General features: G+C 60.1%; 42 protein-coding genes, 3 rRNA genes and 1 other annotated feature (2 of these 46 only partly in view). Of the genes, 10 read left to right on the forward strand and 35 right to left on the reverse strand.

Going from position 1 to position 57,671, the window contains the following annotated elements; translation table 11 throughout:
* From ET524_RS09835 to ET524_RS09965, 27 genes are all read right to left on the reverse strand, one after another.
* On the reverse strand, positions 1 to 1,332 hold the 5' portion of the coding sequence (locus ET524_RS09835) for an O-antigen polymerase (protein WP_129425429.1). Its footprint begins 213 nt before the window's first position; only the first 1,332 of its 1,545 coding nucleotides appear in the window; its start codon is at positions 1,330 to 1,332; its stop codon lies beyond the left edge, outside the window.
* Between the two features lie 2 nt (positions 1,333 to 1,334).
* Positions 1,335 to 2,537, reverse strand: coding sequence for a glycosyltransferase (locus ET524_RS09840; protein ID WP_129425431.1), 1,203 nt, complete (start codon positions 2,535 to 2,537; stop codon positions 1,335 to 1,337).
* Between the two features lie 6 nt (positions 2,538 to 2,543).
* Positions 2,544 to 3,659, reverse strand: coding sequence for a non-hydrolyzing UDP-N-acetylglucosamine 2-epimerase (gene wecB, locus ET524_RS09845; RefSeq protein ID WP_129425433.1), 1,116 nt, complete (start codon positions 3,657 to 3,659; stop codon positions 2,544 to 2,546).
* 2 nt (positions 3,660 to 3,661) lie between these two features.
* Positions 3,662 to 4,522, reverse strand: coding sequence for an SDR family oxidoreductase (locus ET524_RS09850; RefSeq protein ID WP_129425435.1), 861 nt, complete (start codon positions 4,520 to 4,522; stop codon positions 3,662 to 3,664).
* A gap of 1 nt (position 4,523) precedes the next feature.
* Positions 4,524 to 5,579: a polysaccharide biosynthesis protein gene (locus tag ET524_RS09855; protein ID WP_129425437.1), complete on the reverse strand. Its 1,056-nt coding sequence runs from the start codon at positions 5,577 to 5,579 to the stop codon at positions 4,524 to 4,526.
* Positions 5,580 to 6,788, reverse strand: a complete 1,209-nt coding sequence (locus ET524_RS09860) for a glycosyltransferase family 4 protein (RefSeq protein ID WP_129425439.1) — start codon at positions 6,786 to 6,788, stop codon at positions 5,580 to 5,582.
* Positions 6,789 to 6,896: 108 nt separating this feature from the next.
* Positions 6,897 to 7,820: a sugar transferase gene (locus ET524_RS09865; protein ID WP_129425441.1), complete on the reverse strand. Its 924-nt coding sequence runs from the start codon at positions 7,818 to 7,820 to the stop codon at positions 6,897 to 6,899.
* An 862-nt stretch (positions 7,821 to 8,682) separates the two neighbouring features.
* Positions 8,683 to 10,098 carry an RNA-binding domain-containing protein gene (locus ET524_RS09870; RefSeq protein ID WP_129425443.1) on the reverse strand — a complete coding sequence of 472 codons (1,416 nt, stop codon included), beginning with the start codon at positions 10,096 to 10,098 and terminating at the stop codon, positions 8,683 to 8,685.
* Positions 10,099 to 10,141: 43 nt separating this feature from the next.
* Positions 10,142 to 10,435, reverse strand: coding sequence for a transposase (locus ET524_RS09875; protein WP_129425445.1), 294 nt, complete (start codon positions 10,433 to 10,435; stop codon positions 10,142 to 10,144).
* A 496-nt stretch (positions 10,436 to 10,931) separates the two neighbouring features.
* On the reverse strand, positions 10,932 to 11,540 hold the full coding sequence (locus ET524_RS09880) for an ABC transporter ATP-binding protein (protein WP_129425447.1): 609 nt from the start codon (positions 11,538 to 11,540) through the stop codon (positions 10,932 to 10,934).
* A gap of 144 nt (positions 11,541 to 11,684) precedes the next feature.
* Positions 11,685 to 12,800: an ATP-binding cassette domain-containing protein gene (locus ET524_RS09885; RefSeq protein WP_236648303.1), complete on the reverse strand. Its 1,116-nt coding sequence runs from the start codon at positions 12,798 to 12,800 to the stop codon at positions 11,685 to 11,687.
* Positions 12,801 to 12,860: 60 nt separating this feature from the next.
* The gene (locus ET524_RS09890) at positions 12,861 to 13,712 is read right to left on the reverse strand and encodes an ABC transporter permease (protein ID WP_129425449.1); all 852 of its coding nucleotides are present in this window, start codon (positions 13,710 to 13,712) and stop codon (positions 12,861 to 12,863) included.
* Positions 13,712 to 14,695 carry an ABC transporter permease gene (locus ET524_RS09895; RefSeq protein ID WP_129425451.1) on the reverse strand — a complete coding sequence of 328 codons (984 nt, stop codon included), beginning with the start codon at positions 14,693 to 14,695 and terminating at the stop codon, positions 13,712 to 13,714. The genes ET524_RS09890 and ET524_RS09895 overlap by 1 nt, the downstream gene beginning before the upstream one ends.
* Positions 14,696 to 15,038: 343 nt before the next feature.
* Positions 15,039 to 16,679 (reverse strand): ABC transporter substrate-binding protein, encoded by a 1,641-nt coding sequence (locus ET524_RS09900; RefSeq protein ID WP_129425453.1) that lies wholly within the window; start codon positions 16,677 to 16,679, stop codon positions 15,039 to 15,041.
* Positions 16,680 to 16,870: 191 nt separating this feature from the next.
* On the reverse strand, positions 16,871 to 19,024 hold the full coding sequence (gene ligA, locus ET524_RS09905; protein WP_129425455.1) for an NAD-dependent DNA ligase LigA: 2,154 nt from the start codon (positions 19,022 to 19,024) through the stop codon (positions 16,871 to 16,873).
* 404 nt (positions 19,025 to 19,428) lie between these two features.
* Positions 19,429 to 19,953: an HdeD family acid-resistance protein gene (locus ET524_RS09910; RefSeq protein ID WP_129425457.1), complete on the reverse strand. Its 525-nt coding sequence runs from the start codon at positions 19,951 to 19,953 to the stop codon at positions 19,429 to 19,431.
* A 228-nt stretch (positions 19,954 to 20,181) separates the two neighbouring features.
* Entirely contained in the window at positions 20,182 to 21,111 is a 930-nt protein-coding gene (gene cysK, locus ET524_RS09915) for a cysteine synthase A (protein WP_129425459.1), read from the reverse strand.
* A gap of 255 nt (positions 21,112 to 21,366) precedes the next feature.
* Positions 21,367 to 21,804: an RrF2 family transcriptional regulator gene (locus ET524_RS09920; protein WP_129425461.1), complete on the reverse strand. Its 438-nt coding sequence runs from the start codon at positions 21,802 to 21,804 to the stop codon at positions 21,367 to 21,369.
* A gap of 125 nt (positions 21,805 to 21,929) precedes the next feature.
* Entirely contained in the window at positions 21,930 to 24,212 is a 2,283-nt protein-coding gene (locus tag ET524_RS09925; protein ID WP_236648304.1) for a YgiQ family radical SAM protein, read from the reverse strand.
* 8 nt (positions 24,213 to 24,220) lie between these two features.
* Positions 24,221 to 25,078 (reverse strand): DUF4013 domain-containing protein, encoded by an 858-nt coding sequence (locus ET524_RS09930; RefSeq protein ID WP_129425463.1) that lies wholly within the window; start codon positions 25,076 to 25,078, stop codon positions 24,221 to 24,223.
* A 232-nt stretch (positions 25,079 to 25,310) separates the two neighbouring features.
* Positions 25,311 to 25,685, reverse strand: coding sequence for a 50S ribosomal protein L7/L12 (gene rplL / locus ET524_RS09935; RefSeq protein ID WP_129425464.1), 375 nt, complete (start codon positions 25,683 to 25,685; stop codon positions 25,311 to 25,313).
* 98 nt (positions 25,686 to 25,783) lie between these two features.
* The gene (gene rplJ, locus ET524_RS09940; protein ID WP_129425466.1) at positions 25,784 to 26,305 is read right to left on the reverse strand and encodes a 50S ribosomal protein L10; all 522 of its coding nucleotides are present in this window, start codon (positions 26,303 to 26,305) and stop codon (positions 25,784 to 25,786) included.
* 56 nt (positions 26,306 to 26,361) lie between these two features.
* Positions 26,362 to 26,500: a sequence feature (ribosomal protein L10 leader region), on the reverse strand.
* Complete coding sequence (locus ET524_RS09945) at positions 26,501 to 28,489, reverse strand: Tat pathway signal sequence (RefSeq protein ID WP_201738777.1); 1,989 nt, start codon at positions 28,487 to 28,489, stop codon at positions 26,501 to 26,503.
* 268 nt (positions 28,490 to 28,757) lie between these two features.
* On the reverse strand, positions 28,758 to 31,433 hold the full coding sequence (gene acnA / locus ET524_RS09950; protein WP_129425468.1) for an aconitate hydratase AcnA: 2,676 nt from the start codon (positions 31,431 to 31,433) through the stop codon (positions 28,758 to 28,760).
* A gap of 268 nt (positions 31,434 to 31,701) precedes the next feature.
* Positions 31,702 to 32,799 carry an isocitrate/isopropylmalate dehydrogenase family protein gene (locus ET524_RS09955; protein WP_129425470.1) on the reverse strand — a complete coding sequence of 366 codons (1,098 nt, stop codon included), beginning with the start codon at positions 32,797 to 32,799 and terminating at the stop codon, positions 31,702 to 31,704.
* A 140-nt stretch (positions 32,800 to 32,939) separates the two neighbouring features.
* Entirely contained in the window at positions 32,940 to 33,548 is a 609-nt protein-coding gene (locus tag ET524_RS09960) for a hypothetical protein (protein WP_129425472.1), read from the reverse strand.
* A gap of 18 nt (positions 33,549 to 33,566) precedes the next feature.
* Positions 33,567 to 33,878 carry a hypothetical protein gene (locus ET524_RS09965; protein WP_129425474.1) on the reverse strand — a complete coding sequence of 104 codons (312 nt, stop codon included), beginning with the start codon at positions 33,876 to 33,878 and terminating at the stop codon, positions 33,567 to 33,569.
* A 186-nt stretch (positions 33,879 to 34,064) separates the two neighbouring features.
* Here ET524_RS09965 and ET524_RS09970 point away from each other — a divergent pair, with 186 nt between their 5' ends.
* Genes ET524_RS09970 through ET524_RS09980 form a run of 4 tightly spaced genes read left to right on the forward strand, consistent with a single transcriptional unit; the run spans position 34,065 to position 36,225 of the window.
* Positions 34,065 to 34,709, forward strand: coding sequence for a molybdopterin-binding domain-containing protein (locus ET524_RS09970; protein WP_129425476.1), 645 nt, complete (start codon positions 34,065 to 34,067; stop codon positions 34,707 to 34,709).
* Positions 34,688 to 34,909, forward strand: a complete 222-nt coding sequence (locus ET524_RS11830; protein ID WP_201738778.1) for a 4Fe-4S dicluster domain-containing protein — start codon at positions 34,688 to 34,690, stop codon at positions 34,907 to 34,909. Before ET524_RS09970 ends, ET524_RS11830 begins: the two co-directional genes overlap by 22 nt.
* Positions 34,906 to 35,319 carry a 4Fe-4S dicluster domain-containing protein gene (locus ET524_RS09975; protein ID WP_201738779.1) on the forward strand — a complete coding sequence of 138 codons (414 nt, stop codon included), beginning with the start codon at positions 34,906 to 34,908 and terminating at the stop codon, positions 35,317 to 35,319. The genes ET524_RS11830 and ET524_RS09975 overlap by 4 nt, the downstream gene beginning before the upstream one ends.
* 39 nt (positions 35,320 to 35,358) lie before the next feature.
* Entirely contained in the window at positions 35,359 to 36,225 is an 867-nt protein-coding gene (locus ET524_RS09980; protein WP_129425478.1) for a dimethyl sulfoxide reductase anchor subunit family protein, read from the forward strand.
* 434 nt (positions 36,226 to 36,659) lie between these two features.
* Here the strand turns inward: ET524_RS09980 and glf are convergent, their stop codons facing one another.
* The 4 genes from glf to ET524_RS10000 all read right to left on the reverse strand — a co-directional run bounded on the left by glf (position 36,660) and on the right by ET524_RS10000 (position 43,446).
* Positions 36,660 to 37,796: a UDP-galactopyranose mutase gene (glf, locus tag ET524_RS09985; protein WP_129425480.1), complete on the reverse strand. Its 1,137-nt coding sequence runs from the start codon at positions 37,794 to 37,796 to the stop codon at positions 36,660 to 36,662.
* Positions 37,797 to 38,428: 632 nt separating this feature from the next.
* Positions 38,429 to 38,543: ribosomal RNA gene (rrf, locus tag ET524_RS09990) — 5S ribosomal RNA — on the reverse strand.
* Between the two features lie 124 nt (positions 38,544 to 38,667).
* Positions 38,668 to 41,646 (reverse strand): 23S ribosomal RNA (locus ET524_RS09995).
* A 287-nt stretch (positions 41,647 to 41,933) separates the two neighbouring features.
* Positions 41,934 to 43,446: ribosomal RNA gene (locus ET524_RS10000) — 16S ribosomal RNA — on the reverse strand.
* The 16S, 23S and 5S rRNA genes sit together here, the layout of an rRNA operon.
* 2,280 nt (positions 43,447 to 45,726) lie before the next feature.
* Between ET524_RS10000 and ET524_RS10005 the strand changes: the two genes are divergently transcribed.
* A complete protein-coding gene (locus ET524_RS10005; protein WP_129425483.1) occupies positions 45,727 to 46,728 on the forward strand; it encodes a ParA family protein in 1,002 nt (333 codons plus the stop codon).
* Entirely contained in the window at positions 46,721 to 47,782 is a 1,062-nt protein-coding gene (locus ET524_RS10010) for a ParB/RepB/Spo0J family partition protein (RefSeq protein ID WP_129425485.1), read from the forward strand. Before ET524_RS10005 ends, ET524_RS10010 begins: the two co-directional genes overlap by 8 nt.
* On the opposite strand, the gene ET524_RS10015 is transcribed toward ET524_RS10010, so the two are convergent.
* Complete coding sequence (locus ET524_RS10015; protein WP_129425487.1) at positions 47,771 to 49,357, reverse strand: helix-turn-helix domain-containing protein; 1,587 nt, start codon at positions 49,355 to 49,357, stop codon at positions 47,771 to 47,773. The genes ET524_RS10010 and ET524_RS10015 overlap by 12 nt on opposite strands.
* A gap of 617 nt (positions 49,358 to 49,974) precedes the next feature.
* Between ET524_RS10015 and upp the strand changes: the two genes are divergently transcribed.
* From upp to ET524_RS11615, 3 genes are all read left to right on the forward strand, one after another.
* A complete protein-coding gene (gene upp / locus ET524_RS10020) occupies positions 49,975 to 50,625 on the forward strand; it encodes a uracil phosphoribosyltransferase (protein ID WP_129425489.1) in 651 nt (216 codons plus the stop codon).
* An 89-nt stretch (positions 50,626 to 50,714) separates the two neighbouring features.
* The gene (locus tag ET524_RS10025) at positions 50,715 to 51,650 is read left to right on the forward strand and encodes a gamma-glutamyl-gamma-aminobutyrate hydrolase family protein (protein ID WP_129425491.1); all 936 of its coding nucleotides are present in this window, start codon (positions 50,715 to 50,717) and stop codon (positions 51,648 to 51,650) included.
* 63 nt (positions 51,651 to 51,713) lie between these two features.
* Complete coding sequence (locus ET524_RS11615; protein WP_161566692.1) at positions 51,714 to 52,973, forward strand: MnmA/TRMU family protein; 1,260 nt, start codon at positions 51,714 to 51,716, stop codon at positions 52,971 to 52,973.
* Positions 52,974 to 53,219: 246 nt separating this feature from the next.
* Here the strand turns inward: ET524_RS11615 and ET524_RS10035 are convergent, their stop codons facing one another.
* The gene (locus tag ET524_RS10035) at positions 53,220 to 54,386 is read right to left on the reverse strand and encodes a 3-phosphoglycerate dehydrogenase family protein (protein WP_129425493.1); all 1,167 of its coding nucleotides are present in this window, start codon (positions 54,384 to 54,386) and stop codon (positions 53,220 to 53,222) included.
* Positions 54,387 to 54,872: 486 nt separating this feature from the next.
* Here ET524_RS10035 and ET524_RS10040 point away from each other — a divergent pair, with 486 nt between their 5' ends.
* Positions 54,873 to 55,673: a putative ABC transporter permease gene (locus ET524_RS10040; protein WP_161566693.1), complete on the forward strand. Its 801-nt coding sequence runs from the start codon at positions 54,873 to 54,875 to the stop codon at positions 55,671 to 55,673.
* Positions 55,674 to 55,854: 181 nt separating this feature from the next.
* On the opposite strand, the gene ET524_RS10045 is transcribed toward ET524_RS10040, so the two are convergent.
* Both ET524_RS10045 and ET524_RS10050 read right to left on the reverse strand, forming a co-directional pair.
* Positions 55,855 to 56,496, reverse strand: coding sequence for a TetR/AcrR family transcriptional regulator (locus ET524_RS10045; RefSeq protein ID WP_129425497.1), 642 nt, complete (start codon positions 56,494 to 56,496; stop codon positions 55,855 to 55,857).
* A gap of 2 nt (positions 56,497 to 56,498) precedes the next feature.
* Positions 56,499 to 57,671, reverse strand: partial view of an acyl-CoA dehydratase activase gene (locus ET524_RS10050; protein WP_129425499.1) — the 3' end only. It continues 3,366 nt past the right edge of the window; only the last 1,173 of its 4,539 coding nucleotides appear in the window; its start codon lies beyond the right edge, outside the window; it ends in the stop codon at positions 56,499 to 56,501.

A 57,671-nucleotide genomic window follows, 5' to 3' on the forward strand; every position in this document is an offset into this window, starting at 1 on the left:
ACCCTCAGTGAACAGGTAGCAGTTTTTGAGATGGCGCCCGATGATGCCAAAAAGCCACATGCAGACGACAACACCAACAACGCCGAACTCGATGTAATACTCGCCCAACGAGGGATATGCAACTCCGTTTACGACCGCCTGGCCGCCAAATCCAAGTCCAACGATTTCATGAACGGCAGGACTCGGCTTAGCAGGAAACAAAGCCCTGGGTATAAGCAAAACCAGAGAATAAAAAATCATCTGCGAACCGAAAAGGTAATCGTGCTTCGAGGGGACAATGTCCAAAAGCATATAGAACGCCTTGAAGTCATCAATCTCAGCATAGAACGGATTTAGAAATTCATCGATTGTCATTCCCGACACATCAATGCCGGCACCCGTACGCAAGCCAACCCTTGCAACCTGCATAAATGCAAATAGAGCTACCAAAGCAATCGAAGCAGCGGCTACAGAACCGCCTTTCGGACTTATCCTGTTCCGAGCGAAATACAGAACAATCGGCGCGAGCATACCGATAAGCAGCGTCGCTCGTCCTCCACCGAGGAACATGCAGAGCAACGTCATCGCATATAGAACTACCTTGACACCCCTGTTCCTGCCGAAAGCATAGATAATCATCCAAGCCCCTAATAGCAAGAATTTCGAATAAGCAAGAAATGCAAGCCCGTCATCGGATGCAAAGTCGTTCAGCTCAGCACCGGATAAACCACCGGTTAGGATGTAGACTACGTCAAATCCCTTGCGAAGGTAATAGTAGAAATTCAGCACATAGGCAATGACCCAGATCCAACCACACCAGTGAACGAATCTACTTGCAAGAACATCCGACACTTCTTGGAAACCAATAGTTGAACACTTTTCTTTCTTGCTTCTTTCCTTCCCCAGCGGAAACTCATACCCGAGAAAGAACGCGAAGCAGCCAATCATCACCAAGCACGATGCGGGAACGCAATAGCGAACGACATCGACGCCGTAGCGCGAGGTCGATCCCGCCGCGAACTGGAAAACCGGCGCCACAAAGTAAACAAGAGCCATTATGAGTACGACAATGGTAAATGGCTCGAACATATAAATGCCCGATCGCCCGTATTTCGCCAATACTAGAATGGCAAATACCGCGCCTTCGGCCGCCAGCGCGATATAAGCAGCAGAAATATCTGAGGTATGGGCAGAGCCCGCAAGAAATAAAGCATATAGACTCAAGCCAAGAAGAAGCAGTATTGCGACAAGAGTCATTAAAAGACTGCCGCGAGACTGACCGAGTTCCTCTTTCACAGACGCAAATGACATGGCGCGAAGACCCACATTATCAGTTGTTGACGCGAAAGCCAAAGCTAGCTCCTCAATTTATTAAAAGATGCTGCTACGTTCCGGTAAAACGCTTTCCTGCACTCGTTTAATTTGGAGGAAGAGTAATTTTTAGCCATCGCGAGATTCTCGGCGCTTCGACGCGTCATAAGTCCAGGATCATCGAGCATTGCGACTATTCCTTGAGCAAAGCCCCGCGCATCGTCTGGGGCAAACAGACAGTCTGCGGGTAGAATCTCAGGAATACCACACACCGGCGTGGACAAGCACGGCATGCCTTCGGCCATAGCCTCCAACACGACACGGGGCAGGCCCTCGGCTTTAGTGGGAAACACGAAAGCATCAGCCTCGGACATACGCCGACGAACCTCCAGCCCATCCGCCAGACGACCTGCGAACTCGACCCTGTCGGCGATTCCTTTTTCAGCAACGTAACGCTTGTAATCCCCCATCGATGGGCCATCGCCTATACATAGAAGCCGCACGCTCTTGCCCATCGAAGCCGTAATTGAAACTGCATCGAATAGGGTATAATGTCCCTTTGAGTTTCCTTCGAAATTGTTGGCCGCATGGGCGATATAAATCGAATCTTTCACTTCATAGCTTCGCTCGTGGGCGAATGAATTGTCGGGCAGCTCGACAGAAGAGTACGAACCCGTAAAATGTCCGGGCTCGCCATCGAGCGCGGGGCACGGGTAAAGCTTCTGAAGATAGCGCTCTGTCACATATGAAGCACCATCCGCGCGGAGGCACGCAGCTTTTAGGTCCGCAGTCCACTTGCGCCTCACCGCCCAATTGACCAGGCCGCCGCGGGCCTCAGGTGCAAAATACTCCCATGGATCCACGACAACTTCCACGGAGTAATGAATCTTCTGGCGATCGCACTCAGCAACGACCATGTTTGCCACAACGCCCGGAATACGAGCGATGACGCAGTCCGCTTTGTGCAAGTAGTCTCCAATGAGCTTCCTATTCATAACAGCCGTCTTCACGTAACCACTCAGACCACGGCCAGGCTCGAGATCGAGGAACTCTACCCCAGGGCCATCGGCGCGTTTTTTGCCCTCTGGGGCCGACCCAACCTGAGTAACGCGACCTATCGCGTACACCTTGTCAAAGACGCTAAGATAACGCCTATAGAAGTCGTAATTAAAAACGGAGTCAACGAACACCTCACCGCTTGAGTTGCGGTAATAGTGATTGTCCGCCGCTACCAAAACCGTCGTCATTAGCTGCTACTTCCCCCAAACATGCTTGTTGACATAGCCCGTATAGCCCTGAACGATTTTGGCTACCTTTACAGAGCAACGCTCATCAGCGTAGTCGGGCACAGCGCTTTCGCCACCGGAAAGGGCCACCTCCGTCGCCACCGCCTGCAGCACCCCCTCGGTAGAGAGGTTGCCGATTGTGAAGATACCGCGGTCGACGACTTCGGGGCGCTCGGTCGAGGTGCGCAAGCTCACCGCCGGAAAGCCCAGAAGCGAGCTCTCCTCGGCAAGCGTGCCCGAATCGGACACCACGCACAGCGCGTTTCGCTGCAGCTGCGCGTAATCGATGAAGCCGAAAGGCTTGTGGGCGCGCACAAGCGGATGGAACTCGGTGCCGCGGGCCTCGATGAACTTCCTGGAACGGGGGTGCATGCTGTAGAGGACGGGCTTACCGTAAGCCTCTGCGAGGGCGTTGACCGCCTCGACGAGCTGCTCGAAGTTGCGCTCGTTGTCGATGTTCTCCTCGCGATGCGCTGACAGCAGGATGTAGCCGCCCGGCTCGAGGCCGAGCTGGTCGAGCACGTCGCTCCGGTCGAACTCATCGCGGTGCGACTCGATGACCTCGCGCATGGGCGAGCCCACGACGAAGGTGCGGTCGGCCGGGCAGGCCATGGCGAGCAGGTTGCGGCGGGCGTGCTCCGAGTAGCACAGGTTCACGTCGCTCGTCGTGTCCACGATGCGGCGGTTGACCTCCTCGGGCAGGTTCTCGTCAAAGCAGCGGTTGCCCGCCTCCATGTGGAAGACGGGAATCTTCAGGCGCTTGGCCGAGATAACGCACAGGCACGAGTTCGTGTCGCCGAGCACGATAAGCGCGTCGGGACGGACCTCGCGCATGAGCGCGTAGCTCTTTGCGAGTACGTTGCCCATGGTCTGCCCAAGGTCGTCGCCCACCACGCCGAGGTAGTGGTCGGGCTCTCGCAGACCCAGGTCCTCGAAGAAGACCTGGTTGAGCTCGTAGTCGTAGTTCTGGCCCGTGTGCACGAGCACCTGGTCGAAGACAAGGTCGCAGCGCTTTATGACCTCAGACATCTTGATAATCTCGGGACGGGTGCCGAGCACCGTCATGAGTTTGAGCTTTCGCATGGCTATCCTAACGTGTAGTGCGGGTAGAGTTCCTTGCGGGCACGTATCCACGTCGCCATCTCGGCGACTTGCCGGTCGTAGGGAGCGGCGCGGAACGAGCAGTCGAAGTTGGTGCGCACGAGCGTTTTATCGAGCGCAAGCGAAGGGTTCTCGTCGATGCGCACGCCGCCGCCGCGCAGGTGCTCGTTGAACAGACACAGCAGATTGTGCTTAGAGATGTTCCCCTCCGGCACCATGTTGACGAGGCCGGAGACGTTCTCGTTGGCGGCACATTCCATGGCCTTCGCCAGCTCTAGCGTGGTCAGCCCTGTCCACATGGCGCGCGTGTAGCCCCCTACAGGGCCCTCCTGGGCCATGAACCAGTTGAGCAGGCCGATTCCCCTCGGGTTGATATCCGGACCGACGATCGAGTTTCGGAACGTCAGGTTCTTGGCATCGTTCAGCTCGCCCGCAGCCTTGGTGCGATCGTAGACGCTCTCGCCGTCTGGCACGCTGCTCTCAGTGTAAGGTCCGGTGTTGCCGGCGAACACACAGTCGGTCGACATATGGAAGACGCGCGTCGGGAGGCTCTCGCAGATAGAGGCCAGCACGTGGGGCAGCTTCCCGTTGAGGTACTCCGCCCCCTCGAGATCGGCGTCGGCGAACGAGTTGAGCACGCCGATGCAGTTGACCACCACGTCGAACGCGCCGTTCCCAAGACTGATGCGGAGAAGCGCCTCATCCCGCGCGTCACCCGTTATCTGGCTGTCGAGAAACGGCAAGTCCCGGCGAGCGAAGCCGGTAACCTCGTGCCCCCGCTCCTTCAGATATAGCGCTATCGTATGGCCCGCCATGCCTGATGCGCCCAGAACAAGGAAGCGCACGCTACTGCACCGCCTCTTGCTCGCGGCCTTCCAGAGCCAGCTGCACGTACTCGGCGGCCTTAATCTTCTCCACCGTGCCCGCCACGTCCAGGCGCTGGGTGTTGTGGGACGTGTAGGCCTCGTCGGCCTGGGTTTGGACCTCGCCCTTAACGAAGAACTTGTCGTAGTTGAGGTCGCGGGAGTCGCACGCAACCCTGAAATACTCGCCCATGTCCTCGGCGCGCAGGCGCTCCTCGCGGGTCATGAGCGTCTCGTAGAGTTTCTCGCCGTGGCGCGTGCCAATCACGCGCGTCTCGGTGCGGCCGAACACCTGCTGCACGGCTTCGGCGAGGTCGCCGATGGTAGAGGCCGGAGCCTTCTGGATGAACAGGTCGCCGGGGTTGGCGTGTTCGAAAGCAAACTGGACCAAATCCACCGCCTCGTCGAGATTCATCAGGAAGCGCGTCATATTGGGGTCGGTCACCGTGATGGGCTCGCCGGACCTGATTTGGTTGATGAACAGCGGAATCACCGATCCGCGGGAGCACATCACGTTGCCGTAACGGGTGCAGCAGATAGTGGTGCGGCCCGCGCCGTTGCGGGCGTTGGCGTAGATGATGGACTCCATCATGGCCTTGGACTTGCCCATAGCGTTGATGGGGTAGGCGGCTTTGTCGGTGGACAGGCACACCACCTTCTCCACGCCCTCGGCGATGGCGGCGTGCAGCACGTTGTCCGTGCCGATCACGTTGGTCTTGACGGCCTCCATCGGGAAGAACTCGCAGGAGGGAACCTGTTTCAGCGCAGCGGCGTGGAAGATGTAGTCGACCCCGTGCATCGCGTCGCGCACGGACTGCGCGTCGCGCACGTCGCCGATGAAGAAGCGAACCTTGCCGGCGAGCTCGGGCATGCGCTCTTGCAGGCGATGGCGCATGTCGTCCTGCTTCTTCTCGTCGCGCGAGAGCACGCGAATCTCGGCCAAATCGGTATTAACGAAGTGCTTAAGCACCGTGTTGCCGAAACTACCCGTGCCGCCAGTAATCATGAGGGTCTTATCTGTAAAGGCGCTAGTGTCCATCTATTTCCTTTCCGTCGTCTGCTCGAGCAGCCTCTCGATTTCGTCCATGTATCGGTTCTTCATGAAGTTCGCCCTGAAGTAAGCACGGCCGTTCTCTCCACAGTTGGCATACTTTTCCCTGTGGTCGATGAAATCAGCCATAAGGACCGAAAGGGATGCGCTGTCCGTTGCCGGGACGGACGCACCGCAGCCCGATTCAGCAATGACCTCCGCAGCCGAACCGTCTATTGCCGCAATGACAGGCTTCCCCGCAGCCATATACCCCTGCAGCCTGCTCGGAAGCGTCGAGCTAATCCATGGAGCGCCGGGTACGTGAAGGGTCAGAACGCAGGCATCGGCCATCCGGTAGAAACCAGGCATCTCCTCAAAAGGACGCCGCCCGTGAAAAACCACGTGGGTGCCAAGGCCGTGCTCAGCAACGAACTTTTCAAGTTCCCCGATAGAAGAGCCAGTCCCTACGATGTGAAGCTCAAAATCTTTACGCGATTTGAGCACGTCGACCGCATCCATGAGAACGCGAAGATATTGAAGCCGGCCTATGTTGCCCATGACCATAAACCGAGCCTTATCCGAAGGCTCCGCTGTCAAATCCATCGAAAGATAGGAGTCTTCGGCGTATTGGGGCACATAATGGCAGGAGGATCTCTTCATACCATGAACCTGCTCAAAGCAGTCAATGTAGGCACGCGAATTGGTCGCTACCACATCTGCGCCACGATATATGCCCGTACTCACACGCCGAACCACGGGCATGAGAAAATTCAATTTCGATGGCAGCATTGCCTTAACGGCATCCGGCCAAATATCAGCACAATACAGAAACACGGGGGCATCGAAGATTTTCTTCGCACGCATCGCAGGCTCCGCCATCAAAACTGGCGATATTTGATAAGCAAAAATAACGTCGTATCCGCCCGTCAACTCCTTCAGCTTTCCATCAGCTCTGCGCATGTAGCTGAAATAGTTTTTCGCAAGGCCAACGACACCGGGAGTGCGAGGAACCTCCTCGACGCGAATTATGTGGACACCGTTATGCTCCTGCTCGCGATTTTTGCCATCAGCGTACTCATCCGGGACAATTCCTGTCGGATAATTCGGGATGCCGACAAGTGCAGTAACCTGATGCCCCCTGCGGACCAGTTCCTCGCAAATTTCCGTAGTCTGAAATTGTTCAGGCCAATAGTGCTGGCATACAAACAGAATATGCATCTAACATGCCGCCTTTGAAACACACGCCGAATCAGGAAGTCCGCGCGACCGGCCAAGCACTCGGTTGATACCCGCATTGCCGGCCGTCGATAGAGACAAGTTCACGTCTCAGCTCCCCTGCGCCGTTAACACGACGCCCACGGTTTGGATGATCAATTTGAAGTCGGCCCACACACCGCACTTCTTGATGTAGAGAAGGTCCATGTCGACCCACTCGTCGAAGGTGATGGAATCTCGGTTGCGACGGGTCTGCCAGTAGCAGGTCAGGCCTGGTTTCACCAGCAGGCGCTGGCGCTGGTAGTCGTTGTAGGTCGCCACCTCGGCGGGCAGCGCCGGGCGCGGGCCCACCGTGGACATGTCGCCGGCCAGCACGTTGATGAACTGGGGCAGCTCGTCGAGGCTGAGCTTGCGCAGCCACCTGCCAACGCGGGTGACGCGCGGGTCCTCGGCCATCTTGAACACCGGTCCGGTCTTCTCGTTGAGCTCGCGCAGCTCTGCCAGGCGCTCCTCGGCGTCCACGCACATGCTGCGGAACTTGTACATCTGGAACGTCTCGCCGCCCTTGCCCACGCGCCGCTGCTTGAAGAGCACCGGGCCCTTCGGGTCGTCGGCCTTGATGAGCGCAGCGATGATCGCGAACAGCCAGCAGAACGCCACCAGCACCGCGGCCGAGAACGCCACGTCGAACGCGCGCTTGGCGAAGCGGTAGGCCAGGCGGCCCTCGATGCCGGTCACCGGCCCCTCGCCCAGCTCCTCGCGCAGCCGCCCTGCGCGCTCGACGCCCTCGCGGCGGCGCTCCTGGGCGCCAAGGTCGCACGCCGCGCCGCTTCGCACGGTGTTGCGCGCGGCGGCGTTAGCGTCGTATTCGGTTGTTGCGGTGGTTTGCTGCAATGCTGCCGAATGAGTGGTTTCGCCCGAAACGCAAAAATGCGCCGGCTCCAAGAGGGTTACGCATGCAGTCTGCCGGCATTCGGCATGACTTCGCCATTCCTGGGGTTTTCCCAGGTCGGAAAGGTTCGCTGGGCACGGCATTGCCTTCGCTCGTTTCCGCATTCGCGAAAACTCGCACACTGCAACACCGCGCACCCATGAGCGCACCTTGCATGCGTATTTATCCTCTTGGAGCCGGCGCAACGCGCTTCTGCGACGATTACGTGTCTTCAAGCTATGTTCGTCGGATGCGCGACCGCAAAATTGCTGCGACCAGGGACAAAAGAATCCGCCTCTCGCGGGTGCGAGGGCGGCTTGACCGGGCGCTGCGGACGCTCGGTTGAATTCCTTACCAGATTGTTATGCGTAACCCATCCGCATTGCGCCGTTGTGCCGGTTTTGCGAAACGCGCTACAGACAACAGCCTGGCTTCCCTACCATTCGACGTACTGGATTATACCGGTCTGACGCATATGCACAACCGGGTTATCCGCGGGAAATACGCGGCCCACCTGCACTTTGCAACGAAAGGCACATCCTTTGCACTTTCCGCGCAATCGCGCCAAAACCCGCTCGACAATTCGTTCACATTTTGCCGGGGGATTACAAAGCTGCAGCCGGCTTCCCGGGCGGGTGCCAGCCTCGGACGAGTTGACAGCTCGCGAACTTTGCAAGTTTCGACTATGTCATGATCAAAACTTGCATTTTCGACAAGTTTTGATCATGGCAAGCAGAGCCACCTGCAGCGCACGGGCCTTAGCTCCTTTCGCCGCATCCCATAGCCTTGTCGAATCAACTCGTTTCGCCCTTGTCGCATGCTTGCGGCGCCCTTTCGCGGTCTGTTCGCGGTCTGTTCGCGGCCTGTTCGCGGTCTGTTCGCGGTCTGTTCGCGGCCTGTTCACTTGAGGCGCAACCTCAAGCGAACAGCGAACTGCAAGACATTGGCAGCGCTTTCGCCAGCATACTAAAGTCGCTCATTCTTAGCAGGCTGATAGTGCTGGAAGGGGTCTTTTTCATTCCTGCCAACCCAAACCAGCAGCCCCTTCTCGGTAAGTTCCCTGAGCGTTTTCGTCGCTTTTGTCCTGCCGACACCAGCTTTCTCCATGAGCTCTCGCCTGGTAACGCTGCCGACATCATGCGCTATGCCCATCGCAATCTGCTCAGCATCATTAAGTGCTTCAGGCATCGAGGCCGTCTCGGCCGCAAGATTGCCGTTCTTTGTCGTATCATCCACAGCTGCCACTCGAGCTCCCGGTCGCTCAAATCGAACAATGGTGTCGTATTCGGTCTGGCGATAATCAAACTTCACGCCCGCCTCTTCGCAATCCTCTTTGATGCGCGGTATACCCGTGCCATATTGTTCGATGAGGCCTGAGCGAAATAGCGCCTGCGCAATGTTGGGATTGCGTTGCTTAAAGCCCCTGCTGGTCCCATTAAGATGCTTTTCCGGAGAATCCCCACTCGGAAATAGACCTGGGCTCACGATTTCAACGAAGTCCATGTATACGTTGACCTCGACCGACGTCCCGGTCGTGTAATCACGATGGCACAACGCGTTTGCTATTGCTTCGCGAATGGCTTCACGTGGAATCTCGGGGATTTCTAGGCGCCGCATTCCCGGCTCGCCAAATACGAATCGGCGCCTAATGTTGGAAACGACGAAGAATTCAGCGTGCTTTAAAAGCTGAATCAACGGCAAGCATTCCTGCCGCAAATCGAGAATATCCAATTTACTGTTGCCGGCTAATAGTCCTAATTTGATACGCGGATATGCAATTGGCGCATAACAAAACATTACCACAGCAGCATTAGTCAATGCCCCGTCTGACGCAATCATATCTAAGCGCGAAAGCGCATCAGACGCATCCTTAAACTCGCCATTGATGCGCCCAGCTTCTTTGCCGAGCTCGATGAAATCGCGAACCGCCTTCTCGTCAACATCAGAGATAGGCCTGCCAGACGACATCGCGTCCCACGGCATCCCGCGATATGCTCGGTTAATCATTGCAGCTTGAAGTTCAGATGCCGTCATTACTTTGTTCGACGTGCCAACGCGCGTGAAATAGCGTCCATCTGCCGAGTAGGGCGCATCCAGGCCGGAAAATTCGACACGAATATATGCAATGCCGCCAGCAACTTCGCACCGTTCGATAGTCGGAAAAATTGCAGGCTCAATCTTACCTGAAATCCATGAAGCAACCTGACGAACAGTTGCATCGGATGCTTCTTGCCCAATAACATCGCCGTTGTCTTTGACGCCAAAATAGACTTCACCGCACCCGTGCTTGTTCAGAATGGCGCAGATTGCTTGCAGAGCTTCTTTATGTTCGCCAGTTGATTTCTTGAATTCGACGGTCTCGCTTTCGTTGCCAAGATTCATCCGCGCCGCCTTTCCACCGTTTGCTATTAACTTAAACTCTATGTTAAACCACCGTTGACATCTGTCGTACCCACCAGCTGTAATCGGGATGAGGCTCGATGTGGGTGATCCTCCTCGTGTAGAAGTACTCGCCTTCGGCCTCGTGGCGGAACAGGAGCTGCCTGCGGTCGCGCCCGCCCCGCTTGAACTGCTCGCGCCAGCAGAACCAGTCCAGGTAGCGCTGCAGCCTGCGCGTGGACACGCCGCGCATGGGCACCAGGAACCCGCGCAGCCGGGAGTGCAGGGCGTTCACCGCGTTTATGTCGGCGGCCGCCGGCCCGCCCGTCGGCGCCCGCAAGCGCGTCGGAGGCCATCTCGTCGGCGATCGCCGCCTTGAGCTCGGCCACGAGCGCGAGCTTCTCCTCGCGCGTCATCTTAGACGTGATTTCGGATAGAATAGGGTCCACGGGCCCTCCTCGCATCTCGGTTTCTTGGTCGATATCGATGATACAGGAGGGCCCTTCCTCACCTGTCCCACACGTGGGACTATGTCAACGGTGGTTTAACATAGAGAACTTAAATTATATCGTGACCGGCATAGACAGCATTAGATGGGAGCAATTAAGCCACCGCCCTTAACGGCTTTCGCTGCACCCCATAACCTTGTCGAGCCAACCCGCTTCGCCCTTGTCGCGTGCTTGCAGCAGTCGCTTGCGAGTCTATTTCACAGTCGGTTTTTGGCCCGATGCCTGTCTACCTGGGAAAACGCACTTTTATGAGCGAGTTTTGGGGCGATGAAGCCCGCTGCGGCCAACGAGGCACACCGTCGGCGGCCACAGAGAGGCTTGCCGGCGTTAACGGCACGCTGCTTTCGTGAGGTCGAGTGTTCGGGTGGCTATGCGGTTGGTGAGCGCGGGGGTGTGCGAGACCAGCAGCATGCCGGCGCGCTCGCGCTCGGCGTAGGCCAGCAGCACGCGCCAGATGTGCGCTTGCGTTACCGCGTCCAGCATGGTGGACACCTCGTCGCAGATCAGGTAGCGCGGGCGCGTGGCCAACGCACGGGCGATGCAGAAGCGCTGCAGTTCGCCACCGGAAAGCTCGTGCGGGAAACGCTGCAGCCATTCTTCGCGAATGCCCAGGTCATCAAGCAGCTGCTGCGGCACCTCGCCCACTTCTGCCAGCGTTTTGCGCATGCGAAGGCGCGGGTCCACCGCCTGCTCGGGGTGCTGCTGAATCAGCTGCACCGGGCACACGCCGCGACGCGGGAGCGCACGACCGTCCACCAGCACTTGGCCCGCCGCCGGACGCTCGTAGCCCGCCAGAATGCGACACAGCGTGGTTTTACCGAACCCCGACGGCGCCTGAAGCGCCACGCGCTCGCCCGCCTCCACGCGCAAGCCGAAGCCACGATACAGCGGCCGCGCAGCATCATACCCAAACGTTATGTCCTTCGCTTCCAGCATAAAAGCCTTTCGTTATTTGCCGTCCGATGAGCTGGGCTCGACAGACTTGAGAATCTAGAATCTGCCAATGGCCAGTTTCCCTTGAGCCAACGCGCCTAATGTATCTGACAAGGGGACAGGTCGTTTGCCATGTGCACGCCTTCGTTAATGGGACAAGGGGACTGTCCCTTTGTCCCGTTCCGCACCTTCTGCCGCGAAGTCGTGTTCGGGGAGGGCGTGCCAGAGTTGGCGGGTGAATTCGTGGCGCAACAGGCTGGGGTCGGCGAAGTTCGCGACCGCGGTTTCCTCCACCACTGTGCCGTCTTTGAATACAGCCACGCGGTCGGCCACGCGCAGCGCCAGCTCAATGTCGTGCGTGATCAGCAGCACGCCGCCGCCCGCGTCCGCGAAGGCGCGGAAATCATCGAGCGCGCGAACGGCCAGGTCAAGGTCCAGGCCCGGCGTTGGCTCGTCCGCTACGATCACGCGCGGGTCGTCCATGAGCGCGCAGCACAAAAGCACGCGACGAGCCATACCGCCCGACAGCTCGTGCGGATACAGGCGCGCCACCTCGGGGCCCAGCCCGTAACGCTCGAACAGCTGCTGCCGACGTGCGCGGCGCTCGGCCTTCGTCAGCCCGTTCGCGAACCCTTCCACCTGCTTGCCCACGCGCATCATGGGGTCAAGGTGGCTCACGCTTTGCGGCACCAGCGACAGCCCGTGCCCGCGCAGCGCCGCAAGTCCCGCCGCGTCCATGCGCTGCCCGTCGAACCAGATGCGGCCCGATACGGTGGAGTTCGGCTCGAACAGCCCGAACACGGCATCGGCCAGAAGCGTTTTGCCCGACCCCGATGCGCCCACCACGGCCACCACCTCGCCCGCGTGCACCGCGATGCTGAGGTTGTGCAGCACCTCGACGTCACGCTGCTTGGCGCGGAAGAACGGCTGCGATTCGTCATACATGCGGAAGCTCACGCACAGGTCTTCCACCTGCAGCAAATGGTGCCCTCCCGCATGATGCGAATGCGCCGCATGCGAATGATGATGATGCACCTGCGCATCTTCGTGCGGCGTGGATTCGTGAGGTGCGTGCTCGTCCGCGCATTCGGGCGCAAAGTCGCCCGCACATTTCAACGCAGGGAAGTTTTGTGCGGGGCACAAAAGTGTTTTTGCATCGTCGCAAAAGTGGCTGGCATCAGACGCTTCTACCGCTTTTGCGCATTCGCAAAAGTTTGCGGTTTCAGCGTTTTCGCTGGTCGTCAGCTTATCGTTTTTCTCCACGCCATCCTCCTTCGCCACGTTATCCGATTCCATCAATACCATTTTGCGCACCACCGCAATTTACTTTTGCACCGTGTGGGGGTCAATCAATTTGCGCAGGTTTTGCCCCGCCAGGTCGAACAGGCCCACCGTGCACATAAGCGCCACGCCGGGGAACACCGCCAACCACCAGGCGCCCGTGGACAGATAGCTCATCGACTCGCTTAAGATCACGCCGATAGCCGGCTGCTCAGGCGGCAGGCCGAAGCCCAAAAACGTGATGGCGGCCTCGTGCAGAATGGCGTGCGGGAACAGCAAAATCAGCCCCACCAGGAACTGCGGAAGCACATAAGGAACCATATGGCGCAACGCAATGCGCACCGGGCTTTGCCCCAGTCGGCGCGCGGCCGCCACAAATCCCGACTGCCGGCACTGCAGCACCTCGGCACGCACAACGCGCGCCAGGCTTGCCCAATGCGTCACGGCCACTCCGATGGTCACGCCCCAAAAGCCCTTTCCCAGCGCAAACGAGATGAGCACCAGCAACACGATGTGCGGAACGCCCATCATCAGGTCGATCATCCAGCTGACCACGGCGTCCACGCGCTTGCCGCCCAGCGCCGCCGCGCATCCCAGCATCAGCGCGATCACCGACGACACGCCCGCCGCCAGCAAGCCCACCAGCACGCTGGTGGACAGACCCGCCAGCACGCGCGCCAGCATGTCTCGACCCATCCAGTCAGTGCCGAAGGGGCGCTCAAACGAGGGCCCCAGGTTCTTCGCGGTGAAATCGGTGACCGTTGCCTGGCCATACAGCGCGATACCCGCCATAACCACGGCCAGCAGCGCAAAAGCCGCCAAAACGCACGCCGCCAGCGTGGCCGTGCGGTTGCCGCCCCTTCGCTGCGCGGGGGCATGGAGCACGTTCTCCATTACGCCCTCCCTTCGCTCACGCGCATACGCGGGTCCAAAACGCCGTACAGGATGTTCGCCAGCAGGTTGCCGCCGAACACCAACGCGGCGCTGACCAGGGCGATTCCGGCCAGAAGCGCCACGTCGCCGCCCAGGCCAGCGGTGACGGCCGCCTGTCCCAGGCCCGGATACGAGAACACCTGCTCGACCAGGACCGATCCACCGAATATCTCGGAGATGAACGCGCACTGCAGCGTGACCGCCGGCAGCGCCACGTTGCGCAGGCAATGGTGCAAAACCACGCCCAGGTCGGATTCGCCGCGGGCGCGCGCGAAGCGTACGTAATCGCTTTCCAGCACATCGACCACCTTCTCGCGCGTGTGCAGCGCGATGTTGGCCACGCCCGTCACCGAAAGCGTGAGCGCGGGCAGCACCAGATGATGCGCCGCATCGGCCAGCGTCACGTCGGCCGCCGACATGCCAATGGGCACGGAAAACCCAATGGGGAACCACCCCAGTTGCACAGCGAACACCATCAGGATAATGAGCCCCAGCCAAAACGTCGGCGTCGACGCCAGCAAAAAGCAATAGCCGCGCACCACACGATCGACCGCACCGCCGCGGCGCGCGCCGGCAACGACCCCCAACGCGAAGCCCAGCACGCCGCTGATAGCCCACGCGATGCCCATGAGCGCCAGCGAGTTGGCCGCGCGGTGCGCGATCACCTCGGACACGGGCGCGTTGAACCTGAGCGACGCTCCCATGTCGCCATGTAAAAGCGCGCCCGCCCAGTTGGCGAACCGCTCCCAAAACGGCACGTCGCCGCCCCAGTAGCTTGCCAGCTGCGCGCGCTTGGCGTCAGACATGTTCACATACGCAGCCTGCCCCACGTTAGCCTGCACAGGGTCAATCGGCGAAGCGCTGACCAGCGCAAACACCACCAACCCCACCGCCAACATCAGCAGCACGAACCGCAAAATATGTCGAACAAAATACCTATTCATACTCCCAAAAGCCCCAAACTCCACCCCATCAAAAGCGAGCAACCACGTCGATCACTCGTCCAGAAAGGCCCCTGCAATATCGCGAACAAGAAGCTTCCGATCTCATTAACGCAGCTTGCGTGTTTGAGGTGGCCCACAAAGCGAGTTCCGCATCGGCGAACAGCCCAGTGGGCTGTTCGCAACCCATCTATGCGCCCGAGCGGGCGCGTTCCCGCTCGCCGAAGGCGAGGCGGGAAACCCAGTGGGGCTTTTGCCAAAGCAGGACTGTCTGAGCGACTGGGCCGCCTCAAACACGCAAGCGGACGGAAGCAGTTCCGCGCTTCCGTCCGCAATCAAACGTGCCTTACCAACTCCACTGATCGACGTTGTTCACGATCGACCAGCCATGACCATGCGGATGCGGCTTTTGCTCGGCAACCTTCAGGCCCTCGGTCACGAAATACAAGTGGTCCACGTTCGCAAACCACACCCACGTGGCTGCGCCCTGCGGCGCCACGCCGTTTTCGCCGTCCCACATGGCCAGCTTCCATTCGTCATACGAATCGGCGACCACAGGGTTGGCCAGCGCGGCGTTCAGATGCGCGTCAACCGCGGCGTTCTCATAGCAGGCGTAATTGCCGTTGCCCGTGGAGTAGTTCAGGTTGTACACCTCGATCGGGCTGTTGGAACCCCAACCCCACACGACCGGGTCGCTGAACTGGTGCTGGTAGATGTCATCCCAGCTTGCGCCCTTCGGCGTCACCTTGATGCCCAGCTCGTTCATCTGGTTGGCGAACTCCATGGCGATGGCCTGGCGCACCGAATCGGAGGACGAATAGTACAGGTCGAACGCGGCCGTCACGCCGTCCTTAGCGCGCACGCCGTCAGCGCCGGGCACCCAGCCCGCCTCGTCAAGCAGGGCCTTTGCGCGAGCAAGGTCCTCTTCGCACTTCATAGCATCGGACGACCAGGGCATATTGTCGCCCACGCTGTAGGCGATCTGGCCGTAGCCGTTCAGCACGTTGTCGATAAGCGTCTGACGCTTCACGCCATAGTTGATGGCACGACGCAGCGCAAGGTCTTGCGTCACCGCGTTGCCGGCGGGATACTCCTCGCCCGTCTGCTTGCGCGTGGCACCCGGCGCGATGGTGGGCAGGGAAATACCGCGAGAGTCCACCGACGCGCAGTTCAGCAGGTCGTAGCCCTTCGGCTGCTGGCTGGCGAACGTGGCTGACGTGAACGCAACGTCCACCTGGCCGGAACGAGCTGCCGCCAAGCTGGCGTCCTCCTCCATGAACACCACCACGACGCGCTCGATCTTCGGCGCCTCGCCGTAGTAGTCGGGGTTGGCCTTCAGGATGACCTGCTGGCCGCGATCCCACTGCTCCAGCATGTAGCGGCCGCTGCCCACCGGGTTGCTGCCGTAGTCGGCATCATGGCCGCCATCAGGCACGATGCCGATAACCGCCAGCGTGTATAGCAGCGCGTTGAACGGCTTGTTCAGGCGAATCTCGCACGTCTCGTCGTCGACGGCGACGGCCTTGTCGACCATGGTCAGGTCGCACTCGCTGGCCTCGTTGTTGGCGACGCCGTTGATAGTGTAGGCCACGTCATGGGCCGTGACCGGCTTGCCGTTGGTGAACTTCGCGTCGGTGCGGATGGTGAACGTCCAGGTCAGGCCGTCATCGCTGCACGAGTACGCCGTTGCAAGGTCGTTCTCGAAGCCCATGTCGGCCTTCGTGGTCAGAAGCGTGGACTGGATAAGCGGCTCGTGCACATGCTCGCCGCAGCCCCAGGAGACGAACGGGTCGAAGCCGGCGTCGGGCTCGCTGCTCACCGGCATGGAAACGGTCACCTGCGAGGCGTGCTCGCCGCCGGTCGCACCGGACCCAGACCCCGCGCTCTGCTGCCCGCTAGCACACGCGCTCAGCACGCCGCCGAAGCCCACTGCGGCAACGCTTACGCCCGCCACCTGCAAAAACGTTCGCCTGGAGAAGGTCTTCATCAAGATATCCTTTCATCGACCAGGCGAAGGCGCGCGACGTCTGCGATTTCATTGCGCGCCTACCTGGTGTTACGAAGTGAATTTCCGTAACACACTATAGCAGGCGCGGCCGCAGATTCGATGTTACGAATGTCAAATTCGTAACTCCTTCATGTGAACGGCCCGGAAACGCCGGCATTCGGCCGATTTTGCTATTCCCCAGCAACTTCCGGCACTTCGCCCGTCTCCAGAATCGCAAGCAACGCGGGCTCGTCAAGCACGGGTACGCCCAGCGCCACGGCTTTGTCGTACTTGCTGCCCGCCGCTTCGCCGGCCACCACGTAGCTCGTCTTCTTCGACACGCTGCCCGACACCTTCGCGCCGCGTGCCTTCAGCGCCGCGCCGGCCTCGTCGCGCGTCATGCCGCTTTGCACCAGACTGCCCGTCAGCACGAACGTCAGCCCCTCGAGCGTTTGCGGCAGCGCGTCGGCCGCCGCGGCCTCAACGTCGTCGGCCAGGCGCACGCCGTGCTTCGCCAACCGTTCGATGACCTGCACGTTGTCGGGCGTGCGCAGGAACAGGTACGTGGAGTGCGCAATCTTCGGGCCCACGCCGTCCACGGCCGCCAACTCTTCCTCGCTTGCCGCCATCAGCGCCTCCATGCTCGGGAACGCGCGCGCCAGCGTTTCGGCCATGGTCTTGCCCACGTGGCGCATGCCCAGGCCGAACAGCGGGCGGGCGAACGGGCGCGTACGCGACTCGTCGATGGCCGCCACCAGCTTCTTCGCCACCGTGTGCCCCAGGCGGATGGGCTCGCCCTCCTTGTTCGTACGGCCCATGTCCAGCTGCGCCAGTTCCACCTCGTCAAGCGTGTAGTAGTCCGCCACGTCGCTCACGCGGCCCGACTCCACCAGCCGGCGCACCACTTCCTCGCCCATGCCGTCGATGTCCATGGCTCCGCGGCTGGCCCAATGCAGCAAGCGCTCAAGCGCCTGAGCGGGGCAATCGATGGAAATGCAGCGGTAATCGGCCTCGCCTTCCTCGCGCACCACGGGACTGCCGCAGCTCGGGCACACCGCGGGCATGTTCCACGGCACGGCATCGGCCGGGCGCAGCGACTCCACCGGCCCCAGCACCTCGGGAATCACGTCGCCGGCCTTTCGCACGATGACGGTGTCGCCCACGCGCACGTCCTTGCGACGCACCTCGTCCTCGTTGTGCAGCGTCGCGCGCGCCACGGTCGAGCCCGCCACCAGCACCGGGTCCATCTCGGCCACCGGCGTCAGTTTGCCCGTGCGTCCCACCTGCACGGTGATGTCGCGCAGCAGCGTCGTCTTCTCCTCGGGCGGGAACTTGAACGCGATGGCCCAGCGCGGCGCGCGCGCCGTGTAGCCCATGGCCTCCTGCTGCGCGAACGAGTTCACCTTCACCACCACGCCGTCGATGTCGTACGGCAGCGCGTCGCGACGTTCCAGGCTTTTGCGGCAGAACTCATGCACCTCCTCGGCGCTGTGCACCAGCGCGATGTCGGGGTTCACGTGGAAACCGGCGCGGCCCAGCCATTGCAGCAGGTCCCACTGCGTTTCCACGGCCAGCTTGCGCTCATCGCCCACAGCGTACACGAACGTGGAAAGGTCGCGGTGCGCCGTGATCTGCGGGTCCTTCTGGCGAAGGCTGCCGGCGGCGGCGTTGCGCGGGTTGGCGAACGGCTGCTTGCCGTTGGCCTCGGCCGATGCGTTCAACGCCTCGAAGCTGGCCTTCGGCATGTAGCACTCGCCGCGCAGCTCGATAGGCACGCCGGTATCGCGGATACCGTCGTCGGCGTCGGCCCGCAGACGCAGCGGCACGTCCTTCACGGTGCGCACGTTCACGGTGATGTCCTCACCCGTGGTGCCGTCGCCGCGCGTAGCCGCGCGCATAAGCCGGCCGTTCTCATACGTGAACGCCACCGACGAACCGTCGATCTTCAGCTCGCACACCAGCTCAGGGATGCTGCCGAAGAACTCGCGCACGCGGTCAAGCCACTCGTCAAGCTCTTCGGCGCCCATGGCGTCGTCAAGCGAGTACATGCGGCGCTCGTGCTGGATGGGCGCGAACTGGTCGCCCACGTAGCCGCCGACACGCTGCGTGGGGCTTGACGGGTCGATAAGCTCGGGGTGCGCCGCCTCAAGCGCACGCAGCTCGTGCATCAGCGAGTCGAACGCCGCGTCGCTGATAGCCGGCGCGTCCTTGGCGTAGTACAGGTAGCTGTTGTGCTCGATCTCGCGGCGCAGCGCCTCGATGCGCGCCGCCGGATCGCTTGTCGCCTCGGCCAGCGCCTTCTCGCTCAGAAGCGACTGCTGCTCTTTTGCCTGTTCATCCGCCATGTGCAAACCCTTTCCGCACGATTTTCGACCGAAGCCCCGCGGCGCGAGACGCCTCGTGCCGCACTCCAACCACAGAAAAGCCCCGGGCACTTGCCCGGGGCCCACGTTGTCGTGAGAGATTTTACCATGCACCGCCAGCATCGCTTGCGACCGAAGACAACGAACACGGGCCCGCCACGGCCAGCTGGCTGCGGAATCTAGCAGCGACAGCGAACTTCAAGTGTCGAGATTCATCTCGACACCCGCTAGGCAACGCGAAGCGGACCGCATCCTTCCAACCACGGGCGCAATCATAAGATGGTGTCGCGCTTTGCGCTCTGTTTAATGGGTTGAACCTTCGCTCAACCCTACGTTTCGGTCGTGCCGTCCCCTTCAACTCGGATCTTCATCACGACACGCCACGGCTACAGCGCGATGTAGCGCCCCGCGTTCCAGCCGTACACAATCAGGCTTGCCGCACGCACCAGCAGAATCATTGCCAGAAACACGCTGAGCATTTCAGGCCACACGAAAAACGCGATGCCGCACAGGGCATTCAACACGCCGCTGAACAGGGGCCATCCCCACATAGGCACGCCGAAGCCCTTCGCTTTCACTGCCGCCACAATCTCGAAGATGGCGAAGGCCACAAAGCACAACCCCACCAGCCACGGCACCACGGCGGAAAACGCCAGCGGATGCAACAGGAACACCAGGCCCAGCAGCACGTCGACAATCGCGTACGCCAACTCCCAGCCGCTGCGCGGCATGATGTTGCGGAAACGCACATACCCGATGATGTCGAACACGCCCGCCACCAGGAAAAACGCGCCGACAACCGCCGCGATGGTCACGATGGTCAGCCCCGGCGCCGCCAGGCAGAACAGCCCGGCCACCGCCAGCGCGATGCCCGCGAACACCAAGCCCCAGTCATGCTTGCTTGCACTCATGATGCACTCCCTTCCACAAAGCCCGCGCACACGCGGTCACGCAAGCTCACAGGCCAACGCCCTTGCTTTCGCCCCTATTGTACCCGCTGGCTACCGAAATTGCCCCCCGCACGCAAACCGTCACGCAACCGTGTATTGCCCGCACGCTATCGCACCCAAACACAAAGGTGCCCGCGTCAACACGACGCGGGCACCTTGCCGAGTTTCAGTTTGCAGCGCTGCGACCTACTAGAAGTTGAACATGGCCGTGGACAGGTAGCGCTCGCCGGTGTCGGGCAAGATGGTCACGATCAGCTTGCCCTTGTTCTCGGGGCGCTGCGCCAGTTTCGTGGCGGCGGCCACTGCGGCGCCGGAGGAAATGCCCACCAGCAGGCCGTCCTTGCCCGCCAGCTCGCGGCCGGCCTCAAACGCCTCTTCGTCGGTGATCGGCAGCACCTCGTCGTACACGGACTGGTCCAGCGTGTCGGGCACGAAGCCTGCGCCGATACCCTGAATCTTGTGCGCGCCCGCGTGGCCCTCGGACAGCACCGGCGAACCGGCCGGCTCCACCGCAACCACCTTGATGTCGGGGTTCTTCGACTTCAGGAACTTGCCCGTGCCGGACAGCGTGCCGCCCGTGCCCACGCCGGACACCAGGATGTCAACTTTGCCGTCGGTGTCGTCCCAAATCTCGGGGCCGGTGGTGCGCTCGTGCACAGCCGGGTTGGCCGGGTTCGTGAACTGGCTGGGGATAAACGAGTTCGGAATCTCCTCGGCAAGCTCGGACGCACGGGCGATGGCGCCCTTCATGCCCTTGCTGCCGTCGGTCAGCACCAGCTCGGCGCCGTACGCCTTCATAAGGTTGCGGCGCTCAACGGACATGGTTTCCGGCATGGTGATGATGACGCGGTTGCCGCGCGCGGCCGCGATGGCGCACAGGCCGATGCCCGTGTTGCCCGACGTCGGCTCGATAATGACGGTGTCGGCGTTCAGCTTGCCCTGCGCCTCGGCGTCATCAAGCATGGCCTTCGCAATGCGGTCCTTCACGGAACCGGCGGGGTTAAACAGCTCCACCTTGCCCACGATGGTGGCTTCCAGGTTGTGGTTCTTCTCGTAGTTGGTCAGCTCGACCAGCGGGGTTTTGCCGATCAGTTCGGAAACGCTCTTATGGATGGTCATTGGCTTTCCTCTCTCGCTTTCGCCGTTGCTTGTTGTTTGTTGCTTGCTCAATCGCTTACAGGTCTTGTTCCTTAGTACACCTGTTATCCTACTATGTCCCTAGGCATTGTCAATAATGAATTCGAAAGAAATTCCCCTAATCCCGGAATATTTTAGGGAATTGCGCTCGAGCACTCGAATTGCTCGCAGCCAACCTAGCAGGCTTCCGTCATTCGCGCAAACAAAAAGCGCAAGCCCGAAAGCCTGCGCCTTGCGTTAAATCGAATAGCTGTCCGCCGCCACCGCTGAGTGCTCGTCGATGATGCTCTGCAGCGTGATGCCGCCCAGATACTCGTTGATGACCTTGTACAGCCCGCGCCAAACGCCCAGCTCCATGCACGGAACCGGCATGTTGCATTCGAACGTGTCGTCCTCCAAGCACGATGCCGGCGCAAGCGACCCTTCCGTCACCCGCAGCACATCAAGCACGGTGATGACGCTTGCCGGCTTGGCCAGCTGATACCCGCCGGCCGCGCCGCGGATGGAGCGCACCAGCTTCGCCGTAACCACGTTCGACACGATCTGCTCAAGGTACTTCTTCGAAATACCCAGCGAATCCGACACTTCCTTGAGCGAAACCGGCCCGGCGCCATCGTGCTCGGCCAGGTACAACATCAAGCGAACCGCATACAAGCCCTTCGTCGATATCTTCATGCGCGCCGCCTTTCTACCCTTTGCGAACGAAGCTCCCCTTACAAGCCTCGTCGTTGACATTCGACTTCATTATACCCCGGATGCCTAGGGATTATGCTGACATTCGCACGGCGAATTCGCCCACGCTACCTTTTGTGGCCGCGAGGCACGCCGCCGCGCTTCCCGCTTGCGGCGTTCTTCAGCCCGGCCACACCCTGCTTCGCCGCCCCGCGACCGGCCGGCACATGGCCACCGTGCGGGCGAATCAGGCACTTCGGCCCGTATCCCACCAGGTCAAGGCGTCCGGCGCGGCGCAGCGCCTCAAGCACCAGCTCATAATTCTTCGGGTCGCGATACTGGATAAGCGCGCGCTGCAGCGCCTTGTCGTGCGGGCTTTTCGGCACGAACACGCGCTCCATGGTGCGAGGGTCGACGCCCGTGAAGTACATGGCCGTGGACATGGTGGACGGCGTGGGGTAGAAATCCTGCACCTGCTCGGGGTTGAATCCCATGTCGCGCACGTATTCCGCCAGCTCAACGGCCTCGTCGAGCGTGCTGCCCGGATGCGACGACATCAGGTACGGCACCACGAACTGCTTCAGCCCGCATTCCTCATTCGCCTCGGCGAACAACTTCACGAACTTCTCGTACACCTGGTGCTGCGGCTTGCCCATCACGCCCAGCACCGCGTTCGACACGTGCTCGGGCGCCACACGCAGCTGACCGCTGACGTGGTGCTCGCACAGCTCGCGCACGAACGCGCGCCCGCCGTCCTTGTCGGCCAGCGCGAAATCGAAGCGGATGCCCGAGCGCACGAACACCTTCTTCACGCCCGGCAACGCACGCAGCTCGCGTAGAAGCTGCAGGTAATCCGTGTGGTCGGCGTTCAGCTTGCGGCACGGCTGCGGCGAAAGGCAATGCTTGTTGCGGCACGCGCCGCGGCGCAGCTGCGCATCGCACGCCGGCGCGCGATAGTCGGCCGTCGGCCCGCCCACGTCGTGGATGTACCCCTTGAACTCGGGGTCGGCAATCATCAGCTTCGCTTCCTCGATGATGGACTCGTGGCTGCGCACCTGCACGATGCGCCCCTGATGGAACGTCAGCGCGCAAAACGCGCATTCGCCGAAGCACCCGCGGTTGCTGGTCAGGCTGAATTTCACTTCGCGAATGGCCGGCACGCCGCCAGCTTCCTCGTACATGGGGTGGTACGTGCGCGCATACGGCAAGCGGTACACCGCATCCATTTCGGAGGTGGTCAGCGGCTTGCTCGGCGGGTTCTGCACCACAAACTCATGGTCGGAATACGGCTCCACCAGGCGTTTTCCCGTGAACGGGTCGCTGTTAGCGTACTGCACGTTGAAGCTGCGCGCATACTCCAAGTTGTCGGCCTGCATGCTGGGAAACGAGGGCAAAAGCTCGTAATCGTACACGTGCTCAAGCGACTTCGCGCGGTATACTGTGCCGTCGATGAACGTGATGTCGGACACGGAAAGCCCCGCCGCCAGCGCGTCGGCAATCTCGACGATGGAATGCTCACCCATGCCATAACTAACCAGGTCAGCGCCAGAATCAAGCAGAATCGACCGCTTGAGCTTATCCGACCAGTAATCATAATGCGCCAACCGACGCAGCGATGCCTCAATGCCGCCGATAATGATGGGCGTGTCCTTGAACGTACGGCGAATAAGGTTGCCGTACACCACGGCAGCGCGGTCGGGCCGCAAGCCCATCTTCCCGCCCGGCGAAAACGCGTCGGCGCCGCGATGCTTCTTCGCCACCGTGTAGTGGTTCACCATGGAGTCCATGTTGCCTGCGGAAACCAGGAAGCCCAGTCGCGGTTCGCCCAGCAAGGCAATGCTTTCGGGGTCGCGCCAATCGGGCTGACAAATCACGCCGACCTTGTAGTGATTCGCTTCTAGCAGGCGCGTGATGATAGCCATGCCGAACGAGGGGTGGTCCACATACGCGTCGCCGCACACGAACACGAAGTCGCACTGATCCCAGCCACGCGCCTGCATATCGGCGCGATTTACCGGCAAAAACGCACTGCGATCAGGCATAACCGTCTGCTGCTTGCCATGTCGTTCCGCGCCGTGCCCGTGCTTGCCCGTGTGCTTCGGCTTGCCGCCTTGCGCGCCGGCACGCTTTGCCTTGCCGGTCGCCTCTCTGCGCGCATCGCGGTCCGCGTGCTTCACGCCACGCGTCACACCGTCGCGCGCCTCGTCCCGCTTTCCACGCGCACGCTTATCCGCACCACCGCGCGCATCGCCGCGCCCACGCCGCTGGCCGCCGGAGCCGCCATGCTTTCGCGACGCCTCCGCACCCTTTGCCGGCTCTGCAGCACCGCGCCGCGACGGTTTGCCGCTTCGTCCGCCTTGCGCGCCGGCGCCTTTGCGTCCAGCGCCCTGCCCCGTATTCCCTTGTTTCACGAATCCGCCTATCTTTGCGCCTGGCCCGACGCCATCTCAAACGGCATGGGGTCATCTTGACCGCGCCATGCCGGAACATCAAATTGCTGCACCCAGTATCCCATGGCACGCACGGTCATGATGGTGATAAACGCGGATGCCGCCGAAAGCACCACAAGCGCTACCAGGCACACCATCATGGCCGCCAACGCGAACAGCATCACCGCCAGCGCACTTGCCATGCCGCCGCTTCCCCACACGCCCAGCGCTGTAAGCGCAGCCACCACAACGCCCATTCCCAGAGCGAAACCGCCAAGGATCGCGCCCATGCATACCGTCAGCGCCACGCCAACGCACACCACGCGCACAAGGCCTTTCGTGTCGTGGCGCATCATCGCCCACAGCCGCGACAGCTGAAACCCGGGCCCTAAGCGCCCGTAGATGCTCGCACGCGCAGCCGCTACCAGGTAAAACAGCGAAGCAATCACCAGAATCAACAAGCTGAACAGCCCGGAGATGTTCCCTGACAGTACATGCCCCGTACCGCCAAACACCGCGCCCGATACCGTATCAAGCCCGCGCCCCGCCATAACGCTGAACACGCCCTCCACCACGCCGGGGGCAATCAAGCAGAACACCGTATTGATAACGAAAACGATCAGCCCGCGCCGGTACAGCTGGCCGTCCTCGTTGCCGAAGATACGCGGCGGCAGCGGCGTTTCCACGCCCCAGGCGATGTCGCGCAGCCACCCGTATGCATAGCCAAACAACACCACCTGGCCGAAAATGGGAATGAGGGACAGCAATCCCAGCAAGAACATCTTGCCAAGCCAACCTTCAGATTGCTTGATGTCGTTCCATGCAGCTTTGAAGTAACCCTTTTGCATGACAGGCACCCTTTCCCTTTTCCCGATTTTGCCGCGCGCGGCTTTCCCTTGCCAATGCGTTGCGCAAACGCCCTGGCAACGAACAGCCGCACTCCTGCAGCTTCGAACAATACACGCGCAAACACGCGCGCTACACAACCGTAACCATCTCGTTTCATTCACCCGCAACCCCGCACAAGAAAAGGACCCGCTGCAAGCAGCGGGTCCTTCGCAAACCAGTCTGGGACTGAATTTACTTCAGGGTCACAGCAGCGCCGGCGTCCTCCAGCGTCTTCTTGATCTCCTCAGCCTTGTCCTTGGCAACACCCTCCTGGATGGTGGAAGGAGCGGACTCGACGGTCTCCTTGGCTTCCTTCAGGCCCTGGCCGGTGATCTCACGGACAGCCTTGATGACAGCGATCTTGTTGTCGCCGAAGCCCTCGAGCACAACGTCGAACTCGGTCTTCTCTTCAGCAGCAGCAGCGCCAGCAGCCGGAGCGGCAGCAACAGCAACCGGAGCAGCAGCGGACACGCCAAAGGTCTCCTCGATGTCCTTGACCAGCTCGGAAGCCTCGAGCAGGGACATTTCCTTCAGAGCCTCGATGATCTCTTCGCGAGAAACAGCCATGTTAGTTTCCTTTCAAAGGGGCTGGTGCGCCTTATGCACCCCAGCCGAAATTTCAAATGCATTACGCGGCACATCTTATGCCGCTAGAAGGTTGCGGCTTACGCAGCTTCCTTCTGATCGGCAACAGCCTTCGTGACCTGAGCCAGGCCGCGCGACACGCCGTTGATGGCAGTAGCCAGACCCTGAGCAACACCGTTGATGGCAGCGGCGATGTGGGCGTACAGCTCCTCGCGAGAAGGCAGGGAAGCGATGGCCTCCACCTCTTCTGCGCTGACGGCAGCACCCTCCATCAAGCCACCCTTGATCTGCAGGTTCTCGTTGGTCTTAGCGAATTCCTTGACGGCCTTAGCGGCAGCAGCCACGTCGGAGCCGGCAAACACGAATGCGCTGGGGCCATGCAGCATGTCGTCGAGCGTCGGCAGCTCGGACTCAGCCAGGGCGATGCGCATAACGGTGTTCTTGTACACCTTCATGGCTGCGCCGGCCTCGCGAACAGCGCCACGCAGAGCCTCGACTTCCTTCACGGTCAGACCGCAAGCGTCGACAACCCAGACAGCACCGGCACCCTCGAGATCTTCCTTGATCGCGGTGAGCATCGATTGATTCTTTGCGTTCGGCATGTATTACACCTCCTTCTTCCTCAAACTCGGGTTCCGCCCCATGCGGGTGGAGTCGCGCTTGAGAAAAAGAACGACCCCTGCCGTCCTCAGACACAGGGGTCGTTGAAGTGCGATACTTAACAACCACCTCGGCGGGCCGCTTTCGCGATTGAACCTTTCGGTGCCTGCTGTCTTTGGCAGCGGAACTGCTTTACGTTACGCCTTCACGGTATCGGCTGTTTCCGCGGACTTGTCGTCCGTCTTCGCAGCATCGCCCGATGAAGGCTTATCTATAGTAGCAGAATTCTTCGAGGTGTCAATTTCCTGCACCGAATTTGTGGTGTCGCCCTTCACATATTTGAACGTGATGGTGTCGCCTTCCTTGTAGCCCACGATGCCCAGCTGCCCCGGGATGGCGAAGTCGAAGATGCCGTCCACGCCGTCAAGCGTTACGTAGAAGTGCGAGTTGCCGTCCATGACCGCCTGCGTCATGCTGCGGATGACGCCCGTGGCCTCCTCCATGTTCGCTTCGGCCGCATCCGTGGACAGCGCGCCGCTGGTTGCCAACATGGCCTGGTACGACTTCTGCGTTTCCGCAACCGTGTCGCCCGTGGCAACGTTCTGGTAATGCTGGATGTCCACCATTGCGAACTTCTTCACGGTGCCCGCGTTATCCTTCAACGCCATGAAGTACGTCGGCTGCTCGGAAACGTTGATCAGGATGGGGAACGTTGCGGAGTAACGCAGGTTCTGCACCGCGCCTTCGGCCGACTGCATGGCCGATTCCTCGGTAGCGCCGGCCACCGGGTAGTAGTGCGACTCGGCCGTGCGCTGGTTCACCAGCACGAAGCCCACGATGGAGTTGTCCGCCGTTGCCGACGTCACGCCCGTGTACACCCACACGTCATCGTCCTTGGCGATGTAGTTGTAGCCCACGTTGCCATCGGTGCCCGGCGTGGTCTGCACCACGTTCTTCTGGCCCAGCCAACTGTTCAGCCAGCCGTCCTGGTACTTGCCCGACCAGTTGTACTGCTGGATAAGCAGCTCGGCCGGATAAGCGCGGTCGACCCATTGGGGCACATCGTCGATGGACAAGTCCGTGCATTCGCCCGTGGTGGCGTTCACCATGACCACGCGCTCGATGGTGGTGCCACCGAACAGGCCGATGGTACGCGTCTGCACCGGACAGATCCACCAGGGCTGGCCGTCCTCGTCGATTTCGAACGACTTCTCATCGAACATGTAGAAGGGGTACTTCAGCTGCACGTAACGGTCGATGTTGCGGGCCAAAGGCTCGGAACGCGAATAGAAGATGGCGCGGTCGCCCAGCTTCACGATCTGCGCATCCTGCGTGGTCATATCCACCAGCGCGTACGCCGGGATGCCCTCGGCTCGGTTCGTCAGCCACTTGAACAGGTCGGCATAGCCCAGCGGGCTCACGCGCACGGGCGTGCCCTGGTAGTTGATCTGGCTATACGTACCCGCAATCTCGAACTGGCTGACGTACTCGGGAATGTTGCCCATGGCGCGATTGCCCAGAAGCGCCGCGGAATCGCGGTCGATGATGGGAATCTCGGAGTAGTCGACCTGCTGGATATCCTGCGCGAAGTCGGCGTCCTGCGTTTGCAGCACGTTGGCGTATTTGGCGGCGTTGCCCGGGAAAATGGACAGCGACGCCACGGCGCCCAGCACGCCCACCAGCGCGATGACCGCCGGCACCCACGATGCGACCTTGAACGCCTTGGCCTTCGTGCGGCTGGGATCAACCTTGCTGTTGCCCGTTTCGTACGTGCGCGATTTTGCGCGCCAGAACACAAACAGCGGCAGCAGCACGAACACGGCCACGAACAGCCACGTGTCGGTGCTACGGACGTTGATGGGCGGATGGAACCACCAGTAGGCAACCAGCAGCACCACAATCAGCAGAATGGCAAGGATGACCAGCGCTTTCTTGCTCATCTGGCCCATTTTGTCACCGAACGAGAAATCGGCGTCGCCGCCTTTGCCGCCCGAGCCGCCATGGCCACCGAAGCCCGCGAACGGGTTTCCCGCGCCGCCGCCGAACGGGCTTGCGCCGCCTTGCTGCGACCCTCCTTCGCTGCCGGCGGTCGGACCGCTCTGCGGCCCACCGAATCCCGCGCCCATGTCGAAGCCCGACTGTTTGAGGGCATCGATGAGCGATTCAAACCCGGATGTCTGTTTCACGGCATCCCTTTCTTCCCTTGAAGTTTGCGATTCTCCCCATCATACACGAAAGCGTCCAGCTTCCGAAAAAGCTGAACGCTTTCGTTACCTTATAGTGACGCCGGGGCAACGCCGAGCGCAATGCCTCGAGCATCAGCGCGCTTTCGCGCTTGCGCAGCAGAAGCCTTTCGACCAAGCGCGCACGCCGCTTCAGCAATCGCGTCGCAGCGGGGCAAAGCCGGGCACGAGCGCTGCCGCGCCGCCTACGCGCCGCCCCGGCACGCAACCGCTATTTTGCCAGCTGGCGCAGCACGTACTGCAGGATGCCGCCGTTCTCGAAGTACTTGCCCTCCGTCGGCGTGTCCACGCGCACCGTTGCCTTGAACGCCACCGCAGACCCGTCGGCCTTCTTCGCCGTCACGTCCACCACGCGCGGCTCGGGCAGGCCGTGCGAGAAGTCCACGGCGCCCACCGTGTACTGCTCGGAGCCGTCAAGCCCCAGGCTTTCGGCGCTTTCGCCTTCCGCGAACTGCAGCGGCATGACGCCCATGCCAATGAGGTTCGAGCGATGGATGCGCTCGAAGCTTTCGGCGAACGCCGCGCGAATGCCCAGAAGCATCGGGCCCTTCGCCGCCCAGTCGCGCGAGCTGCCGCTGCCGTACATCTTGCCGGCAACCACCACCAGGGGCACGCCGGCCTGCTCGTAATCCATAGCCGCATCGAACAGGGGCGTGACCTGGCCGTTCAGGAAGTCGCGCGTCCAGCCGCCCTTCTTGCCCTCCGCCAGCTTGTTCGCCAGCTTCACGTTGGCGAACGTGCCGCGCATCATCACCTCGTGGTTGCCGCGGCGCGCGCCGTACGTGTTGAAGTCGGCAGGCGCCACGCCACGCTCCTCCAGGTACTTCGCCGCCGGGGAATCGGGCGCGATGCTGCCAGCCGGCGAGATGTGGTCGGTGGTGATGAAGTCGCCCAGGAATGCCAGCGCGCGGGCGTCGGCAATCGGCGCCGCCGGCTCAGGCTCGGCGCCCATGCCGTCGAAGTACGGCGCACGGCGCACGTACGTGGAGTCCGCATCCCACGCGAACGTGTCGGACGGCTCGCTGCCCAGCTGCTGCCACGCCGCGTCGCCGTCGTACAGGCCGCGCGAGCCTTCCTCGTACAGCTCCTGCGTGGCGAACTTCGCCAGAAGCTCAGCAACTTCCTCGTTCGTCGGCCAGATGTCGGCCAGGTGCACCGGCGTGCCATCGGCACGTTTGCCCAGCTCGGCGGTGGTCAGGTCAACGTCCATGGTGCCCGCCAGCGAATATGCGATAACCGTTGCCGGCGCGCCCAGGTAATTCTGCGACACATCGGGGGAAATGCGGCCCTCGAAGTTGCGGTTGCCCGAAAGCACGCTGGCAAGTTCCAGGTCGTCGGCAATGTCGTGCAGCTGCGGCAGCACGGGGCCGGAGTTGCCGATGCAGCTCATGCAACCGAAGCCGCACGTGTAAAAGCCCAGTTGACGCAGGCCGTCAAGCAGCCCGGCGCGCTCAAGCAGAAGCTCGGTGGCACGGCTGCCCGGCGCCAGGATGCACTTCACCCACGGCTTGGGGGCAAGGCCCGCTTCGGCTGCCTTCTTCGCCACCAAACCCGCCGTCAGCATCATGGACGGGTCCGTTGCCGTGGTGCAGCTGGTCACCGCGGCAATGGCCAGCGCGCCGTGGCCCAGCTCGCACGCCTGGCCGTTTACGTCAACGGTAACCTTCTTGCCCAGGTCAAGGCCGCGATCGGCGCAAATGCCGCGGAAACGCTCCTGCGCCTCGTCAAGCCAAATGCGGTCGTGCGGGCGCGACGGGCCGGCAATGCTGCGCTTCACGCTGCCCAGGTCAAGCTCCAGCACGTCGGCGTACACGCGCTCGGGCGCGGCCGGGTCGTTCCAGAAGCCCTGCACCTTCGCGTACTGCTCGACCAGCGCCACCTGCTCTTCGCTGCGGCCGGTCAGGCGCAGATACGCCAGCGTCTGCTCGTCAACGGGGAACAGCGTGCACGTGCTGCCGTATTCCGGCGTCATGTTCGAGATGCACGTGCGCTGCGTAGCGTTCAAGCTGTCAAGGCCGGGGCCGAAGCACTCGACGAAGCAGCCGACCACGCCCTTCTCGCGCAGCATCTTCGCGAACGTCAGCGCCACGTCCATGGCGGCCACGCCTTCGGCAAGCTTGCCGGTCAGGCGCACGCCCACCACCTTCGGCACCAGCGTGGTGATCGGCTGGCCCAGCGCCGCGGCCTCGGCCTCGATGCCACCGACGCCCCAGCCCAGCACGCCGATGCCGTTGGCCGTAGGCGTGTGGCTGTCCGTGCCCACCAGCGTATCGAAGTACACGGTGGGGTTCTCGCCCGCAGGCGTTTTCACGCCAGCAGCTTCCGACGTCATGGCCACGCGCGCGAACTGCTCGATGTTCAGCTGATGGCAGATGCCCGCTCCTGGCGGCACAATGCGCACGTTCTCGAACGACTCTTGCGCCCACTTCAGGAAGTTGTAGCGCTCGCCGTTGCGCTGAAACTCCAGCTCCATGTTCTTCTCCATGGCGCACGAGCAACCCGCCACATCGGCGATAACGGAGTGGTCAATAACCAAATCGCACGGGATTTGCGGATTGATCTTCGCAGGGTCGCCGCCCAGGCTCGCGCATGCCTCGCGCATAACGGCGAAGTCCACGAACACCGGCACGCCCGTGAAGTCCTGGAACAGCACGCGCGCGGGGCTGAACTCCACCTCGCTGCCAACTTCGCCGGCACAACCGGCTTCAATCACGCGTTTCGCCAGGTCAGCAGCCGCTTCCGGCGTTTCAGCGTTGCGCAGCACGTTCTCTAGCAGCACCTTCAGCGCATACGGCAGCTTCTCAGAGCCGGCAATCTGCTCGATCGGATAATACGTGTACGCGGCATCCCCCACGGAAAGGGTAGCGGCGAACTTCTCGTTCTTCATATCGTCCCCCTTGAAGCGCCGATGCGCTTCCATCGTGTCGTTGCAAAATAGGGAAGGGCCGGGATGAATCCAAAAAGCGAAGTCGAGAATCGCACCGGTTGAGCAGATCGCATCGGGGCACGGCCTTCACCGGCCAAGCTTCGCCCCTTGCGCCCTATTAGCCCGAAACCCGTCCTCGCGACCAGGATTGCTTCTGCAGCCCCGTCCCTTCAAACGAAAGAGGGAAGGCCGCACCCCAACGACGCGTAGCCTTCCCTCGCCTATGCCCTTACGCCTGCGCCTTGATGGCCGCCACAAGCGCGTCGGTGAACTCGGTGCAGCTTGCGGCCGGGGCGCTGCTGCCCGTCGCCTTGCGGATGTCGCCCGTCAGCACGGTGCCGTCGGCGTACACCGCGCGCACGCCGCGGCGGATGCGCTCGGCAATTTCCAGTTCGCCCAGGTGATCAAGCATCATGGCTGCCGACATGATCTCTGCCGTGGGGTTGGCCTTGTTCTGGCCCGCAATGTCGGGCGCCGAACCGTGCACGGCCTCGAACACGGCATATTCCTTGCCGATGTTCGCGCCCGGGGCAATGCCCAGGCCGCCCACCAGGCCCGCTGCCAGGTCGCTGGCAATGTCGCCGTACAGGTTCGGGAACACCACCACGTCGAACTGGGCCGGGTCGATGACCATGTTCATGCAGAACGCGTCGATGATGCGATCGTCGAACTCAACCTTGCCCTCGTACTCCTTGGCCACTTCGCGCGCCACGCGCAGGAACAAGCCATCGGAATACTTCATGATATTGGCCTTGTGAGCAGCCGTAACCTTCTTACGGCCATGCTTGACCGCGTAGTCGAACGCATAGCGCACGATGTTCTGCGTAGCCGTGATGGAGATGGGCTTGATAGAGATGCCCGAGTCGGGGCGAATGACGCCCGCGCCTTCATCGGCGCAGAACTGGATGAGCTTGCCCGCAGCCTCGGATCCCTCTTCAAACTCCACGCCCGCGTACAGGTCCTCTGAGTTTTCGCGCACGATGGTCAGGTCCACGTCATCGTATCGCCCACCGGCACCCGGCAGCGAAACCACGGGGCGCAGGCACACGTACAGATCAAGCGTTTTGCGCAGCGCAACGTTCACGCTGCGGAAACCCGTTCCCACCGGCGTGGTGCACGGGCCCTTGATGGCAACCTTATTGCGCTTGACGGCCTCAACCGTCTCATCAGGCAACGGCGTGCCCGTCTTCTCGGCGCATGCCGCGCCCGCTTCAGCAACTTCCCACGCGATATCCGCGCCAGCCGCCTCGACGACGCGCTGCATAGCCGCCGACGTCTCAAGGCCAATACCGTCGCCCGGAATCAGCGTAACCGTATGCTGTGCCATTGCCACTCCTTCCAGCAGCCATATTCGAGCCGGCGAAAGCCGACCCCTGCTTGCATTCGAACTAACCCCCGCAGACACTTGCGGACGGTTCGAAACAAACAGGCTGCGCCGAAAAGCGGTGCAGCCTGAGGTTTCCAAGGCTATTTTCCTTGCGCGTTGTCAATGATGGTTTGCGCCTTGCGTTTCAGCGCGCCCTTGCCATTATGCGCATCGAACGACATTCTCTCAACGAGCTGTTCCTTAACGCGCTCCGAAAGCTTGCCAGTGGCGAATTCGGCAACGGCGTTCAGCATGTCGTTGAACTCCACGTCGCCGTGATAGCACTGGATGGCCTCGTCGATAAGCGGCCACACGTGCTCGGAACGCTTTTCGGTGGTTGCACCATATGCGCAGAAGAAGCGCATGGCGGCCAGGCGGACAAAGCCGCTTTCCTCGTCGAACAGCGCCGTTTCCGCACCGGGCAGCGCCTTGTCCGTGCAGCGCGATTCCTGCGCAACCAGCGCAGTCAGCACGTCCAAGCACTCCCAACGCGTCTGGGCCTCGGGGCGGTTAAGCGCGTCGATGACGTCCCCTGCGCAGGGCACCAGCAAAGCCGGGCTTACCTTCGCGATGAACGCAAGCGAGCTTGCCGCATTTTGGCGGTTGCGGCGGGAAGAATCGCCCAGCTGCGCAACCAGCTTCTTGAATTTGTCTTCGTTGTTCAGCGCTTCGCGCGCCACGAATTCGTTAACATCCATGCTACCGGCCATGGCCTATCCTCCATTTACCTAGTATTTTCCAAAATCATTATACCTGGTCATATGCACAACACGGGAACTTCCCGCAGAATAAACACGGCAGCAAACTAGGTATTGAAGGAATTCGCTCGGCTCAAGCCCGGCGCCGTCTTCGCCGTGCACCCCATCGATCCCAACGCCCATAAGCTCGCTCAGCTTCGCCTCGGGAAGCACGAACATGTACGCCACCGACACCAACGCCGCAGCAACAAGCCCTGCCGCAATAAACGACGCCTGCCCCAGGTTGTCGAAATACTGCCCCGGCACCGACCACGCCCTGGCGCTGGCCTGGGAAAAGATCATCCTCGACGAAAAGCTTTACGACGAGCTGTACATCAAGCGCTGGACGAACGCGCCCATGCTGGTGGGGGGGGAGGACATGGGGCCTTCGGGCGACTACCTCATCGACAACTCCGGCGGCGGCATCAACGTGAAAACGAAGCTGCTCAAGGAAAGCGACCTGGTGACGGCGGCATCTACGCGCGCTTCATGGTATACGACCAGGCGAAAGCCGCTGCAGGCAAAACCGGCAACGACGCGCTGTCCTACCTTGACGCCGACACCACCCAATGGGAAGGCGAAAACAAGGTGCCGCCCATGCTCGACCAGTGCGAATACCTGGAAGAATACGGCGGCCACCGGCCTCCCACCTCAACATTCGACTCCATCGGCCCGGCACTTACCGGCTCGTTCCAGGTAACGCTGAAAGACAGCTCCACCCACACCGTCCGCCCCGTGTGGTCCTACCTGCTCGATTCCGTGAAGGAATGCACGTGCGAATGGGCGGCCAACATCACCGGCGTTAACGCGGAGCTTATCCGCGAGGCGTGCCTGGCTTGGGCCACGCGCCCCGAAGGCCAGCGCTGGGGCAACGGAGGCATCCATTTCCAGCTTGCAACCGACCAGGTTGGCGACGTGGTGCAGCGCATCCGCACGCTGCTGCACCTGTGCCACCTCACCGGCAACGTCGACACGCCCGCCGGCAACCGCGGCCCCACCCGCGCCCCGTCGCTGGGCGCAGAAGGCGCCGGCCCGCTTGGCCCTTACTGGGAAGTCACCGACATGACGAATGGCTGCCCGATTACGACATCAGAAAGGAGGCGTAACGCACCGTGTCCCATTACTCGATCATGACCGACCTCAACCGCTGCGTCGGTTGCCTATCCTGCTCGGTGGCATGCAAAACCGTGAACAACGTGCCTATCGGCAGCTTCTGGATCAAGGTGCTGCGCGTCGGCCCGAATAAATGTGGCGATTACCAGGGAAAACGCCCGAATAACGAAACGTATTTCCTGCCCATGCAATGCCGCATTGCAAAGACCCCGAATGCGTGAAGGTGCGTCCCACCGAAGCTTCGCACATCGCAGCCGACGGTACCATCCAAATTGACAAGTCGAAGTGCATCGGCTGCCAGTTCTACGTCATGGCCTGCCCTTATAACGTGCGCTACCTCAACGAGGATGAACGCGTTGTCGAGAAATGCACGCTCTGCACGCAGAAAACCGCCCAGGGTGAGCTTCCCCAATGCGTCGCGCAATGCGGCGGGCGAGCCTGCTTCTTCGGCGACCTGGACGAAGGCATCGACAACTTCGAATGCCCCGCGAACCCTACGAAGCAGGGCAAAGGCGTTTCGTACGACGACGTGCCCAACGCGCGCCAGAAATACAGCGACATCGCCAAGCCCTACGACGCTTCCGATATGCAACACCTGCCGAACGTGGGCAACAACCCGAAGTTCCTCTAAGTGCTGCGCGGGCGCACCTGGCAAGGAAAGGAGTAACCCATGGAATTGCAGTGGCCCCTCATTCTGTTCACCACGTTCATTTCCGCAAGTGCCGGGCTTTTCGCCGCTCAAGGTTGCTACGCGCTTGCCGGTGAAGGCCGCAAGGCTCAGCTGCCGGCGCTTATCACCAGCGTCGTCATCATGGCCATCGGTGGCATCGCGGTGTTTTTCCACCTCACGCACCCCGACCGGCTGTTCAACGGGTTCGGCCATATCACCAGCGGTATCACGCAAGAGCTCATCGCCATTGTCTCAACGTTTGTGGTGATGGCCATCTTCTTCGTGTACCTACGGCGCAGCGAGGAAAACCCGCCGAAATGGCTTGCTTGGATTGCTGTTCTTGTTTCCCTGGTGCTGGTTGTTGTCATGGGACATTCGTACATGATGCCCGCACGCCCCACTTGGGACAGCGTGCTGCAGCCGCTTTCGCTTATCGGTAGCGGCTTCGCCATGGGCATCGGCATCTTTGCCGCACTTGACGCAATGCGCTCGCAATCTGCTGCAACGTGCAGCGGTATCCTCGCACTTGCTTCAAGCGGACTTGGCGCTCTTACCACCATTTGCTATGCAATCGCTATGTCTACCCGCGAAAACACGTTCGTCTCCATGGGGTATCGCTACGATCCAACCCGCCCGACGCACGCGCTCGTCGATGCCGCCAACTATTCGGCATTCTCCGGCGGGTCGCTGTCGTTGACAATAGCCGCAATCGTACTCGCCCTCGCAGCATTCGCCTGCGCATTCTGGGGCAAGAAATCCACGAAATGGAGCATTGCCGGCCGGCTCATCGTAGTCTGCTCGTGCGCAAGCGCCATCCTGCTTCACATGGTCTTCTACACCACCGGCGGCAGCGTCTTCGCCTTCTAGCCTCAATCCAAGCCCGAAAGGCCAATCTACAGAGGTGCGTCCCACCTATCGTCACAGCCCAGAAGAAAGAGATGCACCCCTAGCCTCAACAATCATTCAACGATCAAAGGCACCCGCCCTTGGGCGGGTGCCCCCAACAACCTCAGCAATCGATTTGACTCCAGGTCAAACGCTTTCTCGCTCCACGTTGCTCGACCATCCGCAATTACCAATTGTCAAATGACCTTTTATCGCGCCACCTGCTCCCCATCCCCCTTGCTAACACGCAGGTGACTCGACAAAAGGTCATTTCCAAACACCAATACTTCAGAAACCCCGCTATTCCCTTTACGGCAGTTTACGCAAAAAGGCCCGCACAACCGTGCGGGCCTTTTGACAACTTCAACCAGCAAACAAGCTCAAGCTCTTAAAATAGCATCCCTTAGACGACGTCACTAGGCGCGCAAATCAATACCCAATTCGTCTTTCACCAGGTCGAACGCGGCGTCAATCGCCTTGTCCATATCATAATACTTATAGCCGCCCAAACGACCAGCGAACACCACATTGCCCTCTTGTTTGGCCAGCTGTTCGTACTCCGCATACAGCTTCGAGTTGCGCTCGTCGTTGATCGGGTAGTACGGCTCATCGCCGGGCTTCCAGTCGGCCGGATACTCACGAGTAATCACCGAAACCGGAGACTCCTGCTTCTCAAAATGCTTGTGCTCGATGATACGAGTGTAAGGCACTTCGCGCTCAGTGTAGTTCACCACAGCGTTGCCCTGCCAGTTCTCGCACTCAACCGTCTCAGTTTCGAAACGAAGGCTGCGATACTCAAGCGTGCCCAACTTGAAGTCGAAGTACTCATCAATGGGACCACAGTAAATCGTGCGGTCGGCGATATCGGGGTTCTGTTCTTTGAACTCGCGATATTCCGTAGACAGCTGAATCTCCGCATCGCCGAACATGCGCCGGACCATCGTCGTATAGCCGCCCATAGGAACGCCCTGCCAACGGTCGTTGAAGTAGTTGTTATCGTACGTCAGACGCACAGGCAGGCGTTTGATGATATCAGCGGGAAGCTCGGTGCAGCTGCGACCCCACTGCTTCTCGGTATAGCCCTTGACCAGCTTCACATACACGTCGCGACCGATAAGCGAGAGCGCCTGCTCCTCAAGGTTGGCCGGCTCCCCATTGCCAATAAGCTCAGCAGCTTCGGCTTTCTGGCGCTCGATAATCTCGACGGCCTCGGCAGGAGTCCGGATGCCCCACATCTTCGAAAACGTATTCATATTGAAGGGCAAGTTGTAGAGCTCATCCTTGTACACAGCCACGGGGCTGTTCACGTAGTTATTAAACTCAGCGAATTGGTTCACATAATCCCAAACAGGACGAAGCGAGGTATGGAAGATGTGCGCACCATAACGATGCACATTGATACCCTCAACCTCTTCCGTGTAAATGTTACCCGCGATATGGTCGCGACGATCAATGATAAGGCAAGACTTACCGAGCTTAGCAGCTTCATGAACAAACACAGCGGAAGAAATGCCCGCGCCGACAACCAGATAATCATAATGGGACTGCTTCATGCTACTCCCTTCAACAGCTTACATATGTCAATACCGAAATGTTACCAGATAGCCAAATGTCAAGCCGCACCCCAAACCATATACCACCGACACAACAGAGACCAACTGGAGAAAACAAGTTATCCAGCCAAATTAGGAAGTAAAACAGGGAAACGACAACGGAGAAGGTCCTTAAAGATCAATCAGCGAATCAGGAAAGTACAAGATACTCCATACTTGCCGGACGAATGAAAAGAAGACGCGAAGCAATGTGCGCCACAATGAAACAAGGAGAGACACAGCCACCCACCGCCGCGAAGCGCGCAAGTTCGCAACCTGCCAAGAGGTACGGCGCTCCGCGGTTTCGCGCTTCGCATTCCAACGGCGTCCGCAAATCGCATTCCGGCGACGTACCTTGTCGATGCAGAGAGCAGCCGAAAGAGCATGCGCCCCCCTGAACGAGGAAAGGCCCCGCATGCAGGAAACGGCGCCCCCGAACGCAGAACGAGCCCGCGCGCAGCAGGCCCCCGAGCGCGGAAGGAGCAAGTGCGCATAGACGCCCTAAAACGCAAGAAGGGCCCGCGGGGGGATAGTCTCCCCCGCGGGCCCTGCCGGCCTCTCGGCCGCTCGCGCGCATAGAAAAGCGCCCTCCGCGAGCGCGACGCCCTGCCCTCCCGCAGCCTTGCGCTGCAGTACTCTCGGCGAAGGCGGGCTTAACTGCCGGGTTCGGGATGGGACCGGGTGATCCCCGCCTCTGTGGTCGCGCTCGCGGGGGGCGCTCCCCCGCGGCTCATGGATATGAGCCTGCCCGGGTCCCCTTCCGGGGCGACCCTGGCGGCCGTGCAGCGAAGGAAGCTGCCCGCACATCGACGCCTCGCAAAATCCCTTACGAGGATGCGAAGAGCTCGGGCTATCAGCAGCGCTCGGCTGAGCGGGTCGCCCCGCTTGCACCTGCGCCCTGTCGACCGGGTGTTCTACCCGGGCCCTTACCGGAAAGTGGACTCATCTCGGAGACGGCTTCCCGCTTAGATGCCTTCAGCGGTTATCCGTGCCGGGCGTAGCTAGGCGGCCGTGCCGTTGGTCGACAACCGCTGCACCAGAGGCCCGTCCACCCCGGTCCTCTCGTACTAGGGGCAGACCTCCTCAATCCACTTGCGCCTGCGGAGGATAGGGACCGAACTGTCTCACGACGTTCTGAACCCAGCTCGCGTACCGCTTTAAACGGCGAACAGCCGTACCCTTGGGACCGACTTCAGCCCCAGGATGCGATGAGCCGACATCGAGGTGCCAAACCTTGCCGTCGATGTGGACTCTTGGGCAAGATCAGCCTGTTATCCCCGGAGTACCTTTTATCCGTTGAGCGACGGCCGTTCCACTCTGTGCCGCCGGATCACTAGAGCCTGCTTTCGCACCTGCTCGGCCCGTCCGCCTCGCAGTCAAGCTGGCTTGCACTCTTGCGCTCTCGGGACGGTTGCCGACCGTCCTGAGCCAACCTTTGCGCGCCTCCGTTACTCTTTAGGAGGCGACCGCCCCAGTCAAACTACCCGCCTGGCACGGTCCGCGGCCCCGGTCAGGGCGCCGCGTTAGGCCGCCGGAACGGAGGGGGCAGTATTCCAAGGGCGGCTCCGCCGGGGCTGGCGCCCCGGTTTCGATGCCTCCTGCCTATCCTCTACGCGCCGAGCCAACGGCCAATGCCAAGCTGCAGTGAAGGTTCACGGGGTCTTTCCGTCCTTCCGCAGGTAATTCGCATCTTCACGAATAGTGCAATTTCACCGGGTCCATGGTCGAGACAGCGCCCAAGTCGTTACGCCGTTCGTGCAGGTCGGAACTTACCCGACAAGGAATTTCGCTACCTTAGGACCGTTATAGTTACGGCCGCCGTTTACCGGGGCTTGGCTTCAGCGCTTCGCACGAGTGCTAACGCATCCGCGTAACCTTCCGGCACCGGGCAGGCGTCAGACCCTATACTTCCCCTCGCGGGTTGGCAGAGTCCTGTGTTTTTGGTAAACAGTCGCTTGGGCCGTTTCGCTGCGGCCGCCCAGGGCTCGGGGAGCGTGTCCCTCCACCCCGGGCGGCGCTCCTTCTCCCGAAGTTACGGAGCGGTTATGCCGAGTTCCTTGACCATGGTTCCCCCGATCGCCTCGGTATGCTCTACCCGCCCACCTGTGTCGGTTTTGGTACGGGCGCCTCTGTCCCTGCCTAGGGGTTTTTCCAGGGAGCGTGGGCTCCGCAGCTTCGCCATGCGGCTTCGTCTCGCGTCTCGGCCTTTCCTGCAGGGCGGGTTTGCCTGCCCTGCGGCCTACGCGCTTTCACGGGGGCGTCCAGAACCCCGCCTGCGTACCCTTCTCCGTCGCCCCGTCGGTCTGAATAGCGGTCCAGAGGCGGTACAGGAATGTCCGCCTGTTGCGCATCGGCTACGCCTTCCGGCCTCGCCTTAGCTCCCGACTGACCCTGGGAGGATTAGCCTTCCCCAGGAAACCTTGGGCTTACGGCGGCGGCGTTTCCCGCGCCGCTCTCGTTACTCATGCCAGCATCCTCACTCCCCTGCGCTCCACCGTCGGTCGCCCTCCGGCTTCTCCGCCCAGGGGAAGCTCCCCTACCAATGTGTCTACATTCCGCCGCTTCGGCGCGTCGCTTAGCCCCGTGAATTGTCGGCGCGCCCCCACTCGACCAGTGAGCTGTTACGCACTCTTTGAATGCATGGCTGCTTCTAAGCCAACATCCTGGTTGTCTGGGCAGGGGCACATCCTTTGCCACTCAGCGACGACTTGGGGGCCTTAGCGGGCGGTCTGGGCTGTTTCCCTCTCGAGCACACAGCTTAGCCCACATGCTCTGACTCCCGGCCTTTCCGTCCCGTCGGCATTCGGAGTTTGGTCGGCATCGGTAGGCGGTGAGGCCCCCTCCTCCGTCCAGTGCTCTACCGCCGCGGGAAAACGGCCGGGGCTAGCCCTAAAGCTATTTCGGGGAGAACGAGATATCTCCGGGTTTGATTGGCCTTTCACCCCTACCCACGGGTCATCCCCTCCGTTTTCAACCGAAGTGGGTTCGGCCCTCCACGGGGTCTTACCCCCGCTTCAGCCTGCCCATGGGTAGCTCACCCGGCTTCGCGTCCACCGCGCGCGACTACGTCGCCCGCTTAAAGACTCGCTTTCGCTGCGGCTCGCTTCTATAGCTTAACCTCGCCGCGCGCGGTGACTCGCTGGCTCATTCTACAAAAGGCACGCCGTCACAGCGCGATGGCTGCTCCGGCTGCTCGTGGGCGCGAGGTTTCAGGCGCTGTTTCACTCCCCTCTCGGGGTGCTTTTCACCTTTCCCTCGCGGTACTGGTTCGCTATCGGTCGCGGGAGAGTGTTCAGCCTTGGAGGGTGGTCCCCCCTGCTTCGCGCGGGGTTTCACGTGCCCCGCGCTACTCTGGGAATCGGGAACCCGCTGCCTGCGCCTCTTCGGGTACGGGGCTCTCACCCTGTTCCGCCGGCCTTCCCAGGCCGTTCCCCTGAGGGGCAGGTTTATGACAGCGGGAGGGGGGTGCGGCCCCCTCGCGTCCCGCCCAGCAACCCCGGCGCGGAAGCGCCCGCACGCTGTGACACGCGCGCCGGTTTGGGCTGGCCCGGTTTCGCTCGCCGCTACTCCCGGGATCTCGGTTGATTTCTCTTCCTCGGGGTACTTAGATGTTTCAGTTCCCCCGGTTGCCTCCTGGCGCCCTATTTGATTCAGGCGCCGGTAGCGGGGCATTGCCCCCGCTGGGTTCCCCCATTCGGGAATCCCGGGATCGAAGGCCGTTTGCGCCTCCCCCGGGCTTATCGCAGCTTGCCGCGCCCTTCGTCGACTTCCCGCGCCAAGGCATCCGCCTCGCGCCCTTAACATCTTCCATCCAAGGGATCCTGACTGAATTAGTACAGGTCGTTCAAATCGATAGAGAATACCAGATGAATGATCGTTGCGATCGTGAAGAATCCGAATCGTCTTAATTGGATCGATTCTAAATAATTCGTTCTCGGGGGCCGGGGGGATTGCCCCGGCCCCGCGTCGTTGTGCTTTCGCTTCGCTTCGCTGTTCGGCTGTCAAGGTGCCTCGGGGCGGGAGCCCCGGGAGCCGGATGCTGGATGGAAGAGACTTCCAGTGAGGCAGCGATTCTCTTGATTGGTCGAATCTCCCTAGAAAGGAGGTGATCCAGCCGCACCTTCCGGTACGGCTACCTTGTTACGACTTCACCCCCCTCACCCTCCACACCTTCGACGCCTCCGCCCCCCGGAGGGGTTCGGCCGGCGGCTTCGGGTGCAGACGACTCGGGTGGTGTGACGGGCGGTGTGTACAAGGCCCGGGAACGTATTCACCGCGGCGTGCTGATCCGCGATTACTAGCAACTCCGGCTTCACGGAGGCGGGTTGCAGCCTCCGATCCGAACTGGGGCCGGCTTTGCGGGATCCGCTCCCCCTCGCGGGGTGGCAACCCTCTGTACCGGCCATTGTAGCACGTGTGCGGCCCAGGGCATAAGGGGCATGATGACTTGACGTCGTCCCCGCCTTCCTCCGGCTTGACGCCGGCGGTCCCCCGCGAGTCCCCAACTGAATGCTGGCAACACGGGGCAGGGGTTGCGCTCGTTGCGGGACTTAACCCAACACCTCACGGCACGAGCTGACGACAGCCATGCACCACCTGTCACCGCTCCTTCCGGCCACGGCGTCTCCGCCGCTTCACGGTGATGTCAAGCCCTGGTAAGGTTCTTCGCGTTGCTTCGAATTAAGCCACATGCTCCGCTGCTTGTGCGGGCCCCCGTCAATTCCTTTGAGTTTTAGCCTTGCGGCCGTACTCCCCAGGCGGGGCGCTTAACGCGTTGGCTGCGGCGCGGAAGATGTTATCCCCCACACCTAGCGCCCATCGTTTACGGCTGGGACTACCAGGGTATCTAATCCTGTTCGCTCCCCCAGCTTTCGCGCCTCAGCGTCAGTTTCGGCCCAGAGAGCTGCCTTCGCCGTCGGTGTTCCTCCCGATATCTGCGCATTCCACCGCTACACCGGGAATTCCGCTCTCCCCTACCGCACTCGAGAGCGCCAGTTCGGGACCCGGCCGGGGGTTGAGCCCTCGGGTTAGAGGTCCCGCTTAGCGCTCCGCCTACGCGCGCTTTACGCCCAATGAATCCGGATAACGCTCGCCCCATACGTATTACCGCGGCTGCTGGCACGTATTTAGCCGGGGCTTCTTCTGCGGGTACCCTCGTTGAAGTGTTCCCCGCTGAAAGCGGTTTACGACGCGGACGCCTTCGTCCCGCACGCGGCGTTGCTGCGTCAGGGTTGCCCCCATTGCGCAAAATTCCCCACTGCTGCCTCCCGTAGGAGTCTGGGCCGTATCTCAGTCCCAATGTGGCCGGTCGGTCTCTCAACCCGGCTACCCGTCGTCGGCACGGTGGGCCTCTGCCCCGCCGTCTACCTGATGGGCCGCGACCCCATCCCCCGCCGCCAAGGCTTTCCCGGCCAGGACATGCGTCCTTGCCGGAGTACCAGGTATTAATCCCCCTTTCGGGGGGCTGTCCCTGGGCGGGGGGCAGGTCGGTCACGTGTTACTCACCCGTTCGCCGCTTCATGTCCGCCCGGAGGCGGTTTCATCGCTCGACTTGCATGTGTTAGGCACGCCGCCAGCGTTCATCCTGAGCCAGGATCAAACTCTCCGTTGAAGAAGAGCGGGGCCGGTCTCCCGTCCCCGCGATCTTTGGCATAAAAAGAAAAACTTTAAAAGAAATTGTAAATCCGGGGCAGGCGGGCTCAAAGTAGGTAGGCCCTGCCTGCGCTGGCTTCACTGGCTATTGTGATCGTCTCTTGTCCAGTATCCGGTTCTCAAGGTTCCCGCCTGCGGGGGTGCTCCCCGCGGCTTTCCCTTCGGAGCAGGCCCGCTTTCGCTTGCCGCCCCTCAAGGCGAGGATGTACTTTACGCCTCCCCCGCCGGCTTGGCAAGCCCCCATCTTCGAGATGCTGGGTTCTACACATTTTGCACACATTCTGATATTCTACGAACATCTGTTTGTGTTTCTTGAATTTCAAGTTCATCGCATCTGATCTCTTAGATGCTCTTGTTTGATGCTTAGCTCATTCGCTCTTGTTCCTCATCCGTTGCTATCTGAGTTCTTTTGCATTCAACCTTGCTTGTCTTTTCAGACGTCACTGATTTCAATCCTTATACCTTCAGTGCTATTTTCTTTTGCAGCTTAGCTACTGCTACTTTTCTGTTCCTGCTTTTAATCTGCCTCCCCGTCTCCCACTCTTACCTTCTTTCACTCTTCGTTTTTGAGCTGTCTATTGTAATTAGCGTTTCTTCTATGAGCCGATTCGGCCGACTGCCACAACGTCTATATACTTCTATATATTTCTATATATAGATGTCTGCTTTCTCTGTCGACTACAGCAGAAGACTCGTTTTCTGAAATCTTTCTCGCTGCGCCCCAAATATCTAGGTGTTCATTATTTCGTCAACTAATTTTGAAGGCGCTTCTTAATGCGTGGGTAAATAGAATTGTAATCTCCTTATGGCATCTGTCCTTGTCTGCATGCAATCTTTTATCCTCTGCGTCTACTTGCAAATTTGATTTTGCTCTTGCCATATATCCGCTTCTATATTTCCACTCATGATTGCGTTTCTATTCGCGTAGTTACCTCTTTGCATGCAACTCGCCATACTTGCGCCTGCTGACACTGCTTTATTGCTACCCAATACTTGCTTCAAGTTTGTCCACACATCTCATCTGGTTCTGCTGAGCATTATTGTTTTTGAATCATTTCTTGTATTCATATATTTGCCATTCGGATTTTTCCCATATAGGCATTCTTGGTCTTTACGAAATTATCTTATGTAATCCTGCTGTATGGTGTCTTCTGAGTCATGCTGTGTCATATATTGTATTTCGGATTTGGTTTCATTTTGATGTTTGAATTTTCTTAATCCTATTTCTAAAGCAATATTTTGCAGTCTGTTTCTCTATCGTCTTTGCTGCTGTTTGCTTCGTTCTTCAAAATCCTTACTGTGCAGTCGCTGCACAGTAAGGATTTCCTGAATCCCCATATCACTTAGACCTGCGACACAAACAGCAGCAATTGAACTAATCAACATGATGCAGTCACCAAACTGATTGTGAACTTCCACTGAATTGAAAAAGCCTGAATCGAGTGGCTTCAAATATCTATTCAGCAATCAATCTAATACCATTCATCTAATCAAGTTCAAAGTGAATGAAACGCTGCTTGTAGCCGACAATCAATTGGACTTGCTCAACCAAGCCAAGTGAGTGATTTCGTCAACGTGGGTTAGTGGGTTATTTCGCTGATGACCGTTAGTGCTTGCTCGAGTCGATTCATCACTTATAAACAAGCACTCATAGGGATTTGATTGAGTAACTACCACAACTTTACTTGTCTTAAAGATGCATTAGTGAAACTAAAATGCAGTTGCAACTACGGATTCGCGCAGCTGCAACAGTATCTCCAACAATCAAACTAATCTAGACATGCATCCCGACAGATACATACCTATGGCAAAAGATAGAGCAGCAGTAAAAGATGCTCGCTGCGCATCAATCTGAGGACATTGAATTAGTCGATGTATGGATTCCGGCTAAGCTGCACAACTGGTTTCTCCTTTCCAGAATCATTACTGTGCAGTCGCTGCACAGTAATGATTCTGGAAAGGAGAAACTGGGTGCGACGAACTTAGGGCAAGCTCGGTCGGCTTATGGGGTCCAAGGAGATGAGGCCTGTCGACATATAGTTACAGGGTGAAATGCCATACTGTTCTTAGGAGAGTTTTAACAAATAGTTTGTGAAGTGAGCCATTAATTATTATATATTCATTGTTACTAAAGACACCGTTTGTTAGAATATCTACTGTGCAGCGACTGCACAGTAGATAGAATTTAGACGTACGTTTGTTCGTGTACAACCCCTTTCCATATAAGACAGGAGCCTTGATGGCCGGAAGAACCAAAGCACGTGGCGGAGAGAAGCAGCAGCAGTCTCTTTCGCTAGGACGCGAAACCGTCGAAGAGCTAGAAAAGGAAGCAGAGCGTAGAGGCCTCAACAAGTCTCAACTTGCCGACTTACTGCTAAACGGTCAGCTTACTCAATCGGCGGATAAACCGACGATCATTTCGATTATGAGTTACAAAGGCGGCGTGGCCAAAACCACTACCAGCACATGTCTTGCCGTTTGTCTTTCGGAACTGGGATATAAAGTACTGGTTATCGACATGGACGGTCAGGGCAACGTGAGCCAGAGCCTTCGCGTGTACGACCCGCGCTCCGAAGAGGCTTGCATTGCCGATGTATTGTATCAGACCTCCCCGAACTCGCCGCGCCTGACGCTGCGCGAAGTAATGAGGACAACCGAGTACGAGAACGTGTACTGCGTGCCTTCGAACTTCCGATTCGCAGATGCGGACACGCGCTTGAAAGCAGAAATTGCTGGCGGCGTGGATACCCGACTTCGCTATGCGATTGAAGATCTTATCAGCGAAACTGCAAAAGCAGGCGAACGTAAGTTCGATTACATCATCATCGACTGCGGTCCTCGCTTGGACATGACTACGACGAACGCGATTGTGGCACTTGAGGCAGGCAATAACGCTTCGCACATCATCATCCCGATTAAGGTCGACGGCTTCGCCATTGCCGGCCTGTCTCAGACGATCGATACCATCAACCGCACAGCAAAGGAGCGCCGTCGCCTTCCGCAGCATTGGAAAATCTTGCAAACGATGATCGAACGCAATACTTCCGCGTATAAATATGGTTGCCAGATGCTGAAAGAAGCGATTCCGAATGCTGAATACTTCAACACGAAAATCGAGAAGAGCACCGTGGTACCCGAAGCAAGCTTGGCAATGGAACCGCTCATTACGTACGACCCCAACAGCAAACCAGCCATTTCGTATCGACTGCTGGCTCAAGAAATCGAGGCCATGAATGCCTAGGAAGAAACTGCAAGCTGCCATGAAAAGCGGCGGGGGAGCCGTGGCAAACGTGATTCCTCGACACGAAAAGCTAACCGATGAGCAAATGCGCTTGGCCGCGTTCGAAGCTCGCGATAATCAGGAAACGTCTATCACCGATAAAATGGCGAACGACAACCGTCGCAATACGCTGCTGGCGGAAATGGGCTTTGACTGGTTCGACATCAATAGCCTGACGCCGAATCCTAACAACAGCTACACCATCACCGATGAAGACGTGAAAAACCTTGCGGGCTTGATCTGGAACAGCAAGGAAATAGAACCGCTGATTCTTCGCGAAACCGAAGACGGCATTCAGATCATCGATGGCGAGCGTCGCTGGAGAGCCTGTAAACTGCTGGCAGAGAAGTACGGCGATGCATGGCGAATGGTGCCCGGACGCTGCCATAAAATGGGAGCGATTTCCGACGAGCAGGCCAACTTCATCATGCATTCCAGCAACATAGGCCAGCGCAACATAAAGCCGTCGGAACGCGCCCAAGGCTTCAAAGTACTGGCTGACAAGCTGGTCGAATGGCGTAAAGAGGACCCGGCGCTGAAAGGCGTGAATACTAAGACGTACCTAGCGGAGCACTTCGGAGTATCGGAAAGAACCGCACAGGTGCTGCTGAACATCGCAAGGAACCTCTCAAAAGAAGGAAACGACCTTCTTGACGCGGGGAGCATCACGCAAACGCAAGCAGAGGCGCTGTCAAAACTGCCGAGTGTAAAGCAAGATGCCGTAGTAAACGCAATGCGAGAAGAGAACCTTACGCCGGACGAAATTACCACGCTTATCGAAGCGACCAAAAAGGCTGAAACGGAAACGGAACCCCAACCGGTAAGTGAGATTACGCGAACGATCAAAGCCGAGCCGCAAAACAAGGAGTCAAAGCCGGCAAAAGATATCAACGGGTATCTGAAAAGCGCGAGAAACGCATTGCGCAAGGCAGAAAGCGCTGAAGGCGAAGCAGACTTCAGGCTTATCGGCGAGATAAAGGCTTCCATCAGAAACATCGAAAAGTCACTGGAGTAAGCGGCAATAGTAAAGGCAATAAAACCGCCAACGTTTACGATAAAGAAGAGCATGCCAAGACAAAGCCCTCTGGAAACTGACAAGAATCAGTGGAAAGAGGGTTTTTGTCACTTTGAAGTACCTGACAACAGAAGGAGAACCAGAGGTTAAACCGATGGAATCCCCAAGCTTCAGGGCGAGGGAGATAGATGGCAGAACAGAGCACTTCAAAGACTCGTATGACAAAAAATTGCAAAGTATATCGTGTTTCTTGTTGTAGCGATTCATTGAAATGATGTTATATGATCTTGTACGTTTTCTTGTTACGGTTTGCCCTGCAGCCTTGAGGACGGAAGCAACGGTTCGAGGGGAGCAACCTACAGAATTTGCAATCTGGGCATGGGTGTATCCTTCCTGCCTGAGAGACAGAATCATGTGATTACGTGTTTGTTTGCGTTGTGCAGTGAGTTGCTTTTGCTCCTTTCGTTCGAGGGAACGCTTCGATTCGAAGAAGTTGAGGTCAACAAGTTCTTGAGGAGTAAGGGCAAGAAGCTCAGTTAAACGCTGAGCCCCAATGAGGTAGTAGCCTTTTTCGCCTCGAACGTTGGTGACTTCGTCAACGGAAGCGATAACGCCTGCAAGTTCTTTTTGATCCAGCGGCTTGATGAACTGGTTATTGAAAGTCTTGAGACGAGTTTTCGCTTCGTCGCGCATATAGATTTGCACCGCCGTGTTGTAGAACACGAACGACATGAGCTCGCGCGTGCCCTCGCAGTCGTAGTTGCGGTATTTCTGCAGTTCGATGAGTTTGCCGAGCCGGCTCATGAGCATCGGCTGGAAACGCATGATGCTTGCAGGACGCGCAAATGAAGCGCGCAAGGACTGGGTTTTCATTTGAGTATTCGACTGGGCGAAACGGTACAGACTCGAGAGGCTGTAGAACACGTCTGCGTGTTGCACGAGCGAGGCGAACTGGCCGGCTTTTGCGTTGAACGTACCGGGGATGCGCGAAACACGCGAAACATCGAACGTTGCGCGATCGACTTCGAGTCCCTCAACAGGGGAAACGATGCGTTCGAGCGTATCGGCCAGGCCGGATTGCACGAGTTCGAACAGGTGAACGGCCTTCTGGTTGATAGAGCCGCTTTCGAATCGGTACGGCACAGAGCGCTCAAGCACGAAGAAGAGCTGCACGCCACGGCCGGAATTGATGGTCATGGTTGGCTGGGGAAGCAGGTGCGCTTCGACAGCTTGTTGCAGCACGTTGAGCGCATGGTGCACCGTTGCGTGCGTGCGTGCAGCATCCTGGTTGTGGCAATCGAGGTCGAAGAACAACGCGTTCAGCTGTCTGACCTGGTGAGATTTGCGGCAGCACGAAGTGAACCCGTTGTGGGTCATGTAGTAGCTTGCCCGCGGGTTGAAGCCCAAAGCGGGAAGCGAATCTTTTTTCACAGCGGTATCGGTCCAGGTTCCGTTGGCGCAAGACGACACGACGTAATAGCTGTTGCGGTCGTCATGGGTGATGAGCCGGTAAAAGGTTTCCCACTCGGATTCCTGAATCGACGATGCCGCTGCGCTCGATTGCTGTCGAGACATGCTGCACCCTAAGCAGAGGCGGAAAGCCCCTGCTCCTCGTCGAAGTTATTTCGTTTTCGACAATGAAAAAAAGAGTGCAAAAACAAGAACGCCTTGTGAGCGCCTGTTCAAAGTGATAAAATATCAACTGTGAGTGAGTGGTCGATACATGATCACTTAGGCAGCCCCCAGTTGGCGCTGGGGGCTTCTTTTTTTTCTTTTGTCTGTTCACGGCTTGGGCATGTTGGCGCATGCTTGTGCCGCTTGTAACGCGTTCAGTCTATAACAAAAAACAGTGAAGTGTCCACTGGTTTTTGTTAGAAATACGGGGACGGCAGCGCGATTGCTACGAGACATTGCGAATAGAGCGCAGCGGCGAGAAGGTTGAGCCGCGCTCAAAACCGCTTCTTCACCAGGTAAAACGTCAATAATTGTTTTGTGTTGGGATGTCGCGTTGCTGAGGTAGCGGGCGGCATTTGGAAATTTGGGAAATGTGTTGCCGCTGGCAGGCTAATGAGGGTTGACCGCCCAGCTGCCAAGGGGAATGGCGTATTATGGTGAGTTACGGAATATGGCGGGCGAAGCGGAGGTTGCTATATGGTTCGTCCGCTGCGGCAAGGCCCGAGAGGAGTCTTTTCATGGATGATTTGCGATTGACCGATGAGCGCTTGTGCGTGCTCGATCACCCGCTTGTTGAGCATAAACTTTCAATTATGCGCGACGAAAACACCACGCCCTCGCAGTTTCGCCAGATGGTGCACGAGATTTCGATAATTGAGGTGTTCGAGGCGACGCGCGATTTGCCGACGGAGCCGGTTGAGGTGAAGACGCCGCTGCAGACCATGACGGGCAAGCATGTTCCGAGCAACCTGCTTGCGGTGGTGCCGATTCTTCGCGCGGGCATGGGCATGCTTGACGGCGTGCTTTCCGTGATTCCCTCGGCGGCGGTTGGCGTGCTGGGCATGGAGCGCAACGAGGAGACGCATCAGCCGCGCGAGTATTACGCGAAGATGCCGAAGGGCATCGAGAATCGCTCGGTGTTTTTGATTGACCCGATGCTGGCAACGGGCGGCAGCGCGTTGGCGGCCATTCACTACCTGCGCAAACAGGGCGTGAAGGATATTCGCCTGCTTGTGCTGGTGGCGGCGCCCGAGGGTGTTCGCGCGGTGCTTGCCGACGACCCGGAGGTTCGCATTTGGACGTGCGCGCTTGACGAGGGCCTGAACGACCAGGCGTACATTTTGCCGGGTCTTGGCGACGCGGGCGACCGCATTTTCGGAACGGTGTAATAAAGGTGCGCGGCTGTTTTCGCTGGAGAACGGCCGCGTTTGATTTGAAGCGTTTGGTTTGAGACGAGCGAAAAAGGCGAAGGGGCGTGATGAGCGTGTTTGGTGCGCATCGTCCGGTCAGCATAGAGGATATTGCCACGAAGGCGATGGGCGAAACGCGGCCCGTGATCGGGATTGTTCCGACGTACGACCCGAACGAAGGCGTGCTTCGCATGAACAACCACTATGCGCAGGCGGTTGTTGCGGCCGGCGGCGCCCCCTTGATCATCCCGTTCACCAGCGACGTGAGCGTGTACGAATCGCTGCTGCCGCGCATCGACGGGTTCGTGCTGTCGGGCGGGCAGGACATCAGTCCCGTTCGCTATGGCGGGGACATTACGTACGGCAAGCTGTCGGAGTTGACGCCGGAGCGCGAAGAGGTGGAGTACCTGCTGCTGAGCTATGCGTACCAGTTCGACTTCCCGCTTCTGGGCATTTGCCGCGGCATGCAGATGATCAACGTGTTCTTTGGGGGCACGCTGTACCTTGACCTGGAGGAACAGTTCGACGGCATGAGCGCGCTTGATGATGTTCCGGATGCGAGCGAGGGCGTGCGGACGCCGGCCGGCGGGCGCGTGAACCACTGGCAGACGGTGGAGTATGGGCACCCGACGCACACGGTGTCGATTATGCGGTCGAGCAAGCTGGGCGAGATTCTGGGTGTGGACCATGCGTCGGTGAACTCTATGCATCATCAGGGTGTTCGCACGCTGTCTGCCAATTTGTCGGCTGCGGCATATGGGCCCGATGGGCTTGTGGAGGGCGTCGAGGCGCGCGATTGCCGGTTTTTGATGGGCGTGCAGTGGCACCCCGAGTATTTTGTCGAGGACGGCGGGCATATGGCGCCGCTGTTCCGCGCGCTGATCAACGAGGCGAAGAACGTGCGCTGCCGCGAGGGGCGCTGCCACGATTGCCTGCGCATCGACCGCGAAGAGTGCGATGCGAACGCAATCTGGCCGGTGGTGAAGTTCGCCGATTATATTTAGGGTTGGTGCTCAATAGGGCCCGCTGCTTAGCGGATTGCCGAGGGCATGAAGGAGAAATCCCTGATGGAAAGCAAGAAACGTGAGCGCGTGCTCGTTGCGATGAGCGGCGGGGTGGATAGCTCTGTGGCTGCGCTGCTGCTGCGCGATGCGGGCTTTGACGCCTGCGGCGTGACGATGAAGCTGTTCGACAACGAGGTTGCCGGCGCCGGCGGTGCGTGCGTGGTGGGCGAGAGCACGTGCTGCAGCCAAAGCGACGTTGAGGATGCGCGGCAGGTGGCCTTTGGCCTGGGGCTGGAGCACTTCACGTTCAATTTCACGGGCACGTTCGGTCGCGAGGTGATCGACCGGTTTTGCGATGCGTATCTGGGTGGACGGACGCCGAATCCGTGCATCGACTGCAACCGGTATCTGAAGTTTGCGGCGCTGCAGCAACGGCGTGCGCAGCTGGGGTACGACTATGTTGCGACGGGGCATTATGCGCGCCGGGCGTATAACGAGGCGACGGGGCGCTACGAGTTGCGGCGCGGGCTGGATGCGGCGAAAGACCAGAGCTACGTGCTGTACCACCTGACGCAAGACGATTTGGCGCACATTTTGTTTCCGCTGGGTGAATTGACGAAGCCGCAGGTCAGAGAGCTGGCGGAGCGGCATGCGTTCGGGAATGCGCATAAGGCGGAAAGCCAGGACATCTGTTTTGTGCCCGATGGGGATTACGCGTCGTTTATTGCGCGGTATTTGGGCGTCGAGGGTGCTGCGGCGGATGCGCAGAGCGATTCGGGCCGCGAAGGGGCGGAGTTGCGCGGCGGCGCGGATGTTTGCTGCGGGCGTGGCGTTGACGTTGACGTTGATGTTGCGGCGAACGGTGCGGCGCGGGCCGGGGATGCTTGCGTGCCGGAAGCGTTTTTGCCGGGCGACATTGTTGATGCGAGCGGCAAGGTGCTGGGGCGGCATCGCGGGCTGATCCATTACACGATTGGGCAGCGCAAGGGCATTGGGGTTGCCGCGCCCGAGCCGCTGTATGTGATTGCGAAGGATGCGGCGGCAAACGCGCTGGTCGTGGGGCCGCGCAACGAGCTTGGCGTGCACGAGGTGTTTGCGCGGGACGTGAACTTGATTTCCGTTGCCACGTTGGATGAGCCGATGCGGGTGACGGCGAAAACGCACTATCGCCAGAAGGCGCAGCCGGGGCAGGCCGTGGTTGAGGACGGCGTGCTGAAGGTGCGGTTCGACGAGCCGGTTGCGCGGCCTGCGGCGGGGCAGTCGCTTGTGCTATATGACGGCGACGTTGTGGTTGGCGGCGGAACGATCGAAGGCGCGCGATAGGCCGCCTCGCCAGGTGCCGGTTGTGGGCAGGTTTGGACGGGCGTGAAATTGATTTGCTTGGCTCCTTGCGTTTTCGACCTGCTGTTTTGCATCGAGGCGGTTGAACGGTGGGGCGAAAACCGCTCACAACCGATGGGGTGGTGGCAGAATCGTGGAGGAAAAACGCCGTAACCGCCCACAACGAAAGGGAGGGGCGCGGTTTGTTGAGAACCGTGCCCCTCCCTTTCTTTGCTGTGGGTTGATTTGCTATTTCACGATGCGGACGCGGTGGACGCCTTCGATGGCGGCGAGCTTTGCGGTGAGCTCGCCGGTTGCGGGGGCGTTCAGGTCGAGCATGGTGTAGGCGGCGTTGCCGCGCGCCTTGTTCGTGAGGTTGTCGATGTTGGCGCCGACCTCGCCGAACACGCCGGTGATTTGGCTGAGCATGTCGGGGACGTTCGCGTGCAGAACTGCAACGCGGCCACCTTCGGCGGGCGCGGGGCCCATGTCGCAAGCGGGGTAGTTCACCGAGTTCTTGATGTTGCCGTTTTCCAGGTAGTCCTTGATTTGGCGGGCAGCCATGATGGCGCAGTTGTCCTCGGCTTCGGCGGTGCTGGCACCGAGGTGCGGCAGGACAAGCGTGTTGGTCATGGCCATGACCTCGGGCGTTGCGAAGTCGGTGACGTACGTTGCCACGCGGCCGGCGGCAAGCGCCTCGGTCATGGCAGCGTTGTCGACGAGCGTGTCGCGGCTGAAGTTCAGCACGGCGCAGCCGGGTTTGGCGACCTCGAGCTCGTGCGCGCCGATCATGCCGCGCGTGGAATCCATGGCCGGCACGTGGATGGTAACGTAGTCGCTGCGGTGCAGCACGTCGTCGAGGTTTGTGACGTGCTCGACGGCCGGGGACAGGCGCCACGCCGCCTCGGCGGAAACGTAGGGGTCGTAGCCGAGGACGTTCATGCCCAGGTCAATGGCGGCGTTGGCCACCAGTGCGCCGATGGCGCCCAAGCCGATGACGCCGAGTGTTTTGCCGAAGACCTCGTGGCCGGCGAACGCCTTCTTCGCTTTTTCGGCATCTTTGCCGATGGTGGGAGAATCGGCGTGGTCGCGGCACCAGGCGGCGCCATCGATGATGCCGCGGCTTGCCAGCAGCATGCCGCACAGCACCAGCTCCTTCACGGCGTTTGCGTTGGCGCCGGGCGTGTTGAACACGACGATGCCGGCTTCGGCGCAGGTGTCGAGCGGGATGTTGTTCACGCCCGCGCCGGCGCGCGCGATGGCGAGCAGGTCTTCGGGCAGCTGCATGTCGTGCATGGCGGCGCTGCGCACGAGGATGCCTTGCGCGCGGGAAATGTCGTCGGTGAGTTCGTAATCGGCGCCGAGCAGGTCGGTTCCCTTGGCGGAGATGTTGTTCAGGCAATGAATGTAGTGCACGATACCCCCTTCGGTATTCGAGCGGCTGGCCGCGTGCGGCGGGTTGCCGAGCAGGGCCGAAGGGCTGCGGCGCTGGGCGGTTCCGGCGGCAAGCTGCGCTTAGCTACTAAGTCAATGGATATGGTGGACTTTACTGCTAGTGCGCGTCAACGGTTGTGCGGTGGCCGGGCGATTTGCGGCGGGTTCGGTAGCAATTGAGAGATCTTTGCGACGAGCCGCGAATGAAGCTGACCGGTTTGTACTGGCTAAGACGCGCGGATTGACTTGATGGTGCGGGCGGGGTTGCGCGGGGCTTGATGCGTTCGCCGAAGAGTTGGAGCCGCGGGTGGGGCAGCTGGCGAAGGCGCAGGGTGAATGGGGCTGCGCGTATTGCGCGAGGCGGGCTGCCGAGATGACAGGTTGTTGACTAAAGGCGGCTTCGGGCGCTTGTTTGTTCCCTGTGTGCGATAATGGGCACCTGGGGAGGAAATAATGGGAAAACACGCCATGTTTCATAGAAAAGATTTCGGAACGGCAGAAGAGGCTCGCGTGTTCGCATCGGGTGCTTCCGCGGGTGATGCGGTTTGCGCCATAAGCGAAGACGCCGAGGTTTCCTACGATGCGCGGGCTTCGGCGCGCGAAGCGACGGCTCCTGAGGCCATCAAGCTTGACCTGTACCACCTGGTGTGGATTTTCACCGTGTGCTGCGTGGTGGGGCTGATTGGCGAAACCGTTGTGAGCTATTTCGTCGATGGACGTTGGGAAGATCGCGCGGGCTTTCTGTGGGGGCCGTTCAGCCCCATTTACGGCGTCGGCGGCGTTTTGATGACCGTGACGCTGTCGCGCTTGTCCGAGGCGCGCGGCGGTGTGCTGTTCGGCGTGGCCGCCCTGGTGGGCGCGGGATTTGAGTGGTTTGCTGGATGGTTTTGGGAGAACGCGTTTGGCATTGTGGCCTGGGATTACTCGAGCCAACCGTTCAATTTGGGCGGGCACACGTGCCTGGGAATGGCCCTGGTGTGGGGCGCAGCGGGCGTGGCCTGGATGAAGCTTGTGCTGCCGGTGCTGCAGCGTGCGGCGGACGTGGTGCCGGTTTCGTGGCGCGGCGTTTTCGCTTGGGGGCTGCTGGCGTTTTTCCTGGTTGACACGGCTATGACATTTTTAGCGTTCGACTGTTGGATGAACCGGCTGGCGGGGGTGGAGCCTGCCGGGCCGGTGCAGCTGTTCTTCGCCGACCATTACGGCAACGCGGTGATGGAAGGCAGATTCCAGACGATGTCGATGTATCCGGTTTTGGCGAATTTCCGCTGATTGTTCCTGATGGGTGTCGAAAGCGCGACCTGGGCGACGAGCCCGGGTCGCGCTTTTTGCTTTGCGGAGATTTGGGAGTTGCGATGAGGGGGCGGGGCTGATGCTGCCAAGGTAATGGGGCGCAGATCCCCTTTGCCCTTGGCGGCATCAGCCCCGCCCCTGCGTGTGCCCTGCAGTTGGGTTAGCGCTTCGCGTTGAGACGGGAGACGCGGCGGGTGGCGTGGATCCTTTCGAGGATGATGCTGCGCGGGACGCCTTGCGCGTTGCCGATCTGCTCGAGCAGAAACGCGGAGTTGCGCGCAAGAAAGCCGTTGAGCGCGTCGGGCGAGGTTTGCGCGGACGCGCGCATGGTCTCGTTGGCGATAAGGCCGATGATGCCGCTGGTGGTGTACTCGATGATGAACAGCGTTTCGGGCTTGAGGCTTTCGCCTTCGGCGCATAGGATGGCGGTCCACGTTTGGCGCACAAGGCGCTTGATCTGCGTTGACGGCACGTCGAGGCCGCCGCGGTCGATGAGCAGGCTGAGGCGCTGCATGCGCTGCTGGACCAGCTCGATTGCCGTGATGGAGCCGGGCGCGCCGGTGATGAGGTCGAAAATGCCCGGCAGCAGCGCTTGGGAGTTGAATTCGACTTCAATGGCGCGCGCGGTCAGGTCGTCGATGTCGCGGAAATGGTAGTAGAACGTGCCGCGGTTGAGCTCGGCGCTTTTCGTGATGGCGCTGATGGTGATGTCGGTGAGCCGGTGGTCTTCAAGGCAAGCCCAGAAGGCATCGATGAGCTTTGCGTTGGCGGAGGCGTGCTCGCTTTTCCGTGGTCTTGCCATGGCTACTCCTTGCTGTTTTCGCTGGTAGATGCATCGGACTGTGGGTTGCTGGCGTTTGATTCGCCGCCGACTTCGCCTTCTGCCGCCTGCGCTTTGGCGTTCATGATGAGCATTTGCAGGCGGTTTTCGATGTTGGCGAAGCTGACGTCGGGGTCGTAATCGAGCGGCAGGATGTTCGCGTCGGGATAGCGCGCCTTCAGCTGCTTGACGATGCCGCGGCCGACGACGTGGTTCGGTAGGCATCCGAACGGCTGCAAGATGACGAACGACCGGCAGCCGCGGGCGGCGTGGTGCAGGATTTCGCCGGGGATGAGCACGCCTTCGCCGGCGTCGAACGTGTGGTGAATGATGGGGTCGGACGCTTTCACAAGCTCGGGCATGCGGCAGGCTGGCTCGTAGAGCGGGTGGGCCTGTGCGATGCGGTCGCACACGTCGTGCGTGCTTTCGAACAGCTGGTTGGCGATGCGGTTGAACGCCTTGGTGGAGGGCGGCTGCGAAACGTGGAACTCGCGCGCCTGGGCGTCCTGGTAGAAGTACGTTTTGCGAATGACGTCGGTCATGCGCGCTTCGATGACTTCCAGGCCGTTCGCCTCGAGGTACGCCTCGATGTTGCGGTTGGCGCCGGGGTGGAAGTTCAGCAGGTATTCGCCGACGATGAGCACCTGCGGGCGCGGGTGCGAGCGGTCGTAGCGCACGCGCGACATGACGGCGATGGCCTGCTTGAAGCCACCGACGGCGCCGTGCACGCCGCTTTCGCGCATGCCGGTCATAACCAGGTTGATGGCCTGGTCAAACGCGGCGTCGGCGCTGCCGGGTTCAAGTTCGTACGGGCGCATTTTGCGCAGCAGCTCTTCAAGCGCGTCGATCATGGGCAGGCCGAACGCGATGCGCACGGCGCTGCCAAGCGACATTTTGAAGCCGGGGTGCATGTTGTGCGCGTCTTTGTCGTCGTTCGTGATGATGGGGACGTAGCTGTACCCGGCGTCGTCGAGCGCCTTGCGCAGCAGCGCCGCGTAGTGCGTCAGGCGACAGTCGCCGATGTACTTGCCCGTGCCGATGGCGACGGTGCGCGGGTCCCACTGCCCGCTGTCAAGCGCGGCGAGCGCTTCGCCGATGGTCATTTGCGCCGGGAAGCAGATGTCGTTGTGGACATAGCGTTTTCCCAGTTCGATGGC

The sequence above is a fragment of the Senegalimassilia faecalis genome (assembly GCF_004135645.1).
GTDB lineage: Bacteria > Actinomycetota > Coriobacteriia > Coriobacteriales > Eggerthellaceae > Senegalimassilia > Senegalimassilia faecalis.

What these genes read in the sequence shown, in the direction of transcription:
- ET524_RS10025 (WP_129425491.1), top strand. Translation starts at nt 50,715, where the DNA reads ATGAGCGTGTTTGGTGCGCATCGTCCGGTCAGCATAGAGGATATTGCC.
- ET524_RS09955 (WP_129425470.1), bottom strand. Translation starts at nt 32,799, where the DNA reads ATGGCACAGCATACGGTTACGCTGATTCCGGGCGACGGTATTGGCCTT.
- ET524_RS09895 (WP_129425451.1), bottom strand. Translation starts at nt 14,695, where the DNA reads ATGAATAGGTATTTTGTTCGACATATTTTGCGGTTCGTGCTGCTGATG.
- ET524_RS10015 (WP_129425487.1), bottom strand. Translation starts at nt 49,357, where the DNA reads ATGTCTCGACAGCAATCGAGCGCAGCGGCATCGTCGATTCAGGAATCC.
- upp (WP_129425489.1), top strand. Translation starts at nt 49,975, where the DNA reads ATGGATGATTTGCGATTGACCGATGAGCGCTTGTGCGTGCTCGATCAC.
- rplJ (WP_129425466.1), bottom strand. Translation starts at nt 26,305, where the DNA reads ATGCCGAACGCAAAGAATCAATCGATGCTCACCGCGATCAAGGAAGAT.
- ET524_RS10040 (WP_161566693.1), top strand. Translation starts at nt 54,873, where the DNA reads ATGTTTCATAGAAAAGATTTCGGAACGGCAGAAGAGGCTCGCGTGTTC.
- ET524_RS09890 (WP_129425449.1), bottom strand. Translation starts at nt 13,712, where the DNA reads ATGGAGAACGTGCTCCATGCCCCCGCGCAGCGAAGGGGCGGCAACCGC.
- glf (WP_129425480.1), bottom strand. Translation starts at nt 37,796, where the DNA reads ATGAAGCAGTCCCATTATGATTATCTGGTTGTCGGCGCGGGCATTTCT.
- ET524_RS09960 (WP_129425472.1), bottom strand. Translation starts at nt 33,548, where the DNA reads ATGGCCGGTAGCATGGATGTTAACGAATTCGTGGCGCGCGAAGCGCTG.
- ligA (WP_129425455.1), bottom strand. Translation starts at nt 19,024, where the DNA reads ATGGCGGATGAACAGGCAAAAGAGCAGCAGTCGCTTCTGAGCGAGAAG.
- acnA (WP_129425468.1), bottom strand. Translation starts at nt 31,433, where the DNA reads ATGAAGAACGAGAAGTTCGCCGCTACCCTTTCCGTGGGGGATGCCGCG.
- rplL (WP_129425464.1), bottom strand. Translation starts at nt 25,685, where the DNA reads ATGGCTGTTTCTCGCGAAGAGATCATCGAGGCTCTGAAGGAAATGTCC.
- ET524_RS09910 (WP_129425457.1), bottom strand. Translation starts at nt 19,953, where the DNA reads ATGAGTGCAAGCAAGCATGACTGGGGCTTGGTGTTCGCGGGCATCGCG.
- ET524_RS09870 (WP_129425443.1), bottom strand. Translation starts at nt 10,098, where the DNA reads ATGAATCTTGGCAACGAAAGCGAGACCGTCGAATTCAAGAAATCAACT.
- ET524_RS10010 (WP_129425485.1), top strand. Translation starts at nt 46,721, where the DNA reads ATGCCTAGGAAGAAACTGCAAGCTGCCATGAAAAGCGGCGGGGGAGCC.
- ET524_RS09970 (WP_129425476.1), top strand. Translation starts at nt 34,065, where the DNA reads ATGGTATACGACCAGGCGAAAGCCGCTGCAGGCAAAACCGGCAACGAC.
- ET524_RS10045 (WP_129425497.1), bottom strand. Translation starts at nt 56,496, where the DNA reads ATGGCAAGACCACGGAAAAGCGAGCACGCCTCCGCCAACGCAAAGCTC.
- ET524_RS09920 (WP_129425461.1), bottom strand. Translation starts at nt 21,804, where the DNA reads ATGAAGATATCGACGAAGGGCTTGTATGCGGTTCGCTTGATGTTGTAC.
- ET524_RS09880 (WP_129425447.1), bottom strand. Translation starts at nt 11,540, where the DNA reads ATGCTGGAAGCGAAGGACATAACGTTTGGGTATGATGCTGCGCGGCCG.
- ET524_RS09855 (WP_129425437.1), bottom strand. Translation starts at nt 5,579, where the DNA reads ATGGACACTAGCGCCTTTACAGATAAGACCCTCATGATTACTGGCGGC.
- ET524_RS09930 (WP_129425463.1), bottom strand. Translation starts at nt 25,078, where the DNA reads ATGCAAAAGGGTTACTTCAAAGCTGCATGGAACGACATCAAGCAATCT.
- ET524_RS09900 (WP_129425453.1), bottom strand. Translation starts at nt 16,679, where the DNA reads ATGAAGACCTTCTCCAGGCGAACGTTTTTGCAGGTGGCGGGCGTAAGC.
- ET524_RS11615 (WP_161566692.1), top strand. Translation starts at nt 51,714, where the DNA reads ATGGAAAGCAAGAAACGTGAGCGCGTGCTCGTTGCGATGAGCGGCGGG.
- ET524_RS09860 (WP_129425439.1), bottom strand. Translation starts at nt 6,788, where the DNA reads ATGCATATTCTGTTTGTATGCCAGCACTATTGGCCTGAACAATTTCAG.
- ET524_RS09965 (WP_129425474.1), bottom strand. Translation starts at nt 33,878, where the DNA reads ATGATCTTTTCCCAGGCCAGCGCCAGGGCGTGGTCGGTGCCGGGGCAG.
- ET524_RS09840 (WP_129425431.1), bottom strand. Translation starts at nt 2,537, where the DNA reads ATGACGACGGTTTTGGTAGCGGCGGACAATCACTATTACCGCAACTCA.
- ET524_RS10005 (WP_129425483.1), top strand. Translation starts at nt 45,727, where the DNA reads ATGGCCGGAAGAACCAAAGCACGTGGCGGAGAGAAGCAGCAGCAGTCT.
- wecB (WP_129425433.1), bottom strand. Translation starts at nt 3,659, where the DNA reads ATGCGAAAGCTCAAACTCATGACGGTGCTCGGCACCCGTCCCGAGATT.
- ET524_RS09865 (WP_129425441.1), bottom strand. Translation starts at nt 7,820, where the DNA reads ATGCCGTGCCCAGCGAACCTTTCCGACCTGGGAAAACCCCAGGAATGG.
- cysK (WP_129425459.1), bottom strand. Translation starts at nt 21,111, where the DNA reads ATGACCATCCATAAGAGCGTTTCCGAACTGATCGGCAAAACCCCGCTG.
- ET524_RS09980 (WP_129425478.1), top strand. Translation starts at nt 35,359, where the DNA reads ATGGAATTGCAGTGGCCCCTCATTCTGTTCACCACGTTCATTTCCGCA.